Source organism: Chitinophaga sp. G7 BAM 1005, from assembly GCF_057126945.1.
On the sequence record NZ_CP181478.1, the window covers coordinates 634,386 to 692,056 of the forward strand.

Genomic DNA, 57,671 nt, shown 5'->3' on the forward strand with positions numbered 1-57,671 from the left:
TGTTTCAGGTTCCGCGATATAGTGATCTTTCAGTAAAGCCCGGTTATTGAGCATGCTGCTGATGCTTTCTGCCAGGTATTTCAGATGGAAAGGTTTACTGATATAGGCGTCTGCATTGTGTTGCATGCCTTTTATGCGTTGTTCTTCGCTGCTGTTGGCGCTCAGCAGGATCACCGGGATATGGGAGGTACGGATATCCTTTTTCAAAGTTTCCAACACCTGGATTCCATCCATGCCTGGCATCATAATATCACAAAGGATCAGGTCCGGCACATGCTCAAAGGCCAGCTTCAGTCCATCGGCGCCGTTGCCGGCGTGAAATACTTCATACTGTCCGCTGAGGAAATCGGCCAGGAAATGATTCAGATCGGGGTGGTCTTCAATCAGCAGCACAGAATGCGGATGTGCCTGCACTGCCAGGGGTAATTCTTCTGCGGGCGTGTCGTTGAGGTCGTCTGTATAGCTATGCAGGGAGTGATTGATCACATTCATGTGCTCATCTTCCTGCTGAATTTCTTCGGGTGCAAAAGGGGCGGAGGTACCTGGCAGGGCAATACTGAAAGTAGTGCCGGCGCCTTTGCTGCTTTTTACGGTGATGCTGCCGTGATGCAGGGAAATGATTTCGCGGGTGAGCGCCAGCCCGATACCGGTGCCTTTGTGCTCGTTGTTCCGGCTCTGGTAAAACAATTCAAAAGCATGGGCCAGGGTATTTTCATCCATGCCGCTGCCGTCGTCTTCAATACGTATCAGGGATTCCTGCCCGGCTGTGGCCTGTTCCAGGTAAATATGCACTTTGCCGTAGTCGCTGGTAAATTTGAAAGCGTTGGACAGCAGGTTATACAGTACCCGGTCAAACAGGTGCTGATCAAACCAGGCTTTAATGCCAGGCTGCCGGCTGATGAGCCGGAAATCGATATGTTTTTTAACCGCGATGCCTTTATATGCTTCCATAATATCCAGCATAAAGGCGGGCAGGTCATTTTCGGATACTTTCAGTTGCAGCTTGCCGCTTTCAATCCGGCGGAACTCCAGCAGTTGGTTCACCAGCCGCATCAGGTGGGTCACGTTTCTGCGCATCAGCTCCAGCTGCTGCTTTTGCGGAGAGGAAAGCTGCCTGCTGCCCATCAGGTTTTCCAGTGGCGCCTGTATGAGAGTTAAGGGGGTACGGAATTCGTGCGACAAGTTAGTGAAGAACGTAAATTTGGCCTCTGTGGCTTCCTGCGCACGGGCGGTCATTTCTACCAGCTGATCCCGTTGCTGGAGGATTTCATCCCGTTGCTGCTTCAGTTGCTGGTTGATGCGGCGGTTGGTGCGCAGAATAAAGATCAGCACAATACCCAGCAGGAAGGCGATGCCCAGCGTGGTTACCACTATCCGCAGCAGGTGTTGCTGATCCTGGTACAGGGACAGCTGCTCCTGCAGCAATGATTGCTGTTTTTCTATTTCCTGGTGCTGGGCCTGTATCTTATCTATCTGTAACCGCATCAGCTTTACGTTGCTGCTGTCGATCAGTACGGTTTGAAGTAACGTATTGCGGGGCACCTTTTTCCCGGCGAGGATGTCCGCGGCCATGCTGATGGCTTCTTTGCCACCGCTGGGGTACAATAGTGAGGCGCTCAGTACGTCGCGCGATACCAGGTCGATACCGGCGTCGGGGTAGGGAGAGGCATCCACGCCGATAAACCGGGTATGTGTGAGGCCCTTTTCCCGGCAATAACGGTACATACTATACGCCATTACGTCGTTCTGCGCGAAGATCACATCTGCCTGTTGCACGGCGGAGTCATTACGGGCGGCTGCTTCCCGTGTTTTATCGGCCACCCAGCTACCTTCCAGGGTGGCTATCACTTTCAGGCCGGGGTAGTGCGCGAGTGCATCCCGGAATCCCTGGTGCCTTTCCACGGTGGGAGAAGATCCACGAAGCCCCGTTATCTCTACAATACGCCCGTGGCCATTCAGTTGGGCGGCAATATATTCCGCTGCCAGTTTGCCGATGTTGTAGTTATCGCCCCCGATGTAAGCGGTGAACGAGTCGGTGGCTGCCTTACGGTCCAGGATGATCACCGGGATGCCTTTGCCATAGGCGGCGGCAATTACCGGCGCCAGTGGTGCGGCTTCATTGGGCGATACCACCAGGATATCTATTTTCCCCGCCAGCAGTTCCTGGATCTGCTGTACCTGCCGTTTGCTATCACTTTCTGCATCGCGGTACAACAGCTGCATCTCCGGATGATAGAAAAGCTCCCGCTTCATTTCCGTGAGCATGTTCCGGCGCCAGTCGTCGTTGCCGGTGCACTGCGAAAACCCGATACGGTATTTCGGTCCAGTTTCCGGCCGGCATCCTGCTGCATATATCAACAGTGGAAGAGCTATTAAACAGAGATATCGTTTTAATACTGCTGGCAAGTGGGAATGATTTTGGTTTTATTTTTAAAAACAATGATACAAAATTGAAAGACATCTCCCCGAAATATATCCATATTAATGTATAAAATATTATTTATCAATATATTACCCTGTTTTATGCCCTTTGTTATAATTTCGAAAGAAAGGGGTGCTATACAATAGCGGCAGCCTTTTTCAAAGAAGTAGGTTTGGCCTATCGATCAAAACTTATTTCTACGTTATGAACAATAAGATTGTTTTCTTCTGGGCTTTTGTGGTAGCACTTGGCGGTTTTCTTTTCGGTTTTGATACCGCTGTCATCTCTGGTGCGGAGCAACATATTCAGCAATACTGGCATTTAACGGAAGTACAACATGGATTCACCGTATCCATTGCATTAATAGGAACGGTGTTTGGCGCATTGGGGGGCAGCACGCCTTCGGATAAACTGGGGCGCCGTGCTACCTTGCTGTTGGTAGCGCTGGTATACCTGGTGTCGGCAGTTGGTACGGCGATGGCTACCAACTGGTACTTTTTCCTGGTGTGCCGTTTCATTGGCGGGCTAGGCGTTGGCGCCTCATCAGTAACGGCCCCGGTATATATTTCAGAGGTATCCCCTGCACCGTATCGCGGCCGAATGGTCGCTTTATTCCAGTTTAACGTGGTTTTTGGTATCCTGGTGTCTTACTTATCAAACTATTTTATTGGCGGATATGGCGGTGAAAATTCCTGGCGCCTGATGCTGGGCATCCAGGCATTCCCCGCGGCCCTGTTCCTGTTACTGCTTCGCTGGGTGCCGGAAAGTCCGCGCTGGTTGTTGCTGCACGGCAAAAAAGAAACCGCCGCCATCAAAACCCTGGAAATCATCAATCCCGACGGTTATGCGGACGATATCGCCACCATCCGGCAGTCGAGGCGCCAAAGCATTGGCACGCCAAAGGAACGGCTGTTCTCCGGGAAGTACCGCACCCCGGTGGTGCTGGCGGTATTATTTGCCATCTTCAACCAGGTATCCGGTATCAACGCTATCATTTATTATGCACCGCGTATTTTTGAAATGTCCGGTTTAGGTACGGCGTCTTCTTTGCTCTCTACAGTCGGACTGGGCATCGTGAACTTCATTTTTACGTTAACGGCTATACGGTTTATCGACCGTATCGGCCGCCGGCAACTGATGCTGATAGGCACGGTTGGGCTCATCGCCACGCTCGGTCTCACCGCCATTTCCTTTTATATGCATACCGGCGGTATTGCCGTGATCTCTTACCTGCTGGTATACATGGCCTTCTTTGCCTTCTCGCAGGGCGCCGTGATATGGGTATTTATCTCAGAGATATTTCCAAACGCAGTACGCGCCAAAGGTCAAACGCTGGGCAGTTTCACCCACTGGATCATGGCTGCCCTCATCGCTTTTACTTTTCCCTGGCTGGCCAGCCATATCGGTGGTGGTCATATTTTCGCCTTCTTCTGCGTGATGATGGTATTACAACTGCTTTTTGTATGGCGCTGGATGCCGGAAACAAAAGGACAAACCCTGGAAGAAATTGAAATGACAATGGTCATGCATTAAACAAACATTTTATGACAAAGTATAACATCGCCTGCCTAGGAGAAATTTTGTGGGACATATTACCGGATCAGGAATTGCCGGGCGGCGCACCCATGAACGTAGCGTATCATTTGCAGAAATTGTCGCAGTCCGTTGCGATGGTGTCGGCCACGGGTACGGATGATCATGGCAGCAGGCTGCTGCAACTCATGAACAACATGCAGCTCTCTACCGCTTACGTACAAACGAATACTACTTACGCCACCGGCAAAGTAAATGCCTGGATGGATGCGCATAACGATATGCAGTATGATATCCTGTATCCCGTGGCCTGGGATCATATTGCCTGGAATGCTTCCCTGGAGGCTTTATTAGCAGGAGATGATCTGCAGTATATTGTTTTTGGCAGTTTGATGGCCCGGCATGAGGTATCCCGGAATACACTCCGTAAGGCATTGCAGTCGACCGCCATAAAAGTACTGGACATCAACCTGCGTGCGCCCTGGTACTCCCGGGAAACACTGGAATGGCTCATGGGCAGCTGCGACCTGTTGAAGCTGAACATCGCCGAACTGGAGCTGATCAGCGCCTGGTACGGTACGTGGCCTGGTCACGAAGAACAGGTACGGGCATTGTCTTCCCGCTTTAACATTCCTACAATAGTGGTTACCCTGGGCAGCAAAGGCTGCATGGGGTACATAGAAGGGGCTTTTTACTACCAGGAAGGTCAGTCCGTGAAAGTGGCAGATACCATTGGCAGCGGCGATGCTTTCCTGGCCGGCTTCCTCGTATGCCGGCTGCAACAACGTTCCCCTGCCTGGAGCCTGGCGTATGCCAATGCGCTGGGCGCACTGGTGGCATCGCGCCCCGGTGGCTGTCCGCAATATGATCCGTCCGAGATATACAGCCTGATGAAAATACCACAGCACACTTAGCCAGTTATTACATTTCCACACCACCATTTCACAAATTCCATTATGAAAAAGTTGTTTTACTTATTACCGATGTTGCTGTTTGGCCTCTTTGCCATTGCACAGCAACGGAACATCACCGGTACCGTTACCAGTAAACAAAACAGAACGCCTTTGCCCGGAGTAACCGTACAGGCGGGCAACAGGAACACCATTACCAATGGCAGCGGGCAATTCACACTGCCGGCTGCCGTAGGGGAGGTACTCAACTTCTCCTATATAGGCATGAAGCCTTTGTCGTTGAAAGCTGCCGAAGGCAATATGTCCGTAGAAATGGAAGATAATGCTACCGACTTAAACCAGGTGATCGTAACCGGTTACCAGACACAGAAAAAGGCGGACCTTACCGGCGCCGTATCAGTAGTGAATGTCAGCGAAATAAAAGACATTCCGCTCGGCAACCCGGTGAAAGCCCTGCAGGGGCGCGTTCCCGGCGTATTCATTACCTCCAACGGCGATCCCAACAGCAATGCCACGGTGCGTATCCGCGGTATCGGTACACTGGGCAACAACGATCCGCTGTATGTAATTGATGGTATCCCTACCAAAAGAGGATTGCAGGAACTGAACCAGAATGATATTGAATCCATCCAGGTATTAAAAGATGCTTCTGCTGCTACCATCTATGGTTCCCGTGCGGCAAACGGCGTGATCATTGTTACTACCAAAAGAGCCAAGAAAGGCTACAGCCGCATCACCGCAGATGTATCTGCTTCTTTGCAGGATTACAGTACCAAATTAAAAACATTGAACACCGAAGGCCGCGGCCGCGCCTACTGGCAGGCTGCCGTGAATGATCGCACCGATCCCAACAACAACCAGATCTATCAGTACGACTGGAACGGCGACTTTAACAACCCGGTACTTAATAAAATTAACCTGCCGGAATTTATTGATGCAGCCAAAACCATGAAGCCGGCCGATACCTACTGGTACGACCAGATTGCACAAACCTCCCTGCTGCAAACCTACAACGTGTCCATTGCCAACGGCAACGAAAGAGGGAACTCCTATTTTTCGGTAGGCATGTACAATAACAAAGGCATTGTAAAAGAAACACAGCAACGGAAAATAACCGCCCGCTTTAATACGGATTATTCCTTTTTTAAAGGCCGGCTGAAAATAGGAGAGAACCTTTCTGCTACCTATATCAGGGATGCGCTGGTGCCTGCCACCGACATTCTTTTTGCGGCACTGGTACAACAACCGGTAGTGCCGGTACATACCGTTGATGGCGGCTGGGGTGGCCCCGCACCTGGCATGACCGACCGGCAGAATCCCGTGCGCCTCATTGAAGATAACCGGCAAAACAAAAGTAATTTCCTGCGCTTATTCGGTAACGTATATGCCGACATAGAAATTATTCCAAACCTCCACTTCAAAAGCAGCTATGGTATAGATTATAATGGTACCTATCAGCGTACACTGCGTAAATCGTATACTTCCGGGTTCCTTTCTGATCCGTCCAACTTCTCCCAAACTTCACAGGATTATAATGGTAACTGGGTATGGCAAAACACACTCACTTACAACGTAGCCCTGCAGAAGCACCGGTTCGATTTCCTGCTGGGAGCGGAACAGATTAAATACATGGCGCAGAATTTTTACGCCAGCAGACAAGGGTACGCGTTGGAGAATATCGACTATGCCTACCTGAATGCAGGATCTTCCAATAAAGATAACGGAGGTACCGGTAGCGGCTATACGTTATTATCTTATTTTGGTAAGGCAAACTATTCTTACGATAATAAATACCTCGCTTCGGTTACCCTGCGCCGCGATGGCTCTTCCCGCTTTGGTAAAGAAAACCGTTTCGGGATGTTCCCCGCGGTATCTCTCGGATGGCGCGTGAGCGAAGAAAATTTCATCAAACAAAATCTCCCTTTCCTGTCGGATCTGAAACTCCGCTATGGCTGGGGCAGATCGGGCAACCAGGAAATTGCCAATAACGCCACCTATACTTTATACTCCGCTATTTATGGTATAGATCCTACGTGGGATTTCGACAGCGGCAGCGCATATGATCTTGGTGGTGCGGGTTCGGGCCAGTTGTCGTCCGGATATACATTGATCCAGCAGGGCAACCCTGCATTGAAATGGGAAAGCACGATGGAATCCAACGCCGGAATAGATTTTGGTTTGTTTAATAATCACCTTAGCGGTTCCGTAGATTATTTTATTAAGAAGACATCCGATATCCTTATCAGCCCGGCTTACCTCGCAGTGATCGGTGAAGGCGGTACCAAATTCGTGAACGGCGCCTCTATGCAAAATAAAGGACTGGAAGTATTATTGTCGTATAACGGCAACATTGCACCCGGACTGGCGCTCACCGTTACCGGTAACGTAGCCACTTACCGCAATAAGATTACCAAATTGCCGCCGGAAGTACTTACCTCCTATCCCGGCAACGGACAGGATAAAACTATCCTCGGACACTCTATTAATTCCACCTTCGGGTACGTGGCAGATGGATTGTTCCGCTCACAAAAAGAAGTAGATGACTATGCCACGCAAATCGGGAAAGGCGTGGGCCGCATCCGGTATAAAGACCTGAACAGCGACGGCGTTATTGATGATAAAGACCGCGACTATATCGGCAAAGGAGATCCCGACTTTACCTACGGACTGAATGTAACGCTGGAGTATAAACATTTTGATCTGACCTTCTTCCTGCAGGGAATACAAGGTATCCAGGTATATAATACCTACAAAACATACACCGACTTCTCTTCCATCTGGCCGGGAACTAACTGGGGCGCACGTACGCTGGATGCATGGACACCGCAAAATCCAAACGCTTCCATTCCTGCACTCACACTGGTAGACCGTAACAATGAAAACCGGACATCAACCTATTTCCTGGAATCAGGCTCTTATCTCAAACTCAGGAACCTGCAACTGGGATATAGTTTCCAGCACCTGTTCAGCAAGCGTTTGCAAACAGCACGGGTATATCTGCAGGGCAGCAACCTGCTCACGTTAAAGAACAAAGGTTTTACCGCCACCGATCCGGAGAATCCCAACAACGCATATCCTATTCCGGTGATTGGCACGATCGGCTTAAACCTGTCTTTTTAAACACACAACACAGCCACCATGAAGCACACACAATATATTCTTTTACTCAGCTGCCTGTTGCTCGGCGCATGCAGCAAATTCCTGGATCAAACGCCACAGGGCGTTATTTCAGGCGACGACCTGAACTCGCCGGCCAATCTTGAAAAAATGGTGACCGCCGCCTATGCTTCGCTGGGTAATGATCACTATACCGCTCCATATTCCAGCATGTGGCCTTACGGCAACATCCGCAGTGGCGATGCGTATAAAGGCGGCGACGGCGCCGGCGATATCAGCGACTACCACTTTTACGAAACCTTTTCCCTGAACAGGGTGGATAACGGCTCCTCCGATCTGGTGTGGTTTCGTCTGTATGTATGCATTGGCCGTGTAAACGATGCGCTGGCACGCCTAAACAAAGCCACTGAAACCGAATTTCCTGAAAAGGTAGTACGGCAGGCAGAGATGAAGTTCCTGAGAGGACACTATTATTTTTTGCTGAAAACATTATTCAAATATGTTCCTTACATCGATGAAAATGCGCCAAAGGAAACCTACGATACCATTTCCAACCGCACTTATTCCAATGTGGAACTATGGACGAAGATCGCAGATGATTTCACTTTTGCCGCTTCCCATCTCCCCGATATACAACCGCAAATAGGGAGAGCCAATAAATTCGCGGCAAAGGCCTACCTGGCTAAAACCTTGTTGTATGAAGCCTATAAGCAGGATGAAAATAACAATGTGACCGGTATTGATGCTTCCCTGCTGCAACAGGTAAATACCCTGTGTGATGAAGTGATTGCCTCCGGTAAATACCAGCTGGCTATTGATTATGCAAATAACTTCCTGTCGAAAAGTGAAAACGGTCCGGAGTCCCTTTTCGCTATCCAGTATTCAAAAGATGACGGAACGCCTAAAGGCCGCCTTGATTACGGACATGCACTGGATTACCCGATGAACCAGGACTATGGTTGCTGCGGTTTTCATTCGCCCAGCAGTAACCTGGTGAATGCTTTTCAAACAGGCGCCAACGGGCTCCCGATGTTTGAAACATTCAATAATGTGAACATTACCACGGAAGCGGATTTTCATACTCATACCTTTGATCCGCGTTTAGACCATACTGTGGCCATTCCCGGGCATCCTTACAAATACGATCCCGCTTTTATGTATCAGCGTGCCTGGGCCCGTGCGCCGGAAGTATATGGTAGTTACCTGAGTCTCAAAGAAGCGGTGTTGCCCGGCGATGCTACTTTTCAGAAGGTGCCGCCTTTTATGTCCAGTTCCAAAAACTGGGAAATTATCCGTTATGCCGACGTGCTGTTATTTAAAGCAGAAGCACTGATAGAACTGGGACGCGCTGCAGAAGCATTGCCACTCATCAACCAGGTGAGGGGAAGAGCGGCTGCCAGCACCGGCTTGCTAAAACAGGCAAATGGTACCTTTACATCCAGCTATAAAATGAATACCTATCAGCCGGGTGTTAACTGTACCTGGTCCACCGAGTTTGCGCGGCAGGCTTTACGCTGGGAACGCCGGCTGGAATTTGCGATGGAGGGCTCCCGGTTCTTCGACCTGGTACGCTGGGGTATTGCGGCAGATTATCTCAATGCTTATTTTGCCGTGGAAAAAACACGCCGGGCTCATCTGAATGATGCTTCCTTCAAAAAAGGCAGGGACGAATACCTGCCTATACCATTAAACCAGATTAACTACAGCAAAGGGTTATATAAACAAAACACCGGCTGGTAAAAACTAAATATCATTGTTATGAAGAAGAAGCTTTTTTCCATACTACTGGCAGGATTATTACCCGGATGGCTACACGCTCAGGAGGCTACACCGCAATGGCGCCCCGTGTATCATTTTACAGCGCCCAAAAACTGGCTGAACGATCCCAATGGATTGATCTATATAGATGGGGTGTATCATTTATATTACCAGCACAATCCATTTGAAAACAAGTGGGGCCACATGAGCTGGGGGCATGCTACCAGCAAGGATCTGATTAACTGGAAACACCTGCCGGTAGCTATTCCGGAAATAGAAAAGAAAGATACCACCACCTGGATCTTCTCCGGCTCCGCAGTATTGGACGAACATAACAGCAGCGGTTTTGGTAAAAATGGGGAGGCCCCCATTGTGGCTATTTATACGGCGGATCAGCCAAAGCAGCAAAAGGAATCACAATTTATTGCCTTTAGTAACGATGGCGGCTTAACCTACACCAACTATAGCGGCAACCCGGTAGTAGATATTCAGAAGAAGGATTTCCGCGATCCCAGCGTGATCTGGCTGGAAGACCAGCACAAATGGCTCATGACAGTAGCGGTACCTGCCGAACATAAAGTACAGTTCTACTCATCTGAAAACCTGAAAAACTGGGAGCTGCTGAGCGAGTTCGGCAACCAGGGCGATACCCGTAAAATATGGGAGTGCCCATCTTTAACGCCCCTGTATGTAGACGGTAATCCTGCAAAAAAGAAATGGTTGCTGATGATATCTTCCGGCAACCCCGACGCCGCTACCGGCATGCAGTATTTTACCGGCGACTTCGACGGCAAAACATTCACCAATGATAACAAGGCGGAAAGCCAGCTGTTTGTGGATTACGGCAAAACTTTTTACGCCGCCATTCCCTACAATCATCTGCCGGACAACCGGCAAATGATGATCGGCTGGCTCATGCCATTTGAAACGCCTACCTCACCGTGGCGGGGGCAGATGTCGATTCCACGGGATCTGCAACTGAAAACTACGGCAGCGGGTATACGTTTATTCCAGCAGCCATCTGCAGCGATCAGTACCTATCTTCATAAATTACCTGCGGCTAAAAAACTAACACTGAAAGCGCAAACGATTAATAGCAAAGCGCTGGAGTTGAGCAGTAGCAAAGGTTTTAATACCAATACCAATTGGGTGGATGCTGAGTTCACCATTGGCACCGCCGCTGATTTTGGCTTTAAAATAACACAGCAGGTAGTTGTGGGGTATAATGTACAACGGAATGAACTATATATCCGTGATGGAAAAGATGTACAACACGTAAGCATTCCGCCTGCTAACAATAAAATCAGGTTACAGGTGCTGGTGGATAAATCGTCTGTAGAAGTATTTGTAAACGACGGGGAAAAAGTGCTCACTACTTTAATATTCCCGGATAAAACGGCTACGGGGTTTGCGGTGTTTGCGGAGAACGGAGATGTGCAGTTGAATGCATTGAAAGCGTGGGATCTGAGTAAGTAAGGGGGAGTTGTTTTATAGACAGGCGCCGGCTCTTTTTTGAGTCCGGCGCTTTTTTTATGCCGGTTGCTTTCCCAGTTCTTTGTTTACCCTCCGAAAGGCAAATGGTTTGAAACCATTGTGATATTTCACTATAGTGTTCCTGCTCATATTTCGTGCGAATGCATCGTAGTAAAGTACTTTGATTTAAAAAGAGGCAATTTCTGTAGCTATGCCTGTTAAGCTTTTCCTGCTGATCATGCAGGGTTGTATTCCGGAGTACGATACGAAGGTATGCATTGACGAAGCCAGGGAAAAACAAACCCGCCGTTTTTGCCGCTTTTTGCCGGTTTATGCCGGAATCGGTGGGTTCGCAAAGTATTCATAGTGTATGGGGAGTGTATTGGAAGTGTATTATGAGTGTATGGTGAGTGTATGGGGAGTGTATAGGGAGTGTATAGGGAGTGTATAGGAACTGTATAGGGAGTACGACGCATAGACGAGTCCTAAGTATCTGAGAAGTATCTGAGAAGTATGCGAGAAGTAATAGACTTATATATTAAATATCGTAAATAACATGGTAAAAGTTGACACTATCTCAAATTATTATTTATTTTAATTAAAATATAGTTTTGAGATAGTGTCACAATTAAATATTATTTATTTAGTGCTTGTTGATATTGATAGTCAATCAACTTTAGAATCTTCCCATTTTGATCTTTTATTAACTTCAGTCTTCCGAATCCGTCATACTCATAATAGATGTTTCTTCCGGCTTCATCTTTTGTACCTGACAATCCTAACAACGGAGCATAAGAATAGGTACTAATGAAACTGCTACTTAAAGTGCTACTGTTGCGTAGCTTGTCAAGTTCGGTCTGTAATACAATATCACTAACCGGATTTTGCGTTATGGTGGGGTTGATTAGAGATTTTACGACTGGGTAGCTACTGTTCAAAACTTTAGCGACAGGATAAAGGTCATTATAACCCCAAAGATATACTTCATGAATGTTATTACTGTTAGATTGTTCCAGAATATTTCCAAATTTATCATAATCAATTATTTCAAAACGATCTTCAGAGGAGGCGCTACCTAGCTTTAGCTTGAATTTTTTTAGAGCAACTAAGTATTTGGTGCTACCCCAAATGCTATATTCGTAATGTGCTTTCTGGACCAATATATTATTTTCGTATTCCTCTTTTTCGACTAATTTCTCTATCATGTTTTTGCTTACCAATGAATCTACTGCGACGGATTCCTGAGCAGACATACCCGTTATGCCTGCTTTATCCTGGGGATATTTGAAAATACTTTTCAATGCGACTCCCTTGCTGTTTAACGTTTCGATAGTGGTGGGTAGCAGGTGTAACAAGTTCTGATAGCTATAGCTGGTGGTCGAGGATAAACTATCATTGTTATCCGTATAGGTTTTACTGACAGAGGTTAGTAATTTCTTGACACCGGAAACGACGGGATATTCAAAATAGCCAAAATCATCATTGAATCTGTATCCACCGGGCAGCCCTTCATTAATACAATTCCTTCCGGCTGTGTATATTATTTTCTGTCTTACTTTAAGACCATAGGTAGTATCAAAGAAATATGTTTGGTAAGTGTTTTTTGTTTCTGATATTAATTGATATACATTATCTTTTTTCTTATAGGTGCTTTCAGATATTAAATTACCACTCTTCCAGCCAGCGCTGACAAGTAACTGAGGGTCCGGGTAATGAGCATCGATTTTTTCATCTAATTCATAATCATACCTATAAATCGTTTTCCCATTGTCGCTTCCTTCGCCTATTTCGTACTTAGTAACAATAGGGTAAAATATACTGCTACCTCCAATGTCGGAATATGAAAAGATTGGTTTGCTAAGTATTTCCAACCTGGAATATGGTTGGGAATGTATCTTCGGATCAAATCCCGAAGCTGTCCAGCAAAAAGTATAGTTTTGTTCATAGGTACGGCTTTGAAATAAAGAGGTAATAAAGCTAACGTTGCCATTGCCTGATTCATTTTCTCCATATTTATAATCTTCCTGTTTTGCTAATTTGCTTTCGGCAGTATACGATTTAATACTTTTTACTCTTAGACCGGGCCCTTTTTGCACTACTGTTATTTGGTGAGTCCCTCTGCCAGCCCAGGTAAGTGTCACTAAAACTTCGTCATCAGTATCATCATTGGGGTCTGATGGATCAGGATAAATATTCGCTGTTATTTTGTATTTCTGACCGGCTGTTAAGGCAACTCTAATTGTCCGGGAAACCTGCTCCCCAGCCACAGTAGTATATCTTACAGACGCCCCGGTTGTTAAATTTTCAAATAGGACATAAGGTTGCGTGGCATTTGTCCATAAGGGAATGATCAATCTTAATTCTGCGGGCAGTGGATCGTTTATGCCAATTGTAGCGGGGGATATAAATTCAACTGTTCTGTAAGTGACATTAGGAGGATCGTCCTTCTTCGCTGCTATAAAATAGCTTCCACCGGGATCACTCTCTGTTTTAGGCGCCAGAATGCGGTTGGCTTCAAACTCGAAATCTGTATATCCGCCTGTCGGGTAGTAAATCCTTTTTAATATTCCTGCCCGCATATTATTTTCATCCGGCTCGCGATTGGCAGCCGGATTTATTACGGAGGTTGTGGTATAACCTATAATATCTGAATAACTATACTGTCTTCCCATCTCATCGAGAGAAATTAGTTGTTGATTCTCCGGATGACCATTACTATATCCCCACCAGTCAATGCCACAATTCATTCGTGGAGGCAGTTTGTATTGTTCTTCGTATTCCATTTTATACCGTAGTACCGAATCCTGGTTGTTGCCCACTTCGCTCACTCCAGTTAGTTTTAAACGATATTTATCCCGGATGGAAGCAAAGAAATTGTAACCTTCATCTGAATAAAAATAATCGTGCGTCAATGCCATTCTCTTTACTGGCCTGGTATTGTTTTCCACAATAATGGAATCTAATATTAGTCCCCCAAAATCCAGGCGTTCATTTTTTCCAGCAACGAACCTGACCTTGCCACCTGGGAAAGTAATCTTACTGGGATAGTAGTCTTCAAACTCCTGGTAATTAATGCTTCTTACAGGAACAAATGATGAGCTAAAGCTCACATATTGGCACCCGGAAGTGCCATCAGGACATGACATGGGTACGAGTCTGGGGGCTCTTCCCAATGAAAGGCTATAATCAATTGTTTGCCGTCTTCCCTGATTATATCCTACATAATCAAATGAAATGGTGTCTACTTTGTTATCAAGAATAATTTTGGTTAACAGCCAGCTTGTAACAGGCCAATACTTTATTCCACCGAATTCGGGATATGAACTGCTAGTGCCTTTTTTCTCAAACCAGTAGGTAGTGCCATTATGATCAATTATAGAGAAAATGCCGCCACTGTAGTTAATCTTCAGATTATTATGCGGTATGGACCTTATTTCCTTATTGGGACCAAATACAAATTTTCCAGACAGACCAGCAACGTTATAATAAAAGATATCGGGTTCGCTATCCCTCTTTCTATCTGTGATATCAATCAGAGCGTTGTAGTCATCGCCTGTAATGGCATTTTCCCTTTTAATCGGATAGTAAAATGAACCATAGGAGTCATCATCCGGAACACCCATTACGGTTCTGGTGATGGCACCACCAGCCTTTAAACTCCAGCCTATTCCTACCCAGCTTGCATAGTCATCTACCTTTATACCAGCGGCGTGGTAATCAAATGAGATGGGCAGCGTGAAATTCCGGACTACGATATTGTAAACGGGAATGCTGATCGAGGGAAGACCGGTGAACAGGCTGACTGGATATATGCCGTACTTTGTTATGGAAGCAGCTTCTGGTGATGGGGTAATCAACTTAGGTAAAGTTACAGCTTCAGATTGTGCGTTCAGTAAAAATGGGAAAAGTAAATAACTAAATAAATTCGTAAGAATCTTCTTCATAGATAATATAAGTATGATATTATTATTTCATGATAAATTAGCTGTGCTAACATTCAGGTTTGTGAAAAGAACTTGAATACTTTAAAGAGCTTTTAATTATTTAGCCCAAAGAACAAGGGGTAACGTTGGTTAACGCGTATATATTTCATAATTAGTATAGGCTAACGGTTAGGATTATAATTTGTGGTGAAAATAGTTATTTCCTTTCAAAGAATCCAAATTCATATAAATTTAATATTCAGTGCGGCGTTGGTAACTTGCTAACACGCTTGCAAATTTGTATGCTGGCTGCTTTGAATCGTGAAGTGTTTTATTTTCAACTGTTGTTTGAGAATATGATGAATTGTATGTACTTTTATTTTGAAATTTTATCGTTGAATTAAACAACTTTTAGCCCTTTAGTAAACTTTCTGTACCCATGAAGATGTTCAATGTATTGTTAACGCAACCCTTCTTAAATCCACCGGCCTTAATCGAACTAAATAGTTTTTTATCCCGTTCAGGAATATGAGACTGGCATTTCGGTAACGGAACCAGGACATATCGAATCAAGAGAGACAAATTTGAATTTTGTTTGTAAATGAAATAAATATATATATATCTATGAAATTATTTTTTCTCAACATTGTTATGTTGTTCCTATGTGCGTTAACCGCCACCTCCCAAAATTTATTTCCATCAACAGGCAATGTGGGGATTGGCACTTCTTCGCCATCGGCGTTGTTGCATGTAAATGCAGGGAATATTAAGCTTACTAACCCTACCGGTTATCCATACGGGGTTAATATGGATATTAACTTCACCGGCACATGGGCCAGGGAATTTGGAATATCGTACAATAGTGCGGGGAAACTTGCCTCCTTTGGTGTTTTAGGGCTTAATGGCACTGTTACATATGCTTACATAGGCGGAAATACTACGGCAGATGCTGCCAACGTGTCTCCCTGGATGGTCTTTAAGCCCAATGGCTATGTCGGGATTGGGACAGTTGCGCCGGGCGCGCGATTAAGCGTTGAAACCCCCGATAGTACTGCGGATAATTTTGTCAGGTTGGAAAATAAGGGTGTTACGAATTCATTATTGTATATCGGAAGCGCGAGTACCGTATTTCCTGTGATAGAATATCGTAAGAAAAACGTGATTGAAAGTTACAGTGATCTGCATATTTCAGCAGCAAATGCCGGCAGTAACCTCTATTTTGAAACAGGGAGACTGAGTGCTGCTGCTACCATCAGGATGACAATCAACAGTGCTGGCAATGTTGGAATTGGAACTACGACTCCAGGCAGTTATAAGCTTGCAGTGGAAGGCACTATTGGTGCGAAAAGGATGAAAGTAACCCAGGGAAGCTGGGCAGATTTTGTGTTTCATCCGGACTATAAGCTACCTGCATTACAGGAAGTAGAGTGTTTTATCAAAGCCAACAGGCATTTGCCGGAGATACCTTCGGCCAGAGAGGTAGAGAACGACGGATTAGATTTGGGAGAGATGAATAAGAAACTGTTGCAGAAGATAGAGGAGCTGACCTTGTATATGATTGAAATGAGGAAAGAGAGTATTGCACAGCGCGCCGAATTGGAGACGTTAAAGATGGAAATGAAGAAGAAAAATTAGTTGTTATCCCTATTGAACTAAGTAGCACTATGCATAAATTTTATCTCATTATAGTGTTGTTGGTTTTTGCAGTAACACTGCATGCACAGCAGAATAAACCGGATGTCACAGCCCGGCCAGCTGCTGCCCCGGTTACCGTACCGGGTGCCTATACCAATACCACGATTAATTACGTACGTACCTGGGAGCCAGCTGCCCCGCTTACTGATACGTCCTATGTAGCCTCGTCCAGCCGGCCTGTAACAGAGGTGCGGCAGGCAACTCAATATTTTGATGGACTTGGACGTCCGTTACAAACCGTATCAAAAGGCTTGAGCGTTTCTGGCAAAGACATGGTGAGCCCTGTTGTATACGACGCTTTTGGCCGGGAGCAGTTTAAATATTTGCACTACGTGCAGCAAAGCGGGAATACCAGCGATGGTAAATTCAAAACAGACCCTTTTAATGCGCAGAAAGCTTTTTACCAGAACGCTGCCCTGGTACCCGGTGCGATAGGAGAAAGTGTGTATTATGATCGAGTCGACTACGAAGCTTCGCCGCTGAATCGCGTAATGAAAACATATGCTCCTGGTAACAGTTGGGCCAAGAATGATGCGGCTACCGTGGAGAGAGGTGGTAACCGCCCGCTAGCTAATCAGTACCTGATAAATGCGCTGTCAGATTCTGTACGTATCTGGGATTTTGCGGTGGGTGGCATTATTCCTACCAGTGGTGCCGGCCGTATATATGCTGCAGGGCAGCTATTCAAGACCATCACTACTGATGAAGCCGGCGGTCAGGTGGTGGAATACAAGGACAAGGAGGGGCGGATTGTATTAAAGAAAATACAGTTAGCTACCATACCCGGCACCGGGCATGTGGGCTGGTTATGTACTTATTATGTTTATGATGAATTGGGTAATCTGCGTTTTGTGATTCCTCCGAAAGCGGTGGAGGCCATCATCAGTAACTGGACTATCAGTACCGCCATTGCAGCAGAGCTTTGTTTTATTTATCGTTATGATGGCCGCAGCCGTATGATTGTCAAGAAAGTACCTGGTGCTGATTCCACTGAGATGGTGTATGATGTGAGGGACAGGCTGGCCTTTTCCCGGGATGGCAACATGAAAGGGATAAACTGGCTGGTCACCTTCTATGATGTATTGAACCGGCCTACCATGACGGCGCTGTATAATAATGCCAGCACCAGGGAAGTGCTGCAGGCCACAATGAATACCGCCACCGGTAATACACAGTCTATCCCTTATACTTTTCCTGGGACTGCTGATCTGGTGTTGGCTGCTCATGATGGTAGTTTACTGTACCAGGCTACCAATAGCATTACCCTTGAAAATGGTTTCGATTCCGGAACCGGAGCAGAAATAACAGCTGAGATCAATGCGGCTGCTACCAATGGTAATACCAGTGTTACAGTTTCCAACCCGCTACCAAATATTCCGGTGAGCGCATTAACCCCATTGACCTATACTTTTTATGAAGATTATAGTTTCACGGGTAAGCAAAGCTATGTTGGCGGGGATATCACCAAACCACAAGCGGGAAGTAACCCATATGCAGAAGCTTTGCCGGCGGTGGCCAGCACGATGATAAAAGGACTGGTTACGGGAACCAAAGTACGGGTATTGGGCACTAATCAATGGCTTACTACGACCAATCATTACAATGATAAAGGACGTTTAATCCAGTCAATATCGGATAACATGAGTGGTGGACTAGATGTCGTCACTAATTTGTATGACTTTAACGGCAAGCTGCTAAGTAGTTACCTGCGTCACCGCAATCTGCGCAGTGGAACAGCGTCACAGACTTCTGTGCTGACTATGATGGCATATGATGCCGGCGGGCGCCTGCTCAATATAAAGAAGCGGTTAAGTGATGATGTCGCATTGGAAAGAACCATTGTTGCTAATGAATATGATGAGTTAGGACAGTTAAAGAGAAAGCGTTTGGGAGTTACGGGAACCAGCACCCAATTGGAAACGCTGAATTATGAATACAATATTCGTGGATGGCTTAAGAGCATCAATAAAGATTTCATTCCAACCGCAGGAAGCACTGCTAATTGGTTTGGTCAGGACCTGAGTTATGATTATGGGTTCACCAGTTCTCAATTCAATGGCAATATTGCCGGCACTAAATGGAAAAGCCGTGGGGATGGAATAGCCAGGGCTTATGGATATGGTTATGACAAAGTGAACCGCTTAACAAAAGCCGATTTTACCCAGCAAAACACTGGCAGCACTGGTTGGACTAGCGACCAGAAGAATTTTTCTGTAAACGGGCTTTCGTATGATGCTAACGGTAATATCCAGTCCATGAACCAGATGGGCATGAATGGGGTGACCATACAAACCCTTGACAGCCTTAAATATGGTTATAATGCCGGCAGTAATAAATTATCTTTTGTTACTGATCGGAAGAATAATGCCCAAAGCCAGTTAGGTGATTTTAAAGAAATAACCAATAATGAAACAGCGGATTATATTTACGATGCGAACGGCAACCTGACAAAAGACAATAATAAAAATATTGCTGTCATCAGTTATAATCACCTGAACCTGCCTGAGAGTATTACGATCACCGGAAAGGGAATGATTAAATACCAGTATGATGCTATGGGGAGCAAGCTCAAAAAAATCGTTACCGATAATACAGTTACTCCAGCCAAAGTTACTACCACAGATTATATAGATGGTTTTGTGTATCAGAATGACACCCTGCAGTTTTTAGGTCATGAGGAAGGTCGGGTACGTGCTGTTTTTGCGGCAGGACAACCACTGGCGTTCAAGTACGATTATTTTGTAAAGGATCACCTGGGAAATACCCGCATGGTATTAACAGAGCAAACGGACTTTTCTATGTATGCTGCCACGATGGAAGCGCCGGCTGCCGCTACTGAAACAGCATTGTTCAGCAATGTTGACAATACACGCGCCGATAAGCCTGTCGGCTACCCGGTGGATGAAAGCGCCGGGCAGAATGCTTCTGTTGCAAAACTAACTGCAACCGGTACTGGCAAGAAAATAGGTCCCTCCATTGTGTTACGTGTCATGGCAGGGGATACCATTCAGCTCAGCGCCAAAGCGTTTTATAAATCCGGTGGACCTAAGGAGAAGGAGGATGGAACAACCAATGCAGAAAACATATTGGCAGACCTGGTCCAGGCCTTTAATGGAGGATCAGCAGAGGCAGGTGCACATGGTGCAGGTGCCGCGGCTCAACAGACACCATTTAACAGCAACTTTTATAATAACGATTACCGGCGTTTGAAAGAAAAGGAGGCTGATCAGCCGGATAATAACAGGCCTAAAGCCTATCTTAATTTTGTACTATTCGACGATCAGTTTAAATTAGTGGACGCGAATAGTGGAGTAAAGCAGGTAAAAGCGGAGCCGGATCAGCTGCAGACGCTCAGCCAGGATAAGATGGTGATAGATAAATCCGGGTTCCTGTATGTATATACCAGCAATGAGGGAACCCAGGAAGTGTTTTTTGATAATGTATTGCTAGGGGTTAATTCAGGTCCCTTGCTGGAAGAGACACATTATTATCCATTTGGGTTGACGATGGCAGGGATTAGTTCGAATGCGTTGAAAGGATCGAATTATGCGGAGAACAGATTAAAGTATAATGGAAAGGAATTACAGAGTGGGGAGTTTGGAGATGGAAGTGGATTAGAGTGGTATGATTACGGAGCAAGAATGTATGACGCACAGATAGGTCGTTTTTTCACACAAGATGCCTATGCTGAAAAGTATAATACCATGTCTCCATACCAATATGGAGCTAATAATCCGATAAATAATGTAGATATAAATGGTGATAGTGTATTTGTGACAACTGGCGCTGGACAGAGATTACATTATGGTTATACTTCAGGAGGTGGTTATGGTTTTTATTCTACTGGTGTAGATGCTGAAAGCGGTCTTCCTGTTGAAAATCGATATCAAGGTGGTGATAAGTTTGTAGAACAAGCATCTGCTGCTATAGGCAGAATTGGAATGAGTGGGAAGGAAGGGCGAGGACTTGTTGATGAATTAAGCACTTCAAATAATAAATTTTCATTGGAGAGCGGGAACGGTGTTAATAACTTTGTTGCCAATGGTACTCAAGCTGCTGGTGCATATGCTGCTCATCTGTCAGCTGATCCATCAATATCCGCATTAAAGCCTGTAGCTGGTGGTGCTGGAGGAAAGATAACCTGGGACCCTAAAGGAGCTAATGTATGGGTATTAGGAGGCAAACAGGATAATAATCCGATCTCAAATTTAGCACATGAAATGTTCCATGCTAGAGATGCTAACAGAGGATTGTTATATGATAAGCAATATCCATCAGGTGTATATAATGGGTTAGCACGGGATGAATGGCAAGCATCCTATAAAGAAAATCAAATTAGAGCGGCCAATGGATGGCCAATTAGAGAGTATTATAGGTCTGCTGTAGATCCATCAGGAAGTCCGTTAGGAGGGGCCGCGCCGCGGCTTTTGAACAGAAAGAACCAACCTATAAAACCGAATTGGATGCCTGCAGGGTGGTGATTTTAAAATTAAAACCAATGATGAAGAAATTAATATTTTACATAGGATTAATGCTATTGGGAATGTCATGTAAAGTACCAATGGGAGGCCGTGATAATAGCTTAATGAAACAGGTGTACCAAAATCAAAAGTCTTATTATGATATAAAAATCAGTGATAAGAAAGACTATATAAGTATTATCAATTTTGGTAGTAAGGGTAGGGAAGAACTATATAAGAAAAACGGGATACAGCTATCAGGATTACGGGATTGTATTGTGTTGGAAGGATTTAATCCTGGTTGGGGAAATTATCGTGGATTACTTATAAGCGATAAGGGGAGTTATGCTTATAGGAATAATGCGACAGGGGAATGGGATATGGAGTTAATTAACATTGATAGTGATGATGTTGAAAAAAAGGCAGGGATTGAAAGAAATATTATAGATAAAGTGAGATTATGGGATACTTTGTATATCAATAACCAAAGAAAGCAGTTAGGGGCTTATGTGACTGATGGATTTGTTTTTATGGCAACGCGAGTTCAATATGTTGATAGCCATAATACAAAGATAGAAACTATGGCGTTTAATGAATTTGCACACTAAAAATTAGTAGTGTCATAAAATACATAAGCCGCAGGCATTGCCTGCGGCTTATGTATTTTATGAGTTAAAGGCTTTTTTAGCCTTGGTATTTTGAATAATATTATCAATAAGGAAGCTTTTTCAACATTCCCCGGTAGTAGTCCTCATAAACTTAAAAATCAATTCCTTATTGTCAGCTTGCATAAATGCAAAAACCTTTTTATCACCCCCCACCTGCCTCACCGCATCATTTTTTTTCTTTACTTTGTCCACAGAAGCAGCAAACCACATTTCACTTTATGTTCCACGCGAATGATATAAAGGAATGGCAGCGTCGTATCAGCTTATACGACGACGAGGTAGCGTACAGGGAACTGTTCCTGTACTTCTATAAGCCACTGCTGAAGTTTGCCACCTCTTTTGTAAAGTCTGCCGAAACAGCGGAAGAAGTGGTGTCCGACGTGTTCATCAGCCTCTGGGAACGCCGCCAGCAGCTGGAAAACGTGAATAACCTGCAGGTATACCTGTATGTAAGCGTAAAAAATACATCTCTGAAATACCTGCTCAAACAAAAGAAGCAATCTGCTATCACGATTGATGAATTGTCTGTAGAGCTGGCAAGTCCGCATCAGAACCCCGAACAGATGTTGCTGACGGCAGAGATGCTTTCGCGCATTGAGGCCGCTATCGAAGGACTGCCGCCCCGCTGCAAGATCATTTTTAAGCTGATCCGTGAAGATGGCCTGAAGTATAAAGAGATAGCCGAAATTCTGAATGTGTCTGTTAAAACCATTGATAACCAGCTGGCCGTTGCCCTCGCTAAAATCGCCAGGGTATTGAATGTGCAGCTGAAGAAATCTTCCCGCTGATACCCCGTCCGGAAAATATTTTTGTTTCCTTTAGTAGATATTGATTCCAAATGGTACCTATATACAGAGTAGCTATCGAAACGTTATGAATAATAAGCGCGTATGGGAACTGATAGGCAGGAAACTGGCCGGAGAAGCATCTGCAGAAGAACTGCAGGAGCTGGAAGGTTTATTGCGTGTCTACCCTGATCTTCACTTTCCTGTAGAAGCCATTACAGATATCTGGAAAACCACACCTGATCCGGCCGACAGGGCGGAGGGAGAGGACGCGCATACCCGTCTTATCAGCCGTATGCAGGAGAAGGGGATAGCTATTGGTTTACCAACGGAAGAACAGCAGGCGGCTGTTTTCCAGCTGGAAACCCGGACAAGAAGCCCCTGGCTGCGTTACCTTGCGGCCGCAGCAGTTGCCGGCATCCTCATAGCAGCAGCAGCCTGGTGGTGGCGGCCCGCCGGAAAAGCGGTTCATTCACCCGCTATCAGCGAAGTAACCACCCGTAATGGTTCCCGCACTTCCGTACAACTGCCCGACGGCTCCCACGTATGGCTCAATGCCGGCAGTAAACTCACTTACAGCAAAGATTTTGGCAATAACAACCGCGAGGTAAACCTCAGCGGCGAAGCCTTTTTTGATATCGCTAAAAACGCGGACTATCCCTTTATTATCCACACCACCCGCATGGACGTGAGAGTATTGGGAACCCGGTTTAACCTGAAAGCTTATCCAGGTGATAAAATGACCGAAGCCACGCTGCTGCAGGGCAGTATTGAGGCTTCTCCCGCCAGCCGCCCCGGCGAACGGATCATCCTGAAACCCACAGAAAAAATCCTGGTATCGGACGACTCTTTACACGAGGTAAAAACCAATGATCCGGTAATGGCGGTAAAACATCTTACTTACTATGCAGAAAAAGAAGATGCGATTGTAGAAACTTCCTGGATGGAAAATAAACTCGTATTCCGCGATGAGTCATTCGCGTCGCTGGCCGCCCGCATGGAGCGCTGGTACGGGGTAACTATCCAGTTTGCCGATAAAAGGAAAGAAGAGCTGCGGTTCACCGGTGTATTTGCACAGGAAAATATTCAACAGGCATTGCAGGCATTACAAATGACTGCTGTATTTAATTATACCATCCACGGTACAGAAATTATTATTAACCAGTAATATTTCCGTTATGAAAAAAGGAAACAGATTTAATTCGTCTTGAGCTACTGGTAACTAAAAAGGGAAATGCGCCAACATTTCCCTCCTGAAGCATAACAGGAAGCTTCGCCAATCCTTAAAAACAGCTGGCTTCCATTTTATTACCTCTAGATCTAAAAGTATGAAAAAATCGCTAACAACTGCGAAGCGACCCTCCCATGCCTTCAAAAAAGTCTTATTAATTATGAATTGGACCGCCTTACTGCTGCTGGCAGGTGTGCTCCAGGTATCTGCCAATGCGAAGGGGCAGGGAACGATAACTCTCCGGCTGAAAGAAACGGAGATCGCCAAAGTGCTCAGTAGTATTGAAAAACAAGGCGAATACCGGTTCCTGTATAACAACGCATTGAAAGACATCAGGAAGAAAGTGGATGTGGATGTGACCAACACACGTCTGGCTGACCTCATGAGCGAAATACTCAATAATACCGGCCTGAAATATAAAGTAATCGAGAATAACCTGGTGGTCATCATGGCCAACACAGGGGAATTGCAGGACATCAAAATTACCGGTAAGGTAACCAGTAAAGATGGAAACACACCGGTGCCCGGTGCTACCATCAGCATCAAGGGAACTTCCCGCGGAACGGTTACAGGGCCGGATGGCACCTATACGCTTACGGTGCCCGAAAACGCCACGCTGCTGGTATCCTTTATTGGCTTCACCAGCCAGGAAATACCGGTTAACAGCCGCTCTGTGATCAATATATCCCTGGTAGAATCAGTGAGCATGGTGGAACAGGTGGTGGTAGTGGGTTATGGCGTGCAACGTAAAGTAGATGTTACCGGCGCTATCAGCCAGGTTAAAGGAGAAGAAATCAATAAGCAACCCATTAATAACGCGGTAAGCGCCCTCCAGGGGAAAGTGCCCGGCGTAACCATTACCAATATGGGAAAACCCGGCGCAGCACCCGAAATCAAGATCCGCGGCACCGGTACCATATATGGCAGCGCCAACCCATTATATGTGGTGGATGGTGTATGGTATGATGATATCAACTTCCTCAACCCTGCCGATATCGAAAACATGAGTATCCTGAAAGATGCTTCCAGCGAAGCCATTTACGGGATACGCGCGGCAAACGGCGTAGTACTCATCACCACAAAAAAAGGGAAATCCGGAAAACCAGTCGTGAATTATAACGGCTATGTAGGCTATCAGAAAGTAACCAATGAGGTGAAAATGGCTGATGCCAGTCAGTATGCCACCCTGGTAAATGAACTGCAGGAACGTAATGATAAAGCCCCCCTGTTCGATGATCCTTCCCAGTTTGGAAAAGGCACCGACTGGTACCATCAAACCCTCCGGAATGCAATGGTAACCAATCACCAGTTGTCCCTAAGTGGTGGATCAGAAAAATCTACCTATAATTTCTCTATAGGTTATCTGCACCAGCAGGGTTTGGTGAATACCAACGACTTTACCCGCTACACCGCCCGGTTACAAAACGACTTCCAGGTATTTGAACCACTGAAGGTTGGTTACACAGTTACTGCGTCTGCCAATAAATCAAATGACGTTCCCGACTTTATCTGGCGCCAGTTGTACAGTGCCGGCCCTGTAGTACCGGTGCATTACGCCGATGGTACTTATGGGGATCCAAACGATTATAACCTCGGTGAAGGCGCAAACTTCAACCCACAGGCAACCCTCGACTTTTTCAACCAGTTCACCAAAAAACAAACCATTACAGGTAGTGTATATGCCGACCTGCGGTTTGCCAAACACTTTACTTTTCATACCAGCATCGGCGGTGAATACGGCGAAAACCTGATGCGCAACTATGTGCCCGTGTTTGCGGCTACCATTGCACAACGCGCCAACAACAGTAAACTCACCCGCGAAAATACCGACACCCGCAACTGGATCGTGGAAAATACACTGACCTATCAGAATAAATTCAAAGACCACGACCTGAGAGTATTGCTGGGCCAGGGCGCACAGCGCTATCAAACTTATAAGCTCACCGCCACGGCGCCTAATGTGCCGAATAACAGTGAAGGAGATATGTACCTGAAACTGGGCAGCACCGCCGGTAGGGAAATAACAGATGAAGGAGATATCTACACCGTATCCTCCTACTTTGGAAGGATCAATTATTCCTTTAAAAACAGGTACCTCCTCAATGCTTCGCTGCGTGCCGACGGCGCCTCCCGGTTCTATGGCGATCAACGCTGGGGTTATTTCCCCTCTGTAGGAGTGGGCTGGATCATCAGCGAGGAAAGCTTTATGAAGCAACAACATTTCTTCGATAACCTGAAACTGCGTGGCAGCTGGGGCCAGATAGGCAATGCCTCTGTTACTTCTAATATCTCCATATTGAGGGTAGCCCAGGATCCTTACCTCACTGCTGTCTTCGGTGGCAATGTATACACCGGCGCGAGTATCAACTCCGTAGTACCGCCTACTACCTATTGGGAAAAAGGCGTAGGTACGGATGTAGGATTGGAAGCCAGTATGCTTAACAACCGCTTGTACCTGGAAGCAGGTTACTATAACCGGAAAACAGTACGGGCCATTTTTGATGTAAACATTCCCGGTTCTGTGGGTACTAATTCCGGTACTATCATCGCCAACCAGGCCGATCTTCAGAACCGCGGCTTTGAATTTGCAGTAAGCTGGAAAAGCCAGATAAAGAAAGACTTTACCTACTCTGTTGGAGGTAACCTCGGTTATAACGAAAACAAAGTATTAAGCGTGGTATCCGGTAAAAATCCAATTTATGGCGGTGGTGGTGGTCTCACCAGTGGCGCACTGAGTACCCGTACCATGCTCGACAGGCCCATAGGTGAGTTTATAGGTTATATGGTAGATGGAATTTTCCAGACAGATGCGGAAGCACTAAACTCCGCACAACCCAAAGCAAGGGCAGGAGACTTTAAATACAGGGACGTAAGCGGACCAAAAGGCGTACCTGATGGCGTTATTGATGCGAACGACCGCGTGCCGCTGGGTAACCCTAATCCTCGCTTCAGCTATGGTATCAATACCTCCTTCACCTGGAAACAATTTGATCTTGCCCTCGATTTCCAGGGTGTGGCAGGTGTAGATGTATATAACGTAAACCTCGGTGCGCGTTTTGGTAATGAAAATTTCACGAAAGATTTTTACGATAAACGCTGGCATGGAGAAGGTACTTCCAATACCTATCCTTCTGCTTTCATTGGCGGCCGCGATAACTACCTGCCTAACTCTTTCTTCGTTGAAAACGGCAGCTACTTCAGGATCAGGAACATCCAGCTGGGATATAATTTCCCCGCTGCTATGACGGAAAAATGGGGCATGAAAAACCTGCGCGTATTTGCAAACGCACAGAACGCTTTCAACTTCTTCCAATACCGGGGATTCACACCGGAAATTGGCGGTAAGCCCAGGGAAGCCGGTATCGATAACAACGTATACCCACTCTACGCAACCTACAATTTTGGTGTAAATGTTACTTTCTGATAATAAAGCAGACTTGTTATGAAACGAAATACTCAACTTAATATACAACGTTTAGCCGGTGGCGTTATATTGCCGGCATTACTTGCCATCGCAGGTTGCGGGAAATCATTTCTCGATGTACCCCCACAGGGACAGCAACCCAGCGAGCAGTTCTGGAAAAATGAAGCAGATGCCACCAAAGCAGTAAATGCTATTTATGCCAATCTCCGCGAATGGAAACAGGTAGCATTTGCCGCCATCGCTATAGAAAGCCTGGGCTCCGATGACGCCGAAAAAGGAAGTAACGCATCCGACGCCAGCTTCCTCAATAAGTACGACGATTTTTCAGTGACTGCTACAGAAGGACAAATTCTTGATTACTGGAAATCACAATACCAGGAAATTAATTTCTGTAACCAGGTACTGGATAATATTCCTGCCATCAGTATGGACGACGCACTGAAAAACCGCTACCTCGCGGAAGCAAAATTCGTACGTGCCTATGCGTACTTCCGGCTGGTACGCGCCTTTGGCGATGTGCCCCTGCGCCTGAAAATACCAGTTGACGCCAGCGAATATAATTTACCGAGAACGCCAAAGGCAGAAGTATGGGCAGCTATTGAAAAAGACCTCACAGAAGCCGCAGCGGTATTGCCACCGGCATATCCCGCCTCCGACGCAGGACGTGCCACCAAAGGCGCCGCACTGGCCCTGCACGCAAAAGTAGCCATGTACCTCAAAAAATGGCCGGATGTGCTCAATTATACCAACCAGGTAATGGGACTGGGTTACACCCTGTATCCTAACTATGAGCAACTGTTCCGCATTGCGAATGAAAATTCCAAAGAATCCGTTTTTGAAATCCAGTGCCAGCTGATCCTGAATAGTAAAGATGCCTCTAATTCCCAGTACTCACAAATACAGGGAGTAAAAGGGGTTGTAGGCGGTGGCTGGGGCTTCAACGTTCCCACACAAAGCCTCGTAAGCGAGTATGAACCCGGCGATCCACGGAGAGATGCTACCATCATTTTCAGAGGGGAAACCACACCGGAAGGCGATCTTATACCACCTACCGGCGATAACCCGATGTTTAACCAGAAATCGTATGTGCCTTTCCGTTTGTTCGTAACCGGCTACACAGAAGGCGCTGATCAGAATGTTCGCGTGATCCGTTATTCGGAAGTGCTGCTCATGAATGCAGAAGCCGCCAATGAACAAGGTAATACTGCCCTGGCACTCACCTCGCTGAACGCTGTAAGGGCCCGTGCACGTGGCAACAACGCCGCCATTCTCCCGGATGTAACCACTACCGATAAAGTAGCATTACGCAATGCAATATGGCATGAGAGAAGAGTAGAACTGGCAATGGAAAACGACCGTTACTTTGATGTGATCCGCCAGGGAAGAGGCGCTGCCGTATTTGGTACTAAAGGCTTCGTGGCCGGAAAAAATGAGGTATGGCCTGTTCCGCAGAATGAAATTGATATCAGCGCAGGAACATTGACACAAAATGCGGGTTACTAATCTCTAATAAAACTATTATGAACTTCAGATATCAATCATACGTACTACTGGCAGCCATCACGCTGTTCATGTCGTCTTGCTATAAAAAGTTTGATGCCGACAGCTATAAACCGGCATTGTCTATCGGCGGTTATACCAGCGCCTCCGAAATTGCCCCGGGTAACCTGGTGGCCTACTGGGGATTCAACGACAACCTCACCGACAGCATCTCTAAAACAAACTGCGACAACAACGGTACCTCTTTCACCACAGGTATCAAAGACCGCGCCCTTAAAGGCGCAGATAAAGCATACGCACTGTTCACGCCAGGCACTTCTATCACCGGCCTCAAAGCATTTACTATCACGCTGTGGGTAAACAACCCGCAGAATACCGCCGGTATCGTAGGACTGCTTAGCCTCAGCAACACCAAAAGCTTCTGGGGCAACATCGATATCTTTTTTGAAAATGGCAGTACCGATACGAAGGCAGTATTGAAAATGCACGTAGCCAGCGCGCAGGGAGAAGCATGGCTGGGTAACTATGAGTTGCAGAATGTATGGGACAGGTGGACCAACCTCGCATTGTCTTATAACGGTGTGGATTCTTTTAAGATATACGTAAATGGATTAAGGATCGCCACGCATGTGATGAACGGAGCAGGTCCGATCCAGTTCGTGAACCCGGGCAAAATGGTGTTTGGTACCTCACAGTTCCAGACCGTTCCCAGTCTCACCTCTGAAGCTACGGCACAGGACTGGGCCAGCTACCTCACCGGTGGTCTGGATGAAGTGAGGATCTATAATAAAGCATTGGAAGAAGCAGATGTCAGCGCCCTGGTTAAACTGGAAGGGCGGGGTAAATAGTTTTATATGAAATGGATAGCTTGTTTATTATTGATAATAACAGCAGGCTGCAGTAAGAGCGGGGGCGACAATACGTCGCCTCCGCCCGTTACGCCGGCCTCCTTCAGCTTTCAGGCCCTGAGCGTGGATAGCGTGTCTGCCGGTTTTTCCTATTATGGTACCGGCACACAACCCGCTGTCAGGATTTCTTTCTCCGATGCAGTATTACGCAGCTCTGTTGCAGCTGCCTGCTCTTTTGCCGGTAAAAGTGGTGGTAACGTCCCATACAATGCAACGTGGGAGCATGGCGACAGTACCCTTGTGCTGAAACCCGTTGCGCCATTGTCTAACCTCACCGCCTATACGATTACAGCAGGCGCCGGCTTGTTGTCGGTGAAGAACGCCAAACTTCAGACGGCCGTTTCATTATCGCTGGTAACCGCTATAGATACTACCGATAAATTTCCACGGATCTCCGACGATGCACTGCTCACGCTGGTGCAACAGCAAACATTCAAATACTTTTGGGACTTCGGTCACCCGGTAAGCGGCCTCGCACGCGAAAGAAACACCAGCGGGGAAACCGTTACTTCCGGCGGCTCCGGCTTTGGTATCATGGCTATCATCACCGGCATAGAACGCCGCTTTATTACCCGCAGCGAAGGACTGGCACGCATACAAAAAATAACCACTTTCCTCGGCACAAAGGCGGCGCGCTTTCACGGCGCCTTCCCGCACTGGCTCAATGGCAGCACCGGCGCAGCTATTCCATTCAGCACAAAAGATAACGGCGCCGATCTCGTGGAAACATCCTATCTCATCCAGGGACTTTTAACCGCACGCCAATATTTTAAAAATGCAGATATAACGGAAACACAGCTACGAAATGATATCAACGCCATCTGTAATGCAGTGGAATGGAACTGGTTCAGGAAAGATAATGCACATGTGCTGTACTGGCACTGGAGCAACGAGTATAAGTGGGACATGAATATGCCGGTGAAAGGATGGAACGAATGCTTGATCACTTACATCCTCGCAGCCTCCGCGCAAACGCCGGTACCCAAAGCTACTTACGACAGCGGCTGGGCAAACAACGGCGCCATACGCAACAATAATTTGTATTACGATATAAAACTGCCGCTGGGACCCGCTTTGGGCGGACCGCTGTTTTTCTCGCACTACTCTTTCCTCGGCATCAATCCAAAAGGATTAAAAGATACTTATGCAGATTATGAAGAACAGGTAGTAAATCATACACGCATCAACTACGCCTATTGCCTTGCCAACCCGGGGAAAAACTATGGCTATGGCGCCGATTGCTGGGGCCTCACCGCCAGTGATATCCCCAACGGCTATACGGCGAGTTCGCCTGCTAATGATGTAGGCGTAATTGCACCCACTGCCGCTTTGTCGTCTTTCCCATATACGCCGCAGGAATCCATGCGGGCGCTGAAATTCTTCTATTACAAACTGGGCGATAAAATCTGGAAGGAATATGGCTTTACAGATGCGTTCTCTCTTCAGCATACCTGGTTTGCCAATTCATTCCTGGCCATCGATCAGGGACCGGTGATAGTAATGATAGAAAATCATCGCAGCGGATTATTGTGGAACCTGTTAATGAGCTGCCCGGAAATAAAAACCGGCATGCATAACCTGGGCTTTACCAGCCCACATCTCTGAAAAAGGAAGAATAATGAAATATATCCTGTTTATCGGCTGTTTGTTTTTCCTGCTGCAGCCGGCAATGGCACAAAAGAAAATTCCTGTTATCCGGCAAAAAATGTCGGACGAACAATTATTGGAACTGGTACAAAAACAAACCTTCCGTTACTTCTGGGATTTTGGTCACCCGGTATCCGGTATGGCGCGCGAACGCAGCAATAAATCCTTTGATTACGGCGACGAAGTAGTGACCACCGGTGGCACCGGCTTCGGCGTAATGGCGATCATCGTAGCCGCGGAACGTAAATGGATTACACGGGAAGCCGCCGCACAACGGCTCCTGAAAATAGTGAACTTCCTCCGGAAAGCAGATAGCTATCATGGCGTTTTCCCACACTGGCTGAATGGCGCAACCGGTAAAACAATTCCTTTCAGCCGTAAAGATGATGGCGGCGACCTGGTGGAAACATCCTTCCTGTTTCAGGGGCTTCTTTGCGCTCGTCAGTATTTCAGCAACGACTCACCAACGGAAACGGAGCTACGAAATAAGATCAACTGGACCTGGAATGAAACGGAATGGAACTGGTACACGCAGGGCGGACGCAATGTATTGTACTGGCACTGGAGCCCCAACAATGGCTGGAGTATGAACCACGAAATCAAGGGATGGAACGAATGTCTTATTACTTATGTACTGGCCGCTTCCTCTCCCCGTTACGCCATCAACCCGGAAGTATATCACCAGGGCTGGGTGAACAATATTTATTTCAGGAACGATCGTACCTTTTATGGCATCAAACTCCCGCTGGGATTTGATTACGGCGGACCGCTGTTTTTCTCTCACTACTCGTTCCTCGGGTTAAATCCACACGGATTAAAAGACCGATACGCCGATTACTGGGAACAAAACCTGCATCATACGCTTATCAACCGCGAACACTGCGTTCGCAATCCAAAAGGATTTAAAGGATACGGCGCCAACTGCTGGGGACTCACCGCGAGCGACACTTATGACGGGTATAATGCACATTCACCTGAGAACGACTGGGGCACTATCACACCCACCGCAGCACTATCCGCGTTCCCCTACACGCCTGAATATTCCATGCAGGCGCTCAAACATTTTTACTACGACCTGGGCGATAAGATCTGGACAGCGTACGGCTTTACCGATGCATTTAACGAAACAAAGCAATGGTACGCATCTTCACATCTGGCCATTGATCAGGGCCCTATTGTGGTGATGATTGAAAACTACCGCACCGGTTTGTTGTGGAAGTTGTTTATGAGTTGCCCGGAAATTAAAGAGGGATTGAAGAAACTTGATTTTGAAACTACGGTAAAATAGTTATGATGAGAAGATGGATATATGCGCTGGTGATCATGTTCATATGCATGGATACAACTGCGCAAACTACCTATTGTAACCCGGTGAATATTGATTACGGTTATTGCCCTATTCCCAACTTTACTACCTGGGGGAAACACCGCGCCACTGCCGATCCGGTGATTGTAAATTACAAAGGCGACTACTACCTGTTTTCCACCAATCAATGGGGATACTGGTGGAGCCCGGACCTGCTCAACTGGCATTTTGTGGAAAGGAAATTCCTGAAGCCGTATCATCATGTATACGATGAACTATGCGCTCCTGCGGCATGGGTAATGGGTGACACGTTGCTCGTATTCGGCTCTACCTATACCAGCGACTTCCCCATCTGGATGAGCACCAATCCCAAAGGAAATGAGTGGAAAGAAGCGATCGACTCCCTGCAGATAGGCGGCTGGGACCCTGCTTTTTTTGCAGATGATGACGGCCGTTTGTATATGTACAACGGCAGCAGTAACCGGTATCCTTTATATGGTGTGGAAATGAATCGCAGCACGCTGCAACCAAAGGGTACGAGAAAAGAAATGTACCTGCTGGAGCCGGATCGCTATGGCTGGCAACGGTTTGGGGAAAACCTGGATAATACTTTCCTGGACCCGTTTATTGAAGGCGCCTGGATGACAAAGCACCACGGAAAATATTACCTGCAATACGGCGCGCCCGGAACTGAGTTCAGTGGCTATGCCGATGGGGTAGTGGTAGGCGATCATCCGCTGGGGCCCTTTACGCCGCAATCAGACCCCGTTTCGTATAAGCCTGGGGGTTATGCCCGTGGCGCCGGTCATGGCGCTACATTCCAGGATAATAAAGGATTCTGGTGGCATGTGTCTACAATGGTAATTGCTGTGAAAAACAGCTTTGAACGCCGTATCGGCTACTGGCCCGCCGGTTTTGATAAAGAAGACGTGATGTTTTGTAACACCTCTTTCGGCGATTACCCGCATTATATTTCGAGAAGCGCCGATACCACCGCTTTTGATAACGCAGGATTTACCGGCTGGATGCTGCTGAATTATAACAAACCAGTTACCGTATCTTCCGTGTATGGCGGGTATCTTCCCAATAACGCCGTAGATGAAAGCATAAAAACATACTGGAGTGCGGCCACCGGCAACAAAGGCGAATGGATACAGACAGACCTCGGAAAAGTTAGCCGCGTTAATGCAGTACAGGTAAATTATGCGGATCAGGATGCACCATTTTTAGGTAAACAAACGGATATCTATCACCAGTATATACTTTTGTTTTCGGAAGATGGAAAGCATTGGAAGATGCTGGCCGATAAAAGCAAACAACGGAAAGATGTACCGCACGATTATATCGAATTAACAAAACCGGTGCAGGCGCGTTATATCAAAATGGAAAACATCCATATGCCCGGCGGAAAATTCGCGCTCAGCGGACTAAGGGTATTTGGCAACGGCAACGGCGCGGTACCGGATACGGTGAAAGACCTGTTGGTGCTTCGCACGGAGAAGGATAAACGAAGTGCGTGGATCAAATGGTCGCCGGTAGACAATGCGTATGCATACAATATTTACACAGGTACCTCACCGGATAAATTGTACAGCTGTATCATGGTGCATAACAACAACGATTATTACTTCAAAGGCATGGACAAAGACCGCCCCTATTATTTTTGTATAGAGGCCATCAATGAAAACGGCGTATCTGCCAGAACAAAAGTGATAAAAGCAGAATAAAACAAACAGTATGAAACATAAACATACCCTTTTGAAAAGCGCGCTGATGGCGCTGGCCCTGTCAGCCGCCGGCCAGGTGCAGGCGCAAACAACAGACGCGAAAATGAACACGTTTGTGAGCGCGCTGATGGGAAAAATGACATTGGAAGAAAAGATCGGGCAGCTGAACTTACTCACACCAGGTGGTGGCGTGCTTACCGGTTCAGTGGTAAGCAGTGATGTGGAGGCAAAGATCAGCAAAGGCAATGTAGGCGGTTTGTTTGGCGTGATCGGTGTGGAAAAGATCCGGCAGGCGCAGGAACTGGCGGTCACCAAAAGCAGGCTTAAAATTCCGCTGATCTTTGGGTCGGATGTGATTCACGGCTACAAAACTACTTTTCCTATTCCGCTGGGATTGTCCTGTAGCTGGGATTTGCCGCTGATTGAACACAGCGCCCGGCTGGCGGCAACAGAAGCCAGCGCCGATGGTCTTTGCTGGGTGTACTCCCCGATGGTGGATATCGCCCGTGACCCGCGCTGGGGCCGCGTTGCGGAAGGCTCCGGGGAAGATACTTATCTCGGTTCAAAAATAGCCGCCGCTATGGTGCATGGCTACCAGGGCAACCGGTTGGGTGAGAAGAACAGTGTGATGGCGTGTGTAAAACACTTCGCCCTGTATGGCGCTGCCGAAGCAGGCAGGGATTATAACACCACCGATATGAGCCGCATCAAAATGTATGAATACTACCTGCCACCGTATAAAGCGGCCATAGATGCCGGCGCCGGTAGCGTCATGACCTCCTTCAACGAAATTGATGGTATCCCCGCTACGGCCAACAAATGGCTGCTGACAGACCTGCTCCGCAAACAATGGGGCTTTAAAGGCTTTGTGGTAACGGATTACACCGCTATCAATGAAATGATAGCGCATGGCCTGGGCAACCTGCAAACCGTATCGGCGCTGGCATTAAAAGCCGGTGTGGATATGGACATGGTAGGCGAAGGTTTTGTTACCACCTTGCAACAATCCCTGAAGGAACATAAAGTAACGCTTACTGAAATCAATGATGCCTGCCGCCGGGTGCTGGAAGCAAAATACAAACTCGGCCTGTTTGAAGATCCCTACCGCTACTGCAACACAACTACCGCCACCAAAGAAGTGTTGAGCGCAGATAAAAGACAGGCGGCAAGGGAACTGGGCGCCCGCTCCTGCGTGTTGCTGAAAAATGACCGGCAAACATTGCCCCTGAAAAAATCAGGTACCATCGCACTGGTAGGACCACTGGCCAATAATAAAAGTAATATGCTGGGCACCTGGGCCGTAAGTGGCGATGCGCAACTGTCCGTACCTGTACTGGACGGTGTGAAACAGGTAGCCGGCAGTGGTGTGAATATCCTCTACGCCAAAGGCGCTAACATCAGCGATGATACCAGCTTTGCCAAAAAAGTAAATGTATTTGGCGAAAGAATAGATATCGATACCCGCACACCGGAACAGCTGCTCACAGAAGCACTTACCACCGCCGCCAAAGCGGATGTAGTGGTAGCCGTGGTTGGCGAAGCATCGGAAATGAGCGGAGAGGCCGCCAGCAGGTCAGATATCGGTATTCCTGAAAGTCAGCGCAAACTGTTAGCCGCACTGGCGCAAACCGGCAAACCGCTGGTAGTAGTGCTCATGAGCGGCCGGCCGCTCACCCTCACCACCGAAAATGAACAGGCTACTTCCCTGCTGGAAGTATGGTTCCAGGGTCATGAAGCAGGTAACGCCATTGCAGATGTACTCTTCGGAAATTACAACCCTTCCGGTAAACTCACCATGAGCTTCCCCCGGAATGTAGGCCAGATCCCGATCTACTATAATTATAAAAATACCGGCCGTCCGCAGCCGGAAGGACCCACACAGAAATTTCGTTCCAACTACCTCGATGTGGCCAACGATCCGCTGTTTCCTTTTGGGTATGGCCTCAGCTACACCACCTTTAAGTATGAAGGACTTACGCTCAGCGCCAATAAAATAAGCAGCGGCAAAACCATCGACGTAGCCTTTAAGCTCACCAACACCGGCGCTTACGCCGGCGAGGAAATAGTACAGCTGTACCTGAGAGACTGGGAAGCATCCGTTACCAGGCCGGTGAAAGAGCTGAAAGATTTTCAGAAGATAAAACTGCAGCCGGGAGAAAGCAAAACCATTCACTTCACGATCGACAAGGAAAAGCTGTCGTTTTTTAACAGCCAGTTGCAATGGGCAGCCGAACCGGGTACATTCGACCTGATGATTGGCGCCTCTTCCGCCGATATCAGGCTGAAAAACACCTTTGAATTATTGTAAGGCGCATATGGTTTATTAATGGTTAAAAGAAGCAGGGTCGCCAGGAAAGGCGGCCTTTTGCTTTTGGGGTGCTGAAAGCTTATATTTGAGAACTGACCATTAGCATTTATTATATGGAACCCATCACTGCAATACAACTAAAAAGTATTCCTGCTCTCAAAGAGGTGCCGCTGGAACAGCTGCAGTGGCTGATCTCCCAGTCGGAAGAAAAACTGGTGCCGGAAGGCGAACTAATGTTTAAAGCCGGCGATCCGGTGATCGCCACCATCATTGTGATTTCAGGAAAGGTACGCATCTCCGCCACCATCAACGGGCATTACCGGGAAATTGTGGAACTGAACGACGACAATATTACCGGCTGGCTGCCCTTTTCCCGCGTGAAAAATGCAATGGGAAATGGCTTGTGCCTGAAAGATACCAGGATCCTGATTTGCCCGGCGGAAAAGATCAAAGCGCATATTGAACAGCATTACGAACTAACGGAGGCACTGGTGCATATCATGACAAGCCGCGTGCGGGAAACCACTTCCTCGCAGCAGCAGAACGAAAAAATGATGGCGCTGGGAAAATTGTCCGCGGGCCTGGCCCATGAACTGAATAACCCGGTAGCCGCCATTTGCAGAAGCTCGGATAAACTCTTTGAAAATATCAGCCATATTCCCGCGATATTTAAAGAGATGGCTGCGCTGTGTTTATCACAGGAACAGGCCACCGCTATTGTTGACAACCTGCAGCAGTGGTGGAGCAACAAGCCATCAAAAGCGCCATCCCTACTGGAACTATCTGATAAAACAACTGCTATCGAAGACTGGCTGGAGAGCAAAAACATCTCCCGGATAGAAATAGCAGAAATACTGGCGGAATATGGTGTGGAAACTACCACGCTGGATGATTTCAGCCGGCAGTTTGATCCCGCCCACCTGGATGTGATCTTCAGCTGGATACATGGTGCACTGGAAGCCAACAGGATGGTAGGCGACCTGCAGATATCTTCAAAAAGAATATCCGACCTGGTAAGCGCCGTGAAAAGATATACTTACATGGACCAGGAGCCGGATAAACAATTCATCGATATCCACAGCGGTATCAGCAACACGCTCACCATGCTGGATTACCGCCTCAAAAAAGGCAATGTGGAACTGGTGGAAAATTTTGATACCTCGCTACCAAAAATAAAAGCGCTGCCCGGAGAACTGAACCAGGTATGGACCAACCTCGTGGATAATGCGCTGGACGCAATGGAGCCCGCTAAAAAAGGACGGCTGGAAATAGCCACCACAAAGGACCGCCAGTGCGTGCATGTAACCATCACTGATAATGGGCCTGGTATCCCGGAGGAAATACAGTCGCGCATATTTGAACCTTTTTTTACCACCAAAGACCTGGGAAAAGGAACGGGGCTGGGATTGGATGTAGTATCGCAAATTGTACAGCGTCATCGCGGATCTGTGAAACAAACCTCCGTACCCGGTAAAACCATTTTTACCATTTCATTTCCCATAGAGAATAATTAATGTAGAAGATATGAGTCTGCCCATAATATTTGTTATAGATGATGATAGACAGGTGCTGAACGCCATCACGCAGGACCTGAAATCGTACTACAGGAAGTCGTACCGCATATTAAGTACGCTTTCTGCCAACGAAGCGCTGCAAAGCCTGGTGGAACTGAAAAACAGGAACGACACTGTAGCCATATTTATTTCCGATCAGCGGATGCCGGAAATGGAAGGTGTCGACTTTTTGCAGCAGGCAATGGAAATATTTCCCGCCGCTAAGCGGGTATTACTCACCGCTTACTCCGATACCAACGCCGCTATAAAAGCCATCAATGAACTAAGGCTGGATTACTATCTCCAGAAACCCTGGGACCCGCCGGAAGAAAAGCTGTATCCCGTTATCAATGATCTGCTGGACGACTGGCAAACCGACTACCGGCCCGAATTTCAGGGGATAAAAGTAGTAGGTTATCCTTTTTCGTCAGATGCCTACCGCATGAAGGAATTTTTAGCGAGCAACCTGATTCCCTATCATTCCATTGATGCTAACAGCGATGAAGGAAAATTGCTGTTGCAGCTGAATAACCTGGATACATCCGCTTTACCCTTGGTAATACTGGAAAATGGCGAAGTAATGACGGCCCCCGCCATTATTGATATTGCGGCGAAAATTGGATTGAATCCTACGCTGAAAAACGAGATCTACGATGTAGTGATCATCGGCGCCGGTCCTGCAGGATTGGCCGCCTCCGTATACGGCGCCTCCGAAGGATTAAAAACCCTGCTGATAGAACGCCATGCACCCGGCGGACAGGCAGGCACCAGTTCCCGTATTGAAAACTACCTGGGCTTCCCTTCGGGATTGAGCGGCGCAGAACTCACCCGCCGCGCAATTACGCAGGCCACCAGGTTTGGTACGGAATTCTTATCGCCACAATCTGTAAAAGAAATCAAGCTTAAAGCAGATTACAAAATTGTTTGCCTGGAAAACGGCACAGAAATACATGCACGCGCTGTTGTAATCACCACGGGGGTAGATTACCGCAAGCTGGACACCGTTGGCATAGAAAAGTTCACCGGGGCAGGGATCTACTACGGCGCCGCTACCACGGAAGCCGCCTCCTGCCGCGACCGCAGCGTGTACATCCTGGGAGGCGGTAACTCCGCCGGCCAGGCAGCAGTGTACCTGTCTAAGTTCGCAAAGGAAGTATTCATCCTTATCCGGAAAGAAAATCTCAACGCTACCATGTCGTCGTACCTGATAGACCAAATCCGGGATATCCCCAATATCAGTATTCTGAACAACAGTGAAATAGTGGAGGCTTCGGGCACCGACCGGCTGGGAAAGCTGAAGATAGAAAACCTGCAGACACATGAAGTAAAAGAGGTGCCTGCGGATGCGTTATATATTTTTATTGGCGCCAGACCTTACACCGATTGGCTGGGAGATCTCATCATCAAAGATGAAAAAGGCTATGTGCAAACCGGCAGGGAAATGAAATCATTTGATTATTTTGGTAAACTCTGGAAGCTCACCCGCGAACCCTATCTGCTGGAAACCAGCTGTCCCGGCATCTTTGCTGCCGGTGATGTACGGTCCGGCGCTATGAGCCGCGTGGCCTCCGCCGTAGGAGAAGGCTCCATGAGTATTAGCCTGGTGCATAAGTACCTGGCAGAAGTTTAAAATCTTTTTTATGGCTTTATGTTCACACCTTGAAGCAATTACCGAAGTAAAAGTTAGCGCCGACCATGTTTGCGAAGAATGCGTAAAACATCATGGTAAATGGCTGCACCTGCGTACCTGTCAAACCTGCGGCGTTACGCTTTGTTGCGACGACTCGCCCGCAAAGCACATGACGCAGCATTATCATCAAACGGATCATCCGGTGATATCTTCTGCGGAGCCGGGAGAACAGTGGTTGTGGTGTTATAAAGACGGGGCGTTTGCGGAGTATTAAATAAAAAAAGAGGAAGGCAATCGTCTTCCTCTTACACTACCGTTACTTTCACGCCCATATCTTCCATTTTCTTAACAATATGTCCGGAGATACCGCTGTCGGTAATCACTTCATCTATTTCTTCCAGGGAACAAATGCGCCCGAAGCCCCGCTTTCCGAATTTGCTGGAATCAGCGAGTACAATGGTTTTCTGCGCCGTAGCCATCATTTTCTGGTTCAGGTGCGCTTCCATAATATTGGTGGTGGTGAGCCCAAACTCCAGGTCGATACCATCCACGCCGAGGAACAATTTACTACAGGAGAAATCTTCCAGAATTTTTTCTGCATATGATCCGGTAACAGAAGTAGAGCTGTTACGGAGATGTCCGCCAAGCTGGATCACTTCAATCTCCGGCCGGCGTAGCAATTCCAGCGCTACGTTCAGCGCGCCGGTTATTACGGTAAGATGCCCTTTGGGTTGGATATTTTTTGCCAGCGCCTGTACAGAAGTACCGGAGGCTATAATAATAGCATCATTCGGCACGATGAGTGCGGCGGCAGCCTGCCCTATATTTTGTTTTTCCTCCCGGCGGATATTTTCCTTTTCATTCACCGGTTTGTCCATTGTATATGGATTGTGAACCGTAGCGCCTCCGTGTGAACGGAATAACAGCGACTTGTCCTCCAGCAGCTTGAGATCTTTTCGTATAGTCACGCCCGATACATCCAGCTCCTTACATAGCTCCAGTACATTAACATATCCTTTCTCGTGCAGTTTGCCGAGAATAAACTTATGACGTTCCGCAATATTGATCATAGACATATCAGATAAAAATAACGTATTAAAGTGTGTTGACACGGGATAATCTGAAAAAAAAAGCTCCTTACAAATATCCGGTAATTTTATTTCAATTAGTTAACTATGGTTACATATTGGCCGGTTAATATCCTTCATTTTCATCTTATTAAATAAAATATGAAATAAAATGAAGTTATAGAGATGTTATAATTATATGTAATAATATTGATTTATAGTAATTTATATTTTTCTTTTTATTTCTTTTCCACTCATCAATAACTTTTTCACCTTTTTCATTTTATTTTATACTTTGGTTTCGAATTATTTCTTTTTGTTTTTATTACTATTGCAAAGAAAACAAATGAAACTAATTAAAAGCTATAGGGAGATAAAATGAAAAGAACTGAATCAATCAGGCAATTAAAGGAAGCCGGTGAACAACCGTGGGATCTTATCATTATAGGCGGTGGAGCTACCGGTCTTGGTATCGCTATGGATGCTGCCACCAGGAATTACAGGACCTTGTTGCTGGAACAGGCCGATTTTGCCAAAGGAACTTCCAGTCGCAGTACCAAACTGGTACACGGCGGCGTAAGATACCTGGCGCAGGGCGATATCGCCCTCGTACGGGAAGCCCTGTACGAAAGAGGACTGCTGCTTAATAATGCCCCGCACCTGGCCCACAACCAGCAATTTATCATCCCGCAGTATAACTGGTGGCAGGGCCCCTTTTATACCATTGGCCTCAAGATTTATGATCTCCTGTCCGGAAAACTGAGCCTCGGACGCTCCCGGCATATCGGCAGGGCAGAAGTGATCAACAGGCTGCCTACCATCCGGAAAGAAGGACTGAAAGGAGGAATCGTTTATCACGACGGACAGTTTGATGATGCCCGCCTGGCAGTAGATATCGCACAAACTGCCGCTGAAAACGGCGCAGTGCTGCTCAACTACTTCAAAGTAAACGGCCTCGTTAAAAACAGCGCCGGCAAAATAAGCGGCGTACGTACGCAGAACCTGGAAACCAATGAAACCTTTACACTCCACGCTAAAACAGTGATCAACGCCACCGGCGTATTTGTAGACGAAGTACTGCAACTGGATAACCCGGCAGCGCCCAATATGGTGAAACCCAGTCAGGGTGTACACCTGGTGCTGGATCCTTCTTTCCTCAACAGCAAAAGCGCTATCATGATCCCGAAAACGGACGATGGCCGCGTTTTGTTTGCAGTGCCCTGGAATAACAAAGTACTGCTGGGAACCACCGATACACCGCTCGATGAACACAGCATGGAACCCATCGCACTGGAAGAAGAGATCAGCTTTATCTTAAACACCGCAGGCAAATACCTCGATCGCCCACCGAAACGTGAAGATGTACTCAGCGTATTCGCCGGATTACGCCCGCTGGCAGCGCCACAAAAAGAAACCGGCAGCACAAAGGAAATTTCCCGCAGTCATAAAATACTGGTAGCACCTTCCGGACTGATTACCATCACCGGCGGCAAATGGACCACCTTCCGCAGGATGGCAGAAGATACAGTTGATCAGGCAATTAAAACCGGCGGACTGGTACCGGTAGGATGCAAAACAAAATCACTGCATATCCACGGGTACCAGCAACAACCTTCTGCGCCCGCACCGCTGGATGTATACGGCAGCGACGCCGCCAGGATACAGGCATTTATATCGCTGTATCCCGAAATGAAAGAACAGCTGCACCCACGCCTGCCTTACATCAAAGCGCAGGTGATCTGGGCCGTGAAGCATGAAATGGCCCAAACCGTGGAAGATGTGCTGGCCAGGCGTTTGCGCGCACTCTTCCTGGATGCGCAGGCCGCTATAGACATGGCGCCCGCAATAGCCGCTGTCATGGCCGCAGAAATGGACAAAGACATCACCTGGCAACAAAAACAGGTGAAGGATTTTATACAGGTAGCACAACACTATCTCCTGAAAAATGGCACTACCTATAAACAACTGAAGGTTACGGCATAGACTAAACGAAAAAACATCCACGTAAAAATCCACGTAGAAAAAGAAAAACATGATCAGATACATTATGGCAATGGATCAGGGCACAACCAGCTCACGGGCCATTATCTTCGACAAAGCCGGCGCAATTATTTCCACGGCGCAGAAAGAATTTACACAACTGTTCCCGCAACCCGGATGGGTGGAACACGATCCCGCTGAAATATGGAGCAGCCAGATCGGCGTAGCCACAGAAGCAATGGCGAAAGTAGGACTGGAAGGCGGTAACATCGCTGCCATTGGCATCACCAATCAACGGGAAACCACCCTGGTATGGGACCGTGAAAGCGGTAAGCCGGTGTACAATGCCATCGTGTGGCAGGACAGGCGCACCGCAGGTTTCTGCGACGATCTCAAAGCTGCGGGCAAAGAAACGCTGGTACGCGAAAAAACGGGTCTTGTTATTGACGCCTACTTCTCCGGAACAAAAATCAGGTGGATCCTGGATAATGTGCCCGGGGCACGGGAACGCGCCAACGAAGGCAAGCTGGCTTTCGGAACGGTAGACGCCTGGCTGATCTGGAACCTCACCCACGGCGCGGTGCATGCAACCGATATCACCAATGCCTCCCGCACCATGCTGTTTAATATCCACACGCAGGCATGGGACAATGAACTGCTGGCCATGCTGGATATCCCGGCATCTATGCTGCCGGAAGTAAAACAGTCCAGCGAAGTATGCGGCGAAACCGCCCCCGGCATCTTCGCCGTACAGATCCCCATTGCAGGCATTGCCGGCGATCAGCACGCAGCCCTCTTCGGACAAATGTGTACTGCTCCCGGCATGGTGAAAAACACCTATGGCACCGGTTGTTTTATGCTGATGAACATCGGCGATACACCCATCATCAGCAAAAATAATCTCCTCACCACAGTAGCCTGGAAAGTAAACGGCCAGGTACAGTACGCACTCGAAGGCAGCATCTTTATCGCCGGCGCTATTGTACAGTGGCTGCGCGACGGTCTCGGTATCATCCGGGCCTCTTCTGAAGTGGAAGCACTGGCCGCCAGCGTGGAACAAAACGACGGCGTATACCTGGTACCTGCCTTTGCAGGACTGGGCGCCCCGCACTGGGACCAGCACGCACGCGGCACACTCGTAGGCATGACACGCGGCACCAACGCTGCGCACATTGCACGCGCCGCACTGGAAAGTATCGCCTATCAAACAATGGAAGTGCTGAAAGCAATGGAAGCAGATGCCAACATCAGCATAAAGGAATTAAGAGTAGATGGCGGCGCTACCGGCAACAATCTGTTGATGCAGTTCCAGGCAGATATCCTGGAAACAAAAGTAGTGCGCCCGGGCATTACAGAAACAACCGCCCTGGGAGCAGCCTATCTTGCCGGACTGGCCACCGGCTACTGGCAGAACCTGGAGGAGATTGCCAGCCAGTGGAAAATGGAAAAATGCTTCTCTCCAAAATTAGAACAGGAACAACGGCAGCAATGGATCAATGGATGGAACCGCGCAGTAAACGCCGCAAAAGCATGGGCTCACCAATAAAATTATAAACTATGTATCCTTATTTAGCTGAATTAATAGGTACCGCCTTATTGCTGCTGCTGGGAAACGGCGTGGTAGCCAACGTGGTACTGCATCAAACCAAAGGTAACAGCAGCGGCTGGATCGTGATCACCACCGGCTGGGCACTGGCCGTATTTGTTGGAGTAGTGTTCGCCGGCCCTTATAGCGGCGCACACCTTAATCCCGCTGTTACCATCGCACTGGCAGCAGCCGGTAAGTTCAACTGGGCAGAGGTGCCTTTGTTTATTGCCATGCAAATGCTGGGCGCTATGCTGGGCACTACACTGGTATGGCTCAATTACAAAGATCATCTCAATAACACACCGGACAAGGGATTACAGCGTGCCGTGTTTTGCACGGAGCCGGCTATACGAAATACCTGGCGCAACTTCATCTGCGAAGCTACCGGCACCTTTGTATTACTTTTTACCATCTTCTATTTTACCACTGCAGAAGTAGGACCGGAGAAAACGCCTATGGGCCTGGGCTCTCTCGGCGCACTGCCGGTTATGCTGCTGGTATGGTCTATCGGGTTATCCCTGGGAGGTACTACCGGCTACGCCATCAATCCGGCCAGGGATCTGGGTCCGCGTATCATGTATGCACTGCTGCCTATAAAAGGAAAAGGACACAGCGACTGGAACTATTCCTGGGTGCCCGTTTTCGGACCACTGGCCGGCGCTGTACTCGCCGCTTCATTATACCTGTTACTGAAGTAAATAACGTTTACCGATATACGCAATTAATAACACGTTAGAACCACGCACAATGAGAAAAAAGATCAATATCAGTCTTATAGGCAGCGCAATGGCAGTAGCTGCTGTATGCGCCTTTGGCGCCTGCAAAACAACCAAAACAACCACTGCTGCAAAAAGCGGGTATCCTTCTTTTTATACAGTAGGACATCGCGGCACGAGGGGCCTGATGCCGGAGAATACCATTCCCGCGATGTACCGCGGATTGACTGAAGGCGCCAATACCATTGAGTTTGATGTGCATATCACCAAAGACGGACAGGTAATGGTATACCACGATGCCTCGTTTACGCCATCGTATACCACCATGCCGGATGGAAAAGATATCCCCGCGGAGAAACACACGGACTATGTTTTTTACCAGATGAACTATGCTGACATCCGCCCGTTTATCATTGGTGAAAAACCATACCCGGCCTACCCGGAGCAACAGCACATGCGCTCCTACGCACCACTGCTGTCTGAAATGATAGACTCCGTGGAAGCCTATACGAAAGCGCATCACCTGTCAGCGCCTTATTATCTGCTGGAAATAAAATCTTCCGAAAAAACAGATGGTAAAGAACAACCGGCGCCGGAAGCGTATATAGACAAACTGATGGCCGTAAAACAATTACAACCACTTGGAAAACGGCTGCTGGTGCAGTCTTTCGACATGCGTCCACTACAGGTACTGCACCGCAGGTATCCTGATATGGCACTTGGATTTCTGACAGCTGATAAAAAGAACGGGTTAGATCAACACCTGGCACAACTGGGCTTTACCCCGTTTTTCTATAATCCATACTATAAGCTGGTAACACCGGAGCTGGTGAGCAAATGCCACGCTAAAAATATTAAGATTGTTCCGTGGACAGTGGACGATGTTAACGAAATGAAAAAACTGAAAGCACTGGACGTTGATGGTATTATTACCGATTATCCAAACAGGTTACGCGAAGCAGGGCTCTGACCATTATTTATCTACCAGAATACTAACAAAAAAAACAAACACACTTATGAAATTCTTTTCACGATTCTGCCTGTTAAAGCCGGCGACTTTCCTGTTGCTGTGTATCGGGATCATCGGCGCCGGCAGCTTATCCCTGCAGGCGCAGGATATTCCCGTTACCGGTAAGGTAACCGCCGCCAACGGCACTCCATTGATAGGAGTGAACGTCCAGGTAGCGGGAACCAGCCGTGGCGCTGCCACCGATGTAAACGGTGCTTTTAAACTCAAGGCACCTAAAGACGCTACACTGAAATTCACCTTTATAGGCTACCTGCCCAAAGAGGTGAAAGTAAAATCTGCTACTGTACTGGTAGTACTGCAGGAAGATATTCAAAAACTAAACGACGTAGTGGTAGTAGGTTATGGTACGCAGAAAAAAGCCACCCTCACCGGCGCCATTACTACTGTAAATATGGTGGACAAGGAAGGCCAGCCGCTTACCAACGTGAGTAATGCATTGCACGGCGTACCCGGCGTATTCGCTAACCTGAGCAACAGCCAGCCGGGTGTGGATCGCAGCACCATCCGCATCAGGGGAGTGAATACCTTTGGCAGCACCGATTCCAGGGCCAACGACCCGCTGGTATTGGTAGATGGTATTGAATACGCTATGGATGAACTCAATCCAAACGATATTGAAACGGTTACTGTACTGAAAGACGCCGCTGCAGCCATTTACGGCTCCCGCGGTTCCAACGGCGTTATCCTCGTTACCACTAAAAAAGGAAGAGGTAGTTCCCGCGTTAACTACAGTTACTACTACGGTCAGCAGAAAGCTACTTACCTGCCGGATGTAATCACCGATCCTATCGTTTACATGAAACTGAAAAACCAGGCGCTCATCAATGAAGATAAAGCGATTGAATACAAGGATGCCGATATTGAAGAGTATCAGAAAGGAATGGCTACAGATCCTTTCACCTATCCCGCAAACGATTGGTATAAAATTGCGCTGAAAAACGGCGTGATCCAAAAACATGACCTGAGCATTTCCGGTAGTTCTGATAAATACCAATACCGCCTGTCACTTGGTTATCTCGACAGGAACGGTATCCTTTTCGGACCAGGCAACCATGAAAAGAAATATTCTGTCGGACTGAATGCTTCGATGGAGGTATCCAAACGTTTGCGCGCCGGTATCACGATGGATGGTTATTACAGAACCTACACCACGCCGTTTTATACAGATACGTGGACTTACCTGGCCCGTACATTGCCTATTCTCACAGATACGCTGGCAGATGGCCGCTATGGTAATACCTGGCTCAGAACCGCCGGCCGTAACAATTGGGAAAACCCACGTATGCTGGCATACAACGGTTTACAGACCAAACAGATCCAACGCTTCCTGACTACCGTTTTTGCAGAGTATAAACTGCCTTTTGATATCAACTATAATATCAAATTCGGTGTGGATAAATATGATGGCTTGCTCAGCGGCTTTACACCACGTATGCAAACCTTTAATCCGAAAACAGGCGCCGCCATCAACTGGAACAGCCCGGCTACTGCACCACGGTCAGCTAAAACGGATTATAATGATATGAACATCCATTTTTATAACACGCTCGACTGGAAACACCAGTTTAAAGAGAAACATAACCTCTCTGCTATGCTGGGCGCGAGTTACGATAACTTCGATTCAGACTCATGGGCAGCCAGTATGTATGGTTACCTGGACGGGCGACTGGATGCTTTAAGCGCAGGTACCACCTGGAACGCTACCTCAGGAAATCTTACCCGCGATGTACTGGAATCTTATTTTGGTCGTGTTAACTACGATTACGATGGTAAATACCTGTTGGAAGCTACCTTCCGTTATGATGGTTCCAGCCGCCTCGGAAGACATAGCCGCTGGGCGTTTTTCCCTTCTGTATCCGCCGGCTGGCGCATTGATAAAGAAGCTTTCTTTCATTCTGATTTCATCAACGTGCTGAAGCTGCGCGCTTCCGCCGGTAAATTAGGTAACCAGGCCATTGCACTATACACTACAGAACCAACAGTAAATCTTGGTCAAGACTATAGTTTCGGCGGCATATTAAATTCCGGAGCGGGAAAAGTTGCAGATGCGGATTCTACCCTCCGGTGGGAAATTACAAACACTTACAATGTTGGCCTTGATGTTAACCTGTGGAATAATCGTATAGGCCTTACCGTTGATGCGTATAAGAAACGCACAAATGGTATCCTCCGTGAAGTGGGTATGCCTTCCCAGGTGGGTAATCTTGCCGGCGCCAAACAGAATGTAGGTACGGTAGATAATACAGGTCTTGAGGTAACTGCGCAATACCGTGATCATATCGGTGAAGTGGATTTGAATGTGTATGGAAGCGTGGCTTACAATAAAAATGAAGTAGTAGACCTGCATGGTGAGATTATTTATGGTACAGGTACCATTACGCAGGCAGGATCTCCTATTGAGTCTTTTTATATACTACAGGCAGAAGGTATTTTCCAGAGCCAGGCAGAAATAGCTGCCAGTGCAAAACAATCTGCCAATACAAAACCAGGCTATATCAAATTTAAGGATGTTAATAACGATGGCATTATCAATGGCGATGATCGTGTAATTGTGAACAGCTCTTCATCTGTACCAAAGTATACTTATGGTTTCGGATTTAATGTAGGCTATAAGGGGATTACACTCAGCGCTGCATTTCAGGGTATTGGCGGTGTAAAGGTATTGCCTACTGCCAACCTTGCCTATCCGTTCAACAATGGCGCCAATGCTACCTGGCAATGGACAAGAGATGCGTGGACGCCTGAAAAACCAGATGCACGTTTACCAATCGTAACCACCAGCACCGGCAGCATCGATAATTTCCAGCGCTCTACTTTCTGGTTAAGGGATAACTCCTACCTGAGAATGAAGAACATCCAGTTGGGTTACGCGCTGCCACAGCAATGGCTGTCGAAAGCAAAGATCCAGAAAGTGAGTGTGTTTATCAATGCGGAAAACCTGCTTACTTTCTCCCGTTATAAAGATTTCGATCCGGAATCCATACTGGATCAAACCACGTTGTATACTTATCCAATGTTGAAAACCTTTAACGGTGGTATTAACGTTACCTTCTAAACATCCAAATCATGAATTGTATGAAAAAGATATATCTCTTACTTTCCTGCACAGGTCTCCTCGCTGCAGGTTGCAACAAAAGCCTGCTGGATACTTCTCCTCACGACCGCTACCCGGAATCAACTTTCTGGCAAACACCGGAGGCCGCCAACGCCGGACTGGTAGGCTGCTACTCCGTGTTGCGCAACCAGGGCATCTTTGGCGGTAAAACTTCCAACAATGCCACCGCGCTTTGGGAAGAAACCCTTTCTCCCAACGCGTATAACCAAACGGATGCGATGAGCTTTAACTCTATAGCCCGTGGAACACAGATGTCGAGTACCGGTGGTATCGTTACCGCCCGTTACTCCGATTGCTACAGCGGTATTGGCCGTTGCAATACCTTTCTTAAGAAAGTAGATGAAGTAACAGCCATCGATGAGGCTGCACGGAGAAGAATGAAAGGAGAAGCTTATTTCCTGCGTGGACTCTACTACTTTATCCTGGAAAATTATTACGGTGCAGTGCCGTTAATCCTGGACCCGCCGGATAAAAGCACCCAGGCCAAACTGCCACGTACACCACGTGCAGAAGTGGTGGCAAGTGTGTTGAAAGACCTGGACAGTGCTGCAGCTATATTACCGGTAAAATTCACCGGGGCCGACATGGGTCGCGTCACCAAAGGCGCAGCTATGGCGCTGAAAGCAAGGATCCTGTTATATGAGGCCAGCCCGCTGCTGAACACTTCCAACGATCTGGCTAAATGGAAAGCAGCTGCCGATGCCGCCAAAGCGGTAATGGATCTGCCGGGTACAGGCTACGGACTCTTTGCCGATTACCGTGGATTGTTTTTGCAGCCCAATGAAAATAACAAGGAAGTTATTTTTGACGTACAGTATGTTTTCCCGCAACAGGGTAGCTCATTTGACCTGATCTGCACGCAGTACAACACCAACGCACCTTTGCTGGATCTGGCCAAAACCTACTACATGAATAATGGACTGCCCGTTACAGATCCGGCTTCAGGATACAAGGCCGACAGCCCGTATCTCCGCCGTGATCCCCGTTTATACGGCACCTTCACTTATCCCACCGATATGTACCGCGGCGCCATTATTTCTGCTACCCGCTTTGCTATTACCGGTTATGGTATGAAGAAGTATAGCCTCTATGATAGTATTGCACCGCCAAAAGATAAGTCGGATCTGAAAGACGGGCAGTCGGATATCAACTTTATTGTACTGAGATATGCCGACATCCTGATGATGTACGCAGAAGCGCAGAACGAAGTAAGTGGCCCGGATGCTACCATCTTTGCCGCCCTCGACAAGATCCGCGACAGGGTGAAGATGCCGCATATTTCCAATACTTTATCCAAAGATGCGCTGCGTGCGGAAATCCGTCATGAGAGAAGGGTGGAATTTGCCGGTGAAGGATTGTATTACAACGATATCCGCCGCTGGAAAACCGCTGAAACCGTGATGAATGCGCCTATTGAGAATTACAACGGTAAGAAGATTGAAACCCGTACGTTTGATAAACTACGCGACTACTGGTGGCCGATCCCGGTTGGGGAAAAAGATCTGAATCCTAACCTGGAACAGAACGCGGGGTATTAAGTGTCAGATATGTTATGCAGGTATGCAGTTACACCGTAGCTGCATACCTGCATTTTTTTATTAGTCATAGATGGATACGTCATCAATGGAGAAATCTTCCTCCAGCTGTACTTTGATCTCCGAACCCGGAAAGATTTTTCCAGAGATAAAATTAAGCATGAAACCCTCCGGAAATACTTCAATGCCTGCTAAGGTAAGGTCATTGATGAGGGCAGTCAGCTCATCAGAAGAGGGCGGCACATCCTGCTGCCCATAGGCGCTTTCGTTGATCTCCTTTGCAACCGCGTCAACAATTTCCTGGTATTTCCCACTATCCAGGTAGGCTACCAGCTTTTTTGTTTCTTCCACCAGGGGCATAAAGTCGTCCGGTTCAGTACTCTCCGTTTCCGGATCTATCATCAGGGAAACAGGCTCCTGTATAGCAGCCAGCTTTACTTTGGCGGTAAGCATATTTTCTTCGATTTGGCCATCTGTAATTTCGGGGCCAAAACTATGTTTCTTTGCCATCTTATTGAAATTGACCGAATATAACAAATCGACGGGAATATTGGGCCGGACTTTTACGGGATTTTTTCTTCAGGAGATATAAAAAGGGAATGTTATTTTTGTTGGTATAGAATAGGACAGCAGCTTTGTTTTCCTGAAAATGCAATTTAACAGTGACAATTTAATTAACCCGGTATGAACCACGTATTTGAACAGGTTTATGAGATGGAGGCGGTGAGCGGATTATCCAAACATGAACAATTGGTGAATGGTATTTTAAACGCCATACAAAATAAAGGTCTGGCACAGGGGGATATGTTGCCTTCTGTAAATGAACTGATCAACGAGTTTGGTTTCGCCCGGGAAACAATTGCAAAGGCCTATAAAGAGCTGGTAAGCAGGGGAATTGTAGAACCCAGGAACCGCGTTGGCTTTTTTGTGGCCAATGTGAATATAAAGCAGCACCTGCGCGTTGCCCTCGTATTGTTTGCATTCGACGCCTTCCAGGAAATGTTCTATAAAACCTTTCGTGCCGGCTTAGGCAAGGATGTGCATATCGATATTTTCTTCCACCATAATAATATAGAGGTACTGCAAAGTATCGTGAACAGCATAAAGGGCAAGTATGGCATGTACGTGGTGGCGCCCATTCCGCATAACAAAACCGCCGGTATCCTCGGCGCATTGCCTATGGATAAGTTCCTGATGATTGACCGCTACGAACCTATTCCCGGTGAATATTCCTATGTGGCACAGGAGTTTAAGCAGTCCTCCTACAAAGCCTTTTCTGCCCTGGCAGGCGTGATCAAGCAATATAAAGGAATGGTATATTATCACCGGCCCGTAGCCGATACCCCCATAGAGATCCTCCAGGCGTTTAAGAAGTTTGTAAAAGATTTTAATATCAAACATGAAATCAAACCCGAGTACCTGCCGGGCACTCTCGAGAAAGGAAAGGTGTATTTCACCATCAACAACGCCGAGCTGTGGACCATGCTCAAGGATTGCAAACAAATGAAACTCAAACCCGGTAAGGATATAGGTATCCTGTCGCACAACGATGATATCGTAAAGGAACTGATCTTCGACGGAATCACCACCTATACCACCGATTTCAGGCTCATGGCTGAAAAGGCCGCTGCTTTTGTATTAACCCGCGAAAAAATCCAGGAAATAATCCCCACTGTGCTCATCAGGAGGAAGTCACTATAAACCGTTCGTGTGGGTAAGGGATACATGTTAAACGTATCCCTTACACTTCTTATGATATTGTTTTAGCCTAACCTGATTGCCGTTTAACCCTTCCTCCTTTTTTTTGCTGCGCTGCAAAAAATAATCACGCATTTCTTTTGGCGGTTATGAAAAAAATATATATTTGCTATAGGATAGTATAGGATAGTACAGTGTAGTATAGGATCGCATTCCTGTTTCACGTGATACCAGAATCAATCATTAATTACGATAGAACTATAGTTTCCAGGTTATGATGGAATGAATGAAGCAAACGTTATGAAATAAAACTTTTTTCTCCCTTTTACATTAGTTACTGAATGCCACGTATACTTATGATGGCCGTTTATCCTGCGGGGTATCCGGAAGCATCATGATGCTTTAATACACGTTATGGTTTTTTTATACTTCCAATAATTGCTCTTAATATGTTCAGGAAATTTACTTGCTACAAGAAGAGATTTACTGCCGTTTTGCCAACGGCATTATCCACTCCCCGCTACCTTTTGATCCTGCTGCTGTTGATGCTGGCAGGCAACACTTATGCGCAAACACCGGTCCGGGTAACTATTACCGGATCGGTGTCCGATACCACCGGCAGATCCCTGGAAGGTGCTACCATCTCGGTAAATGGCAAAAGTTCCAGCGGAACAGCCACTGACCGGAATGGTAAATTTATCCTCGATGTACCGGTAGGCGCTACCATCCAGGTAACCTTCGTCGGCTTTATCGAACAACGGTTCGCGGTAAACGCCACACAAAAAGATTATCACATCCGCTTGAAAAGCGTAATCGCCTCTGTAGATGAAGTAGTAGTAACAGCATTCGGCCGTAAGCAAAGAAAAGAAGCCGTAGTTGGCTCGGTTACCAGTATCAATCCCGAGGATCTCAAGATCCCTACCAGTAACCTAACCAACGCCCTGGCCGGTCAGATGGCCGGCGTAATCGCCTTCCAGCGCGGTGGCCAGCCCGGGGCAGATAATTCACAGTTCTTTATCCGCGGGGTTACTACCCTCGGATACAGCGCCAGTCCGCTTATTCTTGTAGACAACGTGGAACTGAGTGCCAATGATCTGGCCCGCTTACAGGTAGATGATATCGCCAGCTTTTCTATTTTGAAAGATGCCAGCGCGGCAGCCCTGTACGGAGCCAGGGGCGCCAACGGCGTGATCCTCGTTACTACAAAAGAAGGTAAACCGGGTAAAGCCAGGGTAAGCGTACGCCTGGAAGATGCCATTTCAACCCCCACCCAAAACCTGAAACTGGCAGACCCGATTACTTTCATGAATCAATACAATGAAGCAGTAACTACCAGGAACCCATTGGCTACACCGTATTTCACTCCTAACACCATACTCGCTACCAAAGCTACCATCGATAAAGCGCCGGGCAGCAATCCGTATGTATACCCGGCGGTAGACTGGATGAAGACATTGTTCAAAGATCAAACCACCACCAAACGCGCCAACTTCAGCGTACAGGGCGGATCAGATGTTACCAAATATTATATCGCGGGATCTTATGCCCGCGACAACGGCATCTTACAGGTAAACCCCGTGAATAATTTTAACTCCGGGATGAAGTTCGAAAACTACCAGCTGCGCTCAAACGTGAATGTAAAAATTACCAAAACAACAGAAGCAGTGGTACGCCTCTGGGGTAACTTTAACGACTATACGGGACCTATTACGAGCGATGCCTCCGGCTTAGCCACCGACCTGTATTCCAGGGCGCTGCATACCAGCCCGGTAGCATTTCCTGCCTATTATGAACCGGATGCGGCAAACGCCAATACCAATCATATCCTGTTTGGCAGCGCCTACGGTAACGATGGCTCCCTGTTAAATAACCCCTACGCCAACCTGATGTACGGGTATAAGAACTTTTCCGAATCCAGGATGTCGGCACAGTTTGAACTGAACCAGGATTTCAACTTTATCACAGAAGGGCTTACCTTCAGGGGTATTTTCAGCACCAACCGCTATTCTTATTTTGACCTGAGCCGCTCCTACAAACCGTTCTATTACGGTGTGGGCAGCTACGATGCTGATGCCAATACATATGTGCTCAACTGGCTGAACAGCTCACCCGGTCAGGCACAGGAATTCCTCGGCTATTCAGAAGGCGCCAAAAACATTTACAGCTACATCTATTTACAGGGCGCTATAGATTATAACCGCGACTTCGGAAAAAGTAACCTGAGCGGAACCGTGATAGGTACCCGTCAGCAAACGCTTTACGGCAATGCCGGAAGTTTGTTAGGATCCCTTCCTTACCGTAACCTCGGATTTTCCGGAAGAGCTACTTATTCATTCGATAAAAAGTATTTCGTTGAATTTAACTTCGGTTACAACGGATCAGAAAGATTTGCACCGCAACATCGCTGGGGCTTCTTTCCCACTATCGGCGGCGCCTGGGTGGTATCCAATGAGTCATTCTGGGAGGGCGGTATCGCAAAAGTTATCTCCCGCCTGAAGATCCGCGGCAGTTACGGACTGGTAGGTAATGATAATATCGGTAACCAACGCTTCTTCTATCTCTCCAGCGTAACGCCGGATGACGCCAATGGCCCCGGCGCTACCTTTGGTACCAACAACAGCTTCACGCTGAAAGGTACTACCATACAGGCTTATCCTAACCCGGACGTAACCTGGGAAACCTCTAAAAAAGGTAACCTGGCAGTAGAAATGACCATCGCCAACAAACTCAATGTAACCGCGGAAGTGTATAACGAAAACCGCTACAATATCCTGATCAAACGCGGCTATATCCCTGTTACCGCCGGTATTGAAGGTTCTGCCTCCGACAACCTCCAGGCAAACCTCGGAAAAGTAGATTCAAAAGGCTTCGATCTTCATCTCGATTACAAACAGAATTTTTCAAAAGATATGTGGTTGACGGTGATGGCCAACCTCACGGTAACAGATAATAAAGTCCGCTACTACGAAGAACCGGAGTATAAATATGCTTATCGCTTCTCTACCGGTAACCCGGTAAACCAGCAGTTCGGATATGTGGCCGAGCGCCTTTTTGTAGATGATAAAGAAGCTGCCAACTCACCTGTACAAAACTTTGGCAGCGAGTTTCCTAAAGGTGGTGATATCAAGTACCGGGATATTAATGGCGATGGGGTAATTAACCAGGACGACCAGGTGCCCATCGGTTTGCCTACTACGCCACAGATCATTTATGGTTTCGGTTTTTCCTTCGGGTATAAGAGCTTTGATGTGAGCGCATTTTTCCAGGGACTGGCAAGGGAATCCTTCTTCATTGATCCCAAAACTACAGCGCCATTCGTAGACAACGCCCAGTTGTTACAGGCATATGCCGACAATCACTGGTCGGAAGAAAACCAGAACCTCTACGCCCTCTGGCCACGGTTGTCTACCTCACACATTGCCAACAACGAACAAACCAGCACCTGGTGGTTGCGCGATGGAAGTTTCATGCGGTTAAAGTCTGTTGAAATGGGTTATTCTCTCCCGAAAAGATGGATCGCTCCATTACGGTTAACTAACTTCCGCGTATACTTCAGTGGTCTGAACCTGCTCACCTTCAGCAAATTCAAACTGTGGGACCCCGAGCAGGCTGGTAATGGCTTTGCCTACCCGATCCAGAAAGTATTCAACCTGGGTGTAAATCTTAATTTCTAAGTATAAAAAATATAAAACAATGAGATTTTTTAAAAGAACATTGTTAGTAGTATTGCCGGTCATCTTATCAGTATCCTGTAAAAAATACTTAGATGTAACACCGGACAATGTAGCTACGCTGAACAGCTCATTTGTTAATGCAAATGAAACACAGGCTTACCTGTTTGGTTGTTATTCCAACATGCAAAACCTGGCAGACGTAAGGCGTAATGCGGGCTTCACCAGCTCAGGCGAAGTGATCTTTCCGATTGACCTGCTGGATAAGAACACACTTGGCGGCGCAGGCGGCGATAACGGTTTTAACGTAATGCGCGGTTTGCAGAACAGCCCCAATCCTATATTAAACTACTGGGATGGTTATAACATGGGTTTAAACCTGTGGCAGTCTATCCGCATGTGTAACACCTTTCTCGATAACGTAGATCAGCCGCTGGATCTCCCGGAATACCAGCGCAACAGGTGGGTGGCGGAAGCAAAGTTCCTGAAAGCATATTATCACTACTGGCTTATCCGGATGTACGGTCCCATTCCGATTTCTGATGTGGCCCTGCCGGTGAATACGCCCACAGAAGAAACCAGGTTGAAACAACAATCCGTGGACTCCTGCTTTGGTTATGTAGTGAGCCTGCTGGATCAGGCTATCCCCAGCCTGCCGGACGTGATCCAGAATGCCGGTGCTGAAGCCGGCCGCATTACTGCTGTAATTGCAAAAGCAGTGAAGGCGGAAGTGCTGGCTACACAGGCAAGCCCGTTGTTTAACGGCAACCCTGATTATGCATCCATCAAAGGAAAAGAAGGACAAAGCCTTTTCCCCGTGGCGTATGATGCCACAAAATGGCAACGCGCCGCAACAGCCTGCAAAGTGGCGATCGATGCAGCAGTAGCTACCGGTGCATCGATCTACCAGTTCAGGGCCAGCGGAGGTATTGTGCATATGTCCGACAGCACCAGGCAACTGGTAACACTGCAAGGCGCACTCACCGACCCGTGGAACACTGAACAGATCTGGACCCTCAACCCGCAATTCGGCTGGCAGTATATGGCTTCGCCAAGAGTAACTGCGGATGCAGCTTCCAACGGTTTTGCCGTATACTCTAATTTCTCCGTTCCAATGGCGCAGTCGGAATTGTTCTATACACAAAACGGCGTGCCGATCAACGAAGACAGAACCTGGGATTACGCCAACCGCTATAAATTACAAACCGGCGACGATGCACACCGCTATTATATCCGCAAAGGTTACACCACCGCCCGCGGTAACTTCTACCGCGAAGCGCGGTATTACGCCG

General features: G+C 47.3%; 34 protein-coding genes (2 of these 34 cut by a window edge). 30 read left to right on the top strand and 4 right to left on the bottom strand.

What is annotated here, in order from left to right; genetic code table 11:
* Window positions 1-2,406, bottom strand: the 5' portion of a protein-coding gene (locus ACMXI2_RS02555) for a hybrid sensor histidine kinase/response regulator transcription factor (RefSeq protein WP_483780158.1). 360 nt of this gene lie to the left of the window's left edge; only the first 2,406 of its 2,766 coding nucleotides appear in the window; it begins with the start codon at window positions 2,404-2,406; the stop codon falls past the left edge of the window.
* A gap of 220 nt (window positions 2,407-2,626) precedes the next feature.
* On the opposite strand from ACMXI2_RS02555, the gene ACMXI2_RS02560 reads away from it, so the two are divergent.
* From ACMXI2_RS02560 to ACMXI2_RS02585, 6 genes are all read left to right on the top strand, one after another.
* Window positions 2,627-3,955: a sugar porter family MFS transporter gene (locus tag ACMXI2_RS02560; RefSeq protein WP_483780159.1), complete on the top strand. Its 1,329-nt coding sequence runs from the start codon at window positions 2,627-2,629 to the stop codon at window positions 3,953-3,955.
* An 11-nt stretch (window positions 3,956-3,966) separates the two neighbouring features.
* The gene (locus ACMXI2_RS02565; protein WP_483780160.1) at window positions 3,967-4,869 is read left to right on the top strand and encodes a carbohydrate kinase family protein; all 903 of its coding nucleotides are present in this window, start codon (window positions 3,967-3,969) and stop codon (window positions 4,867-4,869) included.
* Window positions 4,870-4,911: 42 nt separating this feature from the next.
* Window positions 4,912-7,986 carry a SusC/RagA family TonB-linked outer membrane protein gene (locus tag ACMXI2_RS02570; RefSeq protein ID WP_483780161.1) on the top strand — a complete coding sequence of 1,025 codons (3,075 nt, stop codon included), beginning with the start codon at window positions 4,912-4,914 and terminating at the stop codon, window positions 7,984-7,986.
* Between the two features lie 18 nt (window positions 7,987-8,004).
* Window positions 8,005-9,723: a RagB/SusD family nutrient uptake outer membrane protein gene (locus ACMXI2_RS02575; RefSeq protein ID WP_483780162.1), complete on the top strand. Its 1,719-nt coding sequence runs from the start codon at window positions 8,005-8,007 to the stop codon at window positions 9,721-9,723.
* 18 nt (window positions 9,724-9,741) lie between these two features.
* Window positions 9,742-11,217, top strand: a complete 1,476-nt coding sequence (locus ACMXI2_RS02580; protein WP_483780163.1) for a glycoside hydrolase family 32 protein — start codon at window positions 9,742-9,744, stop codon at window positions 11,215-11,217.
* A gap of 208 nt (window positions 11,218-11,425) precedes the next feature.
* On the top strand, window positions 11,426-11,581 hold the full coding sequence (locus ACMXI2_RS02585) for a hypothetical protein (RefSeq protein WP_483780164.1): 156 nt from the start codon (window positions 11,426-11,428) through the stop codon (window positions 11,579-11,581).
* Window positions 11,582-11,849: 268 nt separating this feature from the next.
* On the opposite strand, the gene ACMXI2_RS02590 is transcribed toward ACMXI2_RS02585, so the two are convergent.
* On the bottom strand, window positions 11,850-15,158 hold the full coding sequence (locus tag ACMXI2_RS02590; RefSeq protein ID WP_483780165.1) for a hypothetical protein: 3,309 nt from the start codon (window positions 15,156-15,158) through the stop codon (window positions 11,850-11,852).
* A gap of 603 nt (window positions 15,159-15,761) precedes the next feature.
* Here ACMXI2_RS02590 and ACMXI2_RS02595 point away from each other — a divergent pair.
* The 15 genes from ACMXI2_RS02595 to ACMXI2_RS02665 all read left to right on the top strand — a co-directional run bounded on the left by ACMXI2_RS02595 (window position 15,762) and on the right by ACMXI2_RS02665 (window position 40,253).
* Entirely contained in the window at window positions 15,762-16,772 is a 1,011-nt protein-coding gene (locus ACMXI2_RS02595; RefSeq protein WP_483780166.1) for a hypothetical protein, read from the top strand.
* A gap of 29 nt (window positions 16,773-16,801) precedes the next feature.
* Window positions 16,802-21,313, top strand: a complete 4,512-nt coding sequence (locus ACMXI2_RS02600; RefSeq protein WP_483780167.1) for a DUF6443 domain-containing protein — start codon at window positions 16,802-16,804, stop codon at window positions 21,311-21,313.
* Window positions 21,314-21,330: 17 nt separating this feature from the next.
* Window positions 21,331-21,900 (top strand): hypothetical protein, encoded by a 570-nt coding sequence (locus tag ACMXI2_RS02605; RefSeq protein ID WP_483780168.1) that lies wholly within the window; start codon window positions 21,331-21,333, stop codon window positions 21,898-21,900.
* Between the two features lie 278 nt (window positions 21,901-22,178).
* The gene (locus ACMXI2_RS02610) at window positions 22,179-22,748 is read left to right on the top strand and encodes an RNA polymerase sigma-70 factor (RefSeq protein WP_483780169.1); all 570 of its coding nucleotides are present in this window, start codon (window positions 22,179-22,181) and stop codon (window positions 22,746-22,748) included.
* Between the two features lie 85 nt (window positions 22,749-22,833).
* Window positions 22,834-23,913, top strand: a complete 1,080-nt coding sequence (locus ACMXI2_RS02615) for a FecR family protein (protein WP_483780170.1) — start codon at window positions 22,834-22,836, stop codon at window positions 23,911-23,913.
* Window positions 23,914-24,136: 223 nt separating this feature from the next.
* Complete coding sequence (locus tag ACMXI2_RS02620; RefSeq protein WP_483780171.1) at window positions 24,137-27,400, top strand: TonB-dependent receptor; 3,264 nt, start codon at window positions 24,137-24,139, stop codon at window positions 27,398-27,400.
* 18 nt (window positions 27,401-27,418) lie between these two features.
* Entirely contained in the window at window positions 27,419-28,903 is a 1,485-nt protein-coding gene (locus ACMXI2_RS02625; RefSeq protein WP_483780172.1) for a RagB/SusD family nutrient uptake outer membrane protein, read from the top strand.
* A 17-nt stretch (window positions 28,904-28,920) separates the two neighbouring features.
* On the top strand, window positions 28,921-29,748 hold the full coding sequence (locus ACMXI2_RS02630; protein ID WP_483780173.1) for a LamG-like jellyroll fold domain-containing protein: 828 nt from the start codon (window positions 28,921-28,923) through the stop codon (window positions 29,746-29,748).
* A gap of 6 nt (window positions 29,749-29,754) precedes the next feature.
* Window positions 29,755-31,413 carry a glucoamylase family protein gene (locus ACMXI2_RS02635; protein ID WP_483780174.1) on the top strand — a complete coding sequence of 553 codons (1,659 nt, stop codon included), beginning with the start codon at window positions 29,755-29,757 and terminating at the stop codon, window positions 31,411-31,413.
* A gap of 13 nt (window positions 31,414-31,426) precedes the next feature.
* Window positions 31,427-32,743: a glucoamylase family protein gene (locus ACMXI2_RS02640; RefSeq protein WP_483780175.1), complete on the top strand. Its 1,317-nt coding sequence runs from the start codon at window positions 31,427-31,429 to the stop codon at window positions 32,741-32,743.
* Window positions 32,744-32,748: 5 nt separating this feature from the next.
* Window positions 32,749-34,488 carry a family 43 glycosylhydrolase gene (locus ACMXI2_RS02645; protein WP_483780176.1) on the top strand — a complete coding sequence of 580 codons (1,740 nt, stop codon included), beginning with the start codon at window positions 32,749-32,751 and terminating at the stop codon, window positions 34,486-34,488.
* Window positions 34,489-34,498: 10 nt separating this feature from the next.
* Window positions 34,499-36,796 carry a beta-glucosidase BglX gene (bglX, locus tag ACMXI2_RS02650; protein ID WP_483780177.1) on the top strand — a complete coding sequence of 766 codons (2,298 nt, stop codon included), beginning with the start codon at window positions 34,499-34,501 and terminating at the stop codon, window positions 36,794-36,796.
* Window positions 36,797-36,909: 113 nt separating this feature from the next.
* The gene (locus tag ACMXI2_RS02655) at window positions 36,910-38,310 is read left to right on the top strand and encodes an ATP-binding protein (RefSeq protein ID WP_483780178.1); all 1,401 of its coding nucleotides are present in this window, start codon (window positions 36,910-36,912) and stop codon (window positions 38,308-38,310) included.
* Window positions 38,311-38,320: 10 nt separating this feature from the next.
* Window positions 38,321-39,979, top strand: coding sequence for an NAD(P)/FAD-dependent oxidoreductase (locus tag ACMXI2_RS02660; RefSeq protein ID WP_483780179.1), 1,659 nt, complete (start codon window positions 38,321-38,323; stop codon window positions 39,977-39,979).
* A gap of 10 nt (window positions 39,980-39,989) precedes the next feature.
* Entirely contained in the window at window positions 39,990-40,253 is a 264-nt protein-coding gene (locus ACMXI2_RS02665; RefSeq protein ID WP_483780180.1) for a UBP-type zinc finger domain-containing protein, read from the top strand.
* A 31-nt stretch (window positions 40,254-40,284) separates the two neighbouring features.
* Here ACMXI2_RS02665 and ACMXI2_RS02670 read toward each other — a convergent pair whose 3' ends face one another.
* A complete protein-coding gene (locus ACMXI2_RS02670) occupies window positions 40,285-41,055 on the bottom strand; it encodes a DeoR/GlpR family DNA-binding transcription regulator (protein ID WP_483780181.1) in 771 nt (256 codons plus the stop codon).
* A gap of 369 nt (window positions 41,056-41,424) precedes the next feature.
* Here ACMXI2_RS02670 and ACMXI2_RS02675 point away from each other — a divergent pair, with 369 nt between their 5' ends.
* From ACMXI2_RS02675 to ACMXI2_RS02700, 6 genes are read left to right on the top strand one after another with little or no spacing between them, the layout of a single operon-like run.
* A complete protein-coding gene (locus tag ACMXI2_RS02675; protein WP_483780182.1) occupies window positions 41,425-43,029 on the top strand; it encodes a glycerol-3-phosphate dehydrogenase/oxidase in 1,605 nt (534 codons plus the stop codon).
* A gap of 49 nt (window positions 43,030-43,078) precedes the next feature.
* Complete coding sequence (gene glpK / locus ACMXI2_RS02680) at window positions 43,079-44,572, top strand: glycerol kinase GlpK (protein ID WP_483780183.1); 1,494 nt, start codon at window positions 43,079-43,081, stop codon at window positions 44,570-44,572.
* Window positions 44,573-44,583: 11 nt separating this feature from the next.
* Window positions 44,584-45,312: an MIP/aquaporin family protein gene (locus ACMXI2_RS02685; protein ID WP_483780184.1), complete on the top strand. Its 729-nt coding sequence runs from the start codon at window positions 44,584-44,586 to the stop codon at window positions 45,310-45,312.
* A gap of 49 nt (window positions 45,313-45,361) precedes the next feature.
* Complete coding sequence (locus ACMXI2_RS02690) at window positions 45,362-46,300, top strand: glycerophosphodiester phosphodiesterase family protein (protein WP_483780185.1); 939 nt, start codon at window positions 45,362-45,364, stop codon at window positions 46,298-46,300.
* A 46-nt stretch (window positions 46,301-46,346) separates the two neighbouring features.
* On the top strand, window positions 46,347-49,415 hold the full coding sequence (locus ACMXI2_RS02695; RefSeq protein ID WP_483780186.1) for a SusC/RagA family TonB-linked outer membrane protein: 3,069 nt from the start codon (window positions 46,347-46,349) through the stop codon (window positions 49,413-49,415).
* Between the two features lie 20 nt (window positions 49,416-49,435).
* The gene (locus tag ACMXI2_RS02700) at window positions 49,436-51,013 is read left to right on the top strand and encodes a RagB/SusD family nutrient uptake outer membrane protein (RefSeq protein ID WP_483780187.1); all 1,578 of its coding nucleotides are present in this window, start codon (window positions 49,436-49,438) and stop codon (window positions 51,011-51,013) included.
* A gap of 60 nt (window positions 51,014-51,073) precedes the next feature.
* Here the strand turns inward: ACMXI2_RS02700 and ACMXI2_RS02705 are convergent, their stop codons facing one another.
* The gene (locus ACMXI2_RS02705; RefSeq protein WP_483780188.1) at window positions 51,074-51,520 is read right to left on the bottom strand and encodes a hypothetical protein; all 447 of its coding nucleotides are present in this window, start codon (window positions 51,518-51,520) and stop codon (window positions 51,074-51,076) included.
* Between the two features lie 174 nt (window positions 51,521-51,694).
* Between ACMXI2_RS02705 and ACMXI2_RS02710 the strand changes: the two genes are divergently transcribed.
* The 3 genes from ACMXI2_RS02710 to ACMXI2_RS02720 all read left to right on the top strand — a co-directional run.
* Window positions 51,695-52,711 (top strand): GntR family transcriptional regulator, encoded by a 1,017-nt coding sequence (locus tag ACMXI2_RS02710; protein WP_483780189.1) that lies wholly within the window; start codon window positions 51,695-51,697, stop codon window positions 52,709-52,711.
* Window positions 52,712-53,157: 446 nt separating this feature from the next.
* Window positions 53,158-56,382 carry a SusC/RagA family TonB-linked outer membrane protein gene (locus tag ACMXI2_RS02715; protein ID WP_483780190.1) on the top strand — a complete coding sequence of 1,075 codons (3,225 nt, stop codon included), beginning with the start codon at window positions 53,158-53,160 and terminating at the stop codon, window positions 56,380-56,382.
* A 19-nt stretch (window positions 56,383-56,401) separates the two neighbouring features.
* Window positions 56,402-57,671, top strand: the 5' portion of a protein-coding gene (locus ACMXI2_RS02720; protein WP_483780191.1) for a RagB/SusD family nutrient uptake outer membrane protein. The gene runs 641 nt beyond the window's last position; 1,270 of the gene's 1,911 nt are visible here — the first part of the coding sequence; the start codon lies at window positions 56,402-56,404; its stop codon lies off the right edge, out of view.

Coding starts and splice junctions, on each gene's coding strand:
- ACMXI2_RS02710 (WP_483780189.1), top strand. CDS start 51,695: ATGAACCACGTATTTGAACAGGTTTATGAGATGGAGGCGGTGAGCGGA.
- ACMXI2_RS02695 (WP_483780186.1), top strand. CDS start 46,347: ATGAAATTCTTTTCACGATTCTGCCTGTTAAAGCCGGCGACTTTCCTG.
- ACMXI2_RS02590 (WP_483780165.1), bottom strand. CDS start 15,158: ATGAAGAAGATTCTTACGAATTTATTTAGTTATTTACTTTTCCCATTT.
- ACMXI2_RS02575 (WP_483780162.1), top strand. CDS start 8,005: ATGAAGCACACACAATATATTCTTTTACTCAGCTGCCTGTTGCTCGGC.
- ACMXI2_RS02570 (WP_483780161.1), top strand. CDS start 4,912: ATGAAAAAGTTGTTTTACTTATTACCGATGTTGCTGTTTGGCCTCTTT.
- ACMXI2_RS02610 (WP_483780169.1), top strand. CDS start 22,179: ATGTTCCACGCGAATGATATAAAGGAATGGCAGCGTCGTATCAGCTTA.
- ACMXI2_RS02630 (WP_483780173.1), top strand. CDS start 28,921: ATGAACTTCAGATATCAATCATACGTACTACTGGCAGCCATCACGCTG.
- ACMXI2_RS02690 (WP_483780185.1), top strand. CDS start 45,362: ATGAGAAAAAAGATCAATATCAGTCTTATAGGCAGCGCAATGGCAGTA.
- ACMXI2_RS02665 (WP_483780180.1), top strand. CDS start 39,990: ATGGCTTTATGTTCACACCTTGAAGCAATTACCGAAGTAAAAGTTAGC.
- ACMXI2_RS02645 (WP_483780176.1), top strand. CDS start 32,749: ATGAGAAGATGGATATATGCGCTGGTGATCATGTTCATATGCATGGAT.
- ACMXI2_RS02700 (WP_483780187.1), top strand. CDS start 49,436: ATGAAAAAGATATATCTCTTACTTTCCTGCACAGGTCTCCTCGCTGCA.
- ACMXI2_RS02685 (WP_483780184.1), top strand. CDS start 44,584: ATGTATCCTTATTTAGCTGAATTAATAGGTACCGCCTTATTGCTGCTG.
- ACMXI2_RS02620 (WP_483780171.1), top strand. CDS start 24,137: ATGAATTGGACCGCCTTACTGCTGCTGGCAGGTGTGCTCCAGGTATCT.
- ACMXI2_RS02560 (WP_483780159.1), top strand. CDS start 2,627: ATGAACAATAAGATTGTTTTCTTCTGGGCTTTTGTGGTAGCACTTGGC.
- ACMXI2_RS02660 (WP_483780179.1), top strand. CDS start 38,321: ATGAGTCTGCCCATAATATTTGTTATAGATGATGATAGACAGGTGCTG.
- ACMXI2_RS02565 (WP_483780160.1), top strand. CDS start 3,967: ATGACAAAGTATAACATCGCCTGCCTAGGAGAAATTTTGTGGGACATA.
- ACMXI2_RS02705 (WP_483780188.1), bottom strand. CDS start 51,520: ATGGCAAAGAAACATAGTTTTGGCCCCGAAATTACAGATGGCCAAATC.
- ACMXI2_RS02625 (WP_483780172.1), top strand. CDS start 27,419: ATGAAACGAAATACTCAACTTAATATACAACGTTTAGCCGGTGGCGTT.
- ACMXI2_RS02600 (WP_483780167.1), top strand. CDS start 16,802: ATGCATAAATTTTATCTCATTATAGTGTTGTTGGTTTTTGCAGTAACA.
- ACMXI2_RS02585 (WP_483780164.1), top strand. CDS start 11,426: ATGCCTGTTAAGCTTTTCCTGCTGATCATGCAGGGTTGTATTCCGGAG.
- ACMXI2_RS02615 (WP_483780170.1), top strand. CDS start 22,834: ATGAATAATAAGCGCGTATGGGAACTGATAGGCAGGAAACTGGCCGGA.
- ACMXI2_RS02580 (WP_483780163.1), top strand. CDS start 9,742: ATGAAGAAGAAGCTTTTTTCCATACTACTGGCAGGATTATTACCCGGA.
- ACMXI2_RS02640 (WP_483780175.1), top strand. CDS start 31,427: ATGAAATATATCCTGTTTATCGGCTGTTTGTTTTTCCTGCTGCAGCCG.
- ACMXI2_RS02635 (WP_483780174.1), top strand. CDS start 29,755: ATGAAATGGATAGCTTGTTTATTATTGATAATAACAGCAGGCTGCAGT.
- ACMXI2_RS02715 (WP_483780190.1), top strand. CDS start 53,158: ATGTTCAGGAAATTTACTTGCTACAAGAAGAGATTTACTGCCGTTTTG.
- ACMXI2_RS02605 (WP_483780168.1), top strand. CDS start 21,331: ATGATGAAGAAATTAATATTTTACATAGGATTAATGCTATTGGGAATG.
- bglX (WP_483780177.1), top strand. CDS start 34,499: ATGAAACATAAACATACCCTTTTGAAAAGCGCGCTGATGGCGCTGGCC.
- ACMXI2_RS02655 (WP_483780178.1), top strand. CDS start 36,910: ATGGAACCCATCACTGCAATACAACTAAAAAGTATTCCTGCTCTCAAA.
- ACMXI2_RS02595 (WP_483780166.1), top strand. CDS start 15,762: ATGAAATTATTTTTTCTCAACATTGTTATGTTGTTCCTATGTGCGTTA.
- glpK (WP_483780183.1), top strand. CDS start 43,079: ATGATCAGATACATTATGGCAATGGATCAGGGCACAACCAGCTCACGG.
- ACMXI2_RS02670 (WP_483780181.1), bottom strand. CDS start 41,055: ATGTCTATGATCAATATTGCGGAACGTCATAAGTTTATTCTCGGCAAA.
- ACMXI2_RS02675 (WP_483780182.1), top strand. CDS start 41,425: ATGAAAAGAACTGAATCAATCAGGCAATTAAAGGAAGCCGGTGAACAA.